Origin of the sequence: Paraburkholderia fungorum, from assembly GCF_046027605.1 — a bacterium.
Taxonomy (GTDB): Bacteria; Pseudomonadota; Gammaproteobacteria; order Burkholderiales; family Burkholderiaceae; genus Paraburkholderia; species Paraburkholderia fungorum_F.
In genome coordinates this window covers 1-57,671 of the sequence record NZ_JAQQEF010000008.1, presented here as the reverse complement: position 1 = coordinate 57,671, position 57,671 = coordinate 1, and the positions used below count along the sequence as shown (strand labels likewise).

The following is a 57,671-nucleotide window of genomic DNA, read 5'->3' as shown; positions in this document are numbered from 1 at the left end:
CATTCTGCGAGGTCGTCGGCACCGCGGTGGGATCAATAGCGACCCAATCGGTTTTGGCGGGTTTAGCTTGACGATGATTGTGTACGTGTTTGCCCATAGTGGATTTTCGCTTGGATAATCGTTGCAATGGATGACTTACAACGCGATTAAATCATACGAAAGGCTGTCACGGTTATGAAAACGTAATCTTCGTGTTGAGCGACGCCGCCCCTCAGGCCGACCGCCGTCTGGACGGACCCTTTTCGGGTGTGCTACCTTACGCGCACTTGCAACGTCCGCTCCATCTTCCTGCTGAGCCTTCAGCAGAATCCAGCACGAGCCGCCTCCCTGAAGGCGGCTTTTTTGTAGTGGCAGCGGCCGGTCTGGCGTTTTCGAGTGAACCGCGCCTGCGCGCCGCGGCTCATGCCGCGCGAGCGCAAAAGGCGCCTCGCAACACGCCGTGTCAACCGCCACGCACCGACCCTTGTAGCAGCATCGACCATGATCCACGATCCAAACAACACCGGCCTGCCGGACGACCTCCCGCCGACTTCCACCGAGCCCGAAGGCCAACCGGCCAACACCGACGCCAACACAAACGCCACCGGCGACCCCGACGCCCCGCAAGAAGAAGGCTTGCATCGCCGCCGCATCCGCAGCTTTGTCACGCGTGCGGGCCGCGTATCGACCGGCCAGCGCCGCGCGATGGACGAACTCGGCCCGAGTTTCGTCGTGCCCTTCACGCCGCAACAACCCGACTGGAATAGCGTGTTTGGCCGTGCAGCGCCGCGCGTGCTGGAAATTGGCTTCGGGATGGGCGCGACCACCGCGGAGATCGCCTCGCACCGTCCCGACGACGATTTCCTCGGCGTGGAAGTGCACGAACCAGGCGTGGGCGCGCTGCTGAAGCTGATGGGCGAACAAGAGCTGTCGAACATCCGCATCATTCAACACGATGCGGTCGAGGTACTCGAACAGATGATCGCGCCGGACAGCCTCGACGGCGTGCATATCTTCTTTCCGGACCCGTGGCACAAGGCGCGCCATCATAAGCGCCGGCTCATTCAGCCGAAGTTCGTCGCGTTGCTGGTCTCGCGTTTGAAGCCCGGCGCCTATCTGCATTGCGCAACCGACTGGCAAAACTACGCCGAGCAGATGCTCGAGGTGCTAGGCGCCGACCCCGCGCTGGAAAATACGGCGGACGGCTACGCGCCGCGTCCCGAGTATCGTCCGGTGACGAAGTTCGAGCGCCGCGGGTTGCGACTCGGACATGGCGTATGGGATCTCGTGTTTAGAAAACGCGGCGCAGCGTAAAGCCGCTTCGGATTCTCGACTCACCAGCAGCAAGCAAAGCAAACAAAAAGGTCCGCAAACGCGGACCTTTTTGCATGGCTAAAGGCCAAGCGGAACTCAGTCCGCCCAGCTCAATGCACCGCTATAGCCCACCAGCAGAATCAACAATCCGAAGCCGATCCGGTACCACGCGAACACTGTGAAATCGTGCGCGGCGATGTAGCGCAACAGCCAGCGCACGCACGCGAACGCGCTGATGAAGGCCGCCACGAAGCCGAGCGCGAAGCTGCCGAGCGCGTCGGCGGACAGCAGATGCCAGTCTTTATAGAGTTCGTAAGCCGTCGCGCCGAAGATGATCGGAATCGCGAGGAAGAAAGAAAATTCCGTGGCGACACGCCGCTCGAGACCGAACAGCATCCCGCCGATGATCGTTGAACCCGAGCGCGACATGCCAGGAATCAGCGCGAAACATTGTGCGAGGCCGACTTTCAACGCGTCCAGCGGGCCTAGATCGTCCACGTTCTGAACGCGCGCCGCAACGTCTCCGCGGGCGCGCTGGCGCGCTTCCGCCCACAGAATCACCACCCCGCCCGCCACCAGCGCGAACGCGACCGGCACCGGCGAAAACAGCGCCGCCTTGATAGCCTTTTCGAACAGCAGGCCGAGCACGATCGCCGGAATCGTCGCGATGATCACGTTGAGCGTGAAGCGGCGCGCGTCGGGACGGCTGGGCAAGCCAACCACCACACTGCCGATGCGCCGGCGAAACTCCCAACAGACGGCCAGAATCGCGCCGAGCTGGATCACGACATCGAAGGTTTTCGCGTGTTCATCCGTGAAATTGAGCAGACTGCCCGCGACGATCAGATGGCCGGTGCTCGAGACCGGCAAAAATTCCGTCAACCCTTCGACGACGCCCAGAATCAGCGCCTTGCAAGCCAATAGCCAGTCCATCCGTGACCCTCATCGCTGTAGATAGTCGAAACGAGCAGGGTCGGCCAGTGAGTGCGCGACCCTGCAGGCCGCGCACAGCGTCATTTTTCGACGATTTGCACGCGTATGCCGTTTGTAAGGATGGTGATTGTACCGGGTTCGTAATTCACTCCGGCAAATTGCAACTGTTCGGGCTTGAAGGTGTAGATCGGATAGTTGGTCAGCAACTGCGCGGCGAGCGCGGCCGCCGCGGCATTGATTTGCTGCGTGTAGGCCTGCGCCTGCCCGCTGACGCTGACGTTATCGACGTTCGGCGACTTGAGCACAACCGATTTGCTGGCGGCGTCGTAGGCCAGTTCGCTCGACAGCGTGAAAACGCCGTCGACCGGTTGCGGCATGAACGGGCTCGCGAAGCGGGCGTCGAGTTTCACCGAGACGCGGTTCGCATCTGGCAGGAAGCCGACCACCGGATTGGTCAGCGCGACATCGAACACTTGCGAGACGGTGCGCTGATACGGGAATTTGCGCTGCACCGCTTCCTGGACCTGCTGCTGCGAGAACGTGTAGTGCGAAGGGATGAACGGAAAGGTCGGCGTCGCGCAGGCCGCCAGCGATACCGTGATGCCGAGCGCAGTGCAGCTTGCCAGCGCTGCGAGCAGGAAGCGGCGCCGGGTCGGCGCAGCGAATCGGGTCATGCGAAATCTCCTGTGGAAGCCTTCTCGAGCATCCGGTTGCGCGAGGTTGTTCTGGATCGGATCAACGGGCGACGTGATGGTTCGCCCGCATGCGCTATCGGCGCGCCGCCGGTTGCGGTTGAGTCTGCAATTCGAGCTGGGTCAGCCATGCAAGCGCCTCACTGCGGTTCGTGCCACACATATCCGCTTGCGGTTGCAAACCGGAACAGCATGCCGGCCGCTCCGGCTGACCAAAGATCGCGCAACGCAGATCGTCGCCGAGTTGCACGCAGCGCACGCCCGCCGGCTTGCCATGCGGCATGCCCGGAATCGGGCTCGAAATCGACGGCGCGATACAACACGCGCCGCAATCGGGGCGGCACGCATGACCGGCCACATTGAACGGGGATTCGCGCGTCATCACGCTGTTCGGCACATCGCTCACGACATTTTTCCTGAACTTGAAAACATACAACGCCATACCAGACCCGCATTGTGCCATCGCATCCCGTGCGACCTTTTTACACAATCTCGCAGAGGGTCGCTCACGTAGACTTGATGGAAACGAAAGGCCCTGCTCAAGAGGCGTTTGCGCTGTTCGATCCGGTGCTCCGAAGCGCCGCCGGCTCTTGCCTCTTCCACGGTGGCCGTCAAACTTGAGCGCCCCATGACCACCGCCAACACGCTATTCCGCCCCGATCTCCTCGCTAAATACAGCGCCAATGGTCCACGGTATACGTCCTATCCGACCGCCTTGCAGTTCCGCGACACGTTCGATCCCGCCGACTATCTGCGCGCCGCCGCCGATCCGGGCGCCTCGACCACCGATCTCTCGCTGTACTTCCACATTCCGTTTTGCGACACCGTGTGCTTCTACTGCGGTTGCAACAAGGTCGCCACGAAAAACCGCGCGCATGCGCGTCCTTACGTCGAGCATCTGAAACGCGAAATGGCTTTGCAGGCAGCGTGTTTCGACACGCGGCGCCCCGTGTCGCAATTGCATTGGGGCGGTGGCACGCCCACCTTCCTGTCGCACGACGAAATGACGGAACTGATGGCGGCCGCGCGCGAGCACTTCACGTTGCTGCCCGACACCGCAGGCGAATATTCGATCGAAGTCGATCCGCGCGAAGCGTCGCCAAATACGATCGCGCATCTGCGCACGCTCGGCTTCAACCGCCTCAGTCTCGGCGTGCAGGATTTCGACCCGGTGGTACAGCAGGCGATCAATCGCATTCAACCGCTTGAGATGACCGCATCGGTGATGCAAGCCGCGCGCGATACGGACTTTCACTCGATCGGCGTCGATCTGATTTACGGGCTGCCGCATCAAACGGTGGATAGCTTCAGCCGCACGCTCGACATGATGATCGAGCTCGCGCCCGATCGTCTTTCGGTGTTCGCGTACGCACACATGCCGCAGCTCTTCAAGATGCAACGGCAGATGGACGCGGCCACGCTCCCCTCGCCTGCCGTGCGGCTCGCGATCCTGCAACGGATCGTCGAGCGGTTGACGGGCGCCGGTTATGTCTACATCGGCATGGACCATTTCGCGCTGCCCACCGACGAACTCGCACGCGCGCAGGCGCAGCGTACGTTGCATCGCAATTTCCAGGGCTATAGCACGCGCGCGGAATGCGATTTGATCGGCTTCGGCGCGTCGTCGATCAGCAAGGTCGGCGATGTGTATGCGCAGAACGTCAAGGATCTGCCCGGCTACGCCGCGGCGATCGACGCAGGCAAGTTCGCGATCACACGTGGCGTGCGGCTCACCGCGGACGACCGTCTCCGGCGCGACGTGATCACACAATTGATGTGCAATCTCGAACTGCGCTTCGACGAATTCGAAGCCGCTTATGGCATTCGCTTCGCCGCTGCGTTCGAACCGGAACTGGAGCGCTTGCGCGGCTTCGAGGAGGACGGGCTGGTGTCAGTGAACGGCAGCAAGCTCGAAGTGCGGATGGCCGGGCGCATGCTGGTGCGCAACATCGCGATGGTGTTCGACCGCTATCTCGGCCAGCAGACGCTCGAACGGTTTTCCCGCACCGTTTGAAAACGCTAACCGACGACATTGAACGCAAAGAAAGCGACCGGCTTGCCCGTCGTCGAATTTTCGGCCATAATCTGCGTCTTCGCCGCGCGCCATATTCTGACGCGTGCGCTGCAAGACCTGCCCAGGTGGTGAAATTGGTAGACGCAGGGGACTCAAAATCCCCCGCCGCAAGGCGTGCCGGTTCGATTCCGGCCCTGGGCACCAAGTAGCATTTCCGGCGAGTTCCGGTGAATTCCTCACATTTCCACTGAACCCGCAATAGGCCAAAAGCCTTGCGGGTTTTTTGCTTCCCACGGGAGCCGAGATCATCTATTGTCAGTCATGGCCAATCAGGTGATTTTCAGCGGCGCGCCGTCGCAGATCTGCAACCTTCCAGCGATCCTGAAGGGATGTGCCGTCATGGCTGTGATTGGCGGCATACATGTCTTCGCGTCGAACACTTTCCCGCTTCAATGGCAGGTGCTGCTTGCACAAGCAGGCGCGGTATTGATCGGCGTCGGCCTGCCGTTCGTCAAGACCGCTTTCACCCGGATCGTCATCGATACCGAACAGATTACCTGGACACAAGGCATCCTGCATCGCCGTGTGTCGAGACTGAAACTCTCCCGGATTCAAGGCATCACCTCGGTTCACCCTTGGTGGCTGCGCGTATTCGGCGTCGGCACGATCATGTTGACGACCAACGATCTCGCGCACCCCGTCAGGCGTTTGCCGGGCATCAGGCACGCGGATCAGCTCTGCAAGAAGCTCAACGAGGCGGTAGCCAAGCAGCAGGAGCGCGTTACTGCCGGCAACACGTATGATCCGCACGCCCCCGATCACGCTCAGGCGCACAGCGTTTGAGCAGGCAATATCCGTTCAGCAATTGAAGTCGCCGGCCGCTGCTGCTTCGCAAGCGCCGGCTGCAAGATTTGTTCTTTCTGACTCTACCGCCCCACCACCCGCACGCCGCCATGCATTGCCGCGCGCCGGCGTTTGAACACATACCCAGCCCACATCACGACCAGCCACGCCGGCACGAGCCATACCGAGACCGACAGACCCGGCGTCATCGCGAGAATCACGAGGATCAGCGCCATGAAGGCGAGGCAGATCCAGTTGCTGGCCGGGAACCAGAAAGACTTGAACACGAGCGTTTCGCCCGCCGCCACCATTGCCTTGCGCGACTTCAGATGCGTCAGACTGATCAGCGCCCAGTTCAGCACCAGCGCGGCCACCACGAGCGCCATCAGCAAGCCAAGCGCTTCGGCTGGAATCAGATAGTTGATGATCACGCAGGTAAACGTGGCGAGCGCCGACAAACCGATCGCCATATACGGCACCCCGCGCCGGTCGACCTTCATCAGCGCGCGCGGCGCGTTGCCCTGTTCCGCGAGACCGTAGAGCATCCGGCTATTCGCATACACGCCGCTGTTATACACCGACAGCGCCGCCGTCAGGACCACCACATTGAGCACGTTCGCGGTCAGCGTCGAGCCGATCTGCGAGAAGATCATCACGAACGGGCTGCCGCCGGCCGCTACCTGATTCCACGGATACAACGAAAGCAGCACCGCCAGCGAGCAGATGTAAAAAATCAGAATCCGGTAGATCACCTGATTCACAGCCTTCGGAATGCTCTTCTGCGGATCGGCGGCCTCAGCCGCCGTGATGCCGATCAACTCGAGCCCGCCGAACGAGAACATGATGACCGCAAGCATCATGAACAGGCCGTGAAACCCATGCGGGAAAAAGCCGCCGTTGGCCCAGAGATTCGTGATCGACGCTTGCGGGCCGCCGTGACCGCTGATCAGCAGATAGCCGCCGAACAGAATCATGCCGATCACCGCCACCACCTTGATGATGGCGAACCAGAATTCGGTTTCGCCATACGCTTTGACGTTGGCGAGATTGATTGCGTTGATGAGGGCGAAGCACACCAGCGCCGACACCCACGTTGGCACCCCGGGCCACCAGTAATGCACGTAAGTGCCCACCGCGGTCAGCTCGGCCATGCTCACGAGCACGTACAGCACCCAGTAGTTCCAGCCGGACAGAAAGCCGGGAAAGTCGCCCCAATATTTGTACGCGAAGTGGCTGAACGAACCGGCGACCGGTTCCTGCGCGACCATTTCACCAAGCTGCCGCATGATCATGAAGGCGATGATGCCGCCGATCGCGTAGCCGAGAATCATCGACGGGCCGGCTGCCTGTAATACGCTGGCGGAGCCGAGAAACAAGCCGGTACCGATCGCGCCGCCCAGCGCAATCAGCTGGATGTGGCGATTCTTAAGCCCGCGCTTCAGGCCGTCTTGCTGCTGTGCACTATTCAAAATTGCGCCCCAGTGTATGGATATCGATCACCCGATCAGACTTATGGTCCGGTCCGGCACAACCCAAAATTTTACCGTGCCCGAAAATACCTAAATACTGGGAGCAACCCGTGCTTGGTTCTGCGCCGCACTTAACACCGAGGATAGTGGTTGTCACTGGCGTGGTGCTTCTGTATGGTCGCCTAGTCGAGGTTTCAGCCTTCGGAGATTCAACATGTTGCCCAAACGTCTGCTTTGCGCCGCTGCTTTGTATCTCTGCTTCGCTGGGACGGGTGCCTTCGCGCAAACCGCGGCGCCGACAGCGGCACCCGCAGCAGAACCCGCCGCTGAGCCCGCCGAGGTGCCTGGCATGGAGTCGAGCGCACCTGAAGTGCCGGCCCGGCCGCCCGTGGCACCTGCCATGCCTGCCACGCCTGCAGCAGCCGCCCCTGCTGCACCCGCCACACCCAAGGCGACTGCCTCCAGACCTCCCGCACCCGCAGCAGCTCCGATGGCCGGCCCCGTGCGCAACGTCGTGCTGGTTCATGGCGCGTTCGTCGACGGGTCGAGCTGGAACGGTGTCGTCGCGAAGTTGCAGCAAAAGGGCTATCACGTGAGTTCGGTGCAGAATCCGCTCACATCACTCGCCGACGATGTCGCGGCGACCCGCCGCGTCCTTGCGCGGCAGGACGGCCCGACCATCCTGGTGGGGCACTCCTGGGGCGGCGTCGTGATCACCGAAGCCGGCGCGAATGCGCCAAACGTAGCGGGCCTTGTCTACGTGGCGGCGATTGCGCCGGACCTGCACGAATCGACGGTGGATCTGATGAAGCGCGCGGCACCGATGCCTGCGGGCGAGGGCATCACCGCGGATTCGACGGGCTTCCTTTGGCTCGACCGCACCAAATATCACGCCGACTTCGCCGCCGACGTGCCCGAGAATCTGACGCGCGTGCTGTCCGCCGCGCAACAGCCGATCGCCGCGAAGGCGTTCAGCGAAACCGTAAGCCAGGTGGCGTGGCGAGAAAAGCCGTCGTGGTACATCGTGACGACGCGGGACCGCGCGGTGTCGCCCGAAGTCGAACAGTTCATGGCCAACCGGATGGGCGCGAAGATCGTGCCGATCTCTTCGAGCCACCTGGTGCCGGTATCGCATGCGGGCGCGGTCGCCGATGTGATCGATCGCGCGGCGCGGGAGTTGAGCCGGCAGCAGTGACCGGCTTTCGTTCAACCCAACCCTGCCACACCCTCAGCGCAAATTCGTCGTCGCCAATTCGACGACCTCATCGCCGCGGCCATTCAGCACCGCCCGCAACATATACAAGCTGAAGCCCTTGGCCTGCGCCCATTGAATCTTCGGCGGCAACGCGAGTTCGTGCTTCGCCGTCACCACGTCGATCACCGCCGGCCCAGGATGAGCGAACGCCTCGCGCAATGCGGGCTCGATGTTTTCCGACAATTCGATCCGCGCGCCGTAAATCCCCGCGCCGCGCGCAATCGCCGCGAAGTCGGTGGCGGCGAGATCGGTGCCGCTTTCGAGGTAACCGCCCGCCTTCATCTCCATCGCGACGAAGCCGAGCGTGCTGTTGTTGAACACGACAACCTTGATCGGCAGATTCAGTTGGCGAGCAGTGAGCAGATCGCCGAGCAGCATCGAGAGGCCGCCGTCGCCCGATAGCGAAATCACCTGACGCCCCGGCTCGGCCGCTTGCGCGCCCAGCGCCTGCGGCATCGCGTTGGCCATCGAGCCATGATTGAACGAGCCATGCAGACTGCGCTTGCCGTTCATGGTCAGATAACGCGCGGCCCAGAGCGTCGGTGTGCCGACGTCGGCGCAGAACACGGCGTCTTCATTGGCCACCTTATCGATGATGCTGGTCAGATATTGCGGATGAATCGCGCGGCCCGGAGCGGATGGGCGGGCGAGATCGTCGAGGTCCTTGCGCGTATCCGCATAGTGCTGACGGGCGTTCTCGAGGAAGCGCCTGTCGGTCTTGCGTTTGATCAACGGCGACAGCGCCTGCAAGGTCGCCTTGACATCGCCGACGAGGCCCAGCTTCAACGGCGCGCGCTTGCCGAGCGCGGAGCCGCGGCGATCGATCTGCACCACGTTGCCGTGCGTCGGATAGAAGTTGCGATACGGGAAATCGGTGCCGAGCATCACCAGCGTGTCGCACGACATCATCGCGTGATAGCCGGAGCTGAAGCCGATCAGGCCCGTCATGCCGACATCGAATGGGTTGTCCCACTCCACGTATTGTTTGCCGCGCAATGCGTGCACGGTGGGCGCGCCGAGCAGATCGGCAAAGGCCACCACTTCGTCATGCGCGTTCGCGCAGCCGCTGCCGCACAGCAGCGTCACACCGCCGGCCTGGTTCAGCATCTCGGCGAGCCGGTTAAGATCCGCGCCGGAGGGCACGACCGTCGAGCGTTCGAGCGTCCCTGCCCACGCCGGCGTTTCATCGGGTGCCTCGCCCAGCGCGACATCGCCGGGCAGCACGATCACCGCGACGCCACGCTCTTCGATCGCGGTGCGCATCGCGCGGGCCAGCACGCGCGGAAACTGCGACGGGTTCGTCACCAGTTCGACGTAGTGGCTGCACTCCTTGAACAACTCCTGGGGATGGGTTTCCTGGAAGTAACCGAGGCCGATCTCCGAGGAGGGAATGTGCGCGGCGATCGCGAGCACGGGTTGATGATTACGATGACAGTCGTACAGGCCGTTGATCAGATGCAGGTTGCCGGGGCCGCAACTGCCCGCGCAGACGGCGAGCTTTCCAGTGGCGGCGGCGTCGGCGCCGGCGGCGAAGGCCGCGACCTCTTCGTGGCGCGTATGCATCCAGCGAATGGAACCGAGCCGTTGCAAGCTATCCGACAGGCCGTTCAGGCTGTCGCCCGTCACGCCCCAAATTCGTTCGACGTCTGCTGCCGCCAGGGTTCTGGCCAGATAATCCGCGATAGTCTGCTTACCCATGCTGTACTCCGCTAAGTGAGAGAGACGGTACCTCTGGAATGCCAGAGAGTACCGCTTCCTCGCCAAGCGTGTCGGCACGCAGGCCGCGTTTTATCAAAACGTAAGCATGGAGACCGGCCGCACGTGGCTGGCATCCCTCTTCATCACGCGCTTAGCGCAGCATGAACGACATCGCCGACAGGCAGTTCAGCATACGCACCGCATGTTCCGCCGACTCCGCGCCAAAGCGCAGCGTGACGGCGTCGACGCGCGTGAGCGTCGGCCATTGGCAGAACAGATCGGCGAGCGCGGTGGTTTGCACACGCAGTTCGCATTCGACGGGCTTCGCGGCGGCGCGCGTCGCGTGGGGCGCATGACCGTTGTCGACGTAGTGCCGCACTACTTCACGCGCTGCGATTTCGATTGCATCTCGCGCGCTCGCCGGCGTTTGCGTCACACCGCTCGCATGCCCCGTCGCGCTCTTGGTGACGACAAAGCGCGCGCCGGGAAAGCGCGGCGCGGTTTCTTCCGCGAATACGTCGTCGCCGGATAAAAGCGCTACCTGTGCGCCATATTCTTCCGCTAACGCGCCATACAGTCCCGCCTCGCCGACTTCGACGCCGTTCAACGAAACGCGCGTGAACGCGAAGCTGTTGATCGTGTGCGCGAGGATGCCGCGCGTCTGCGACTTCGCGTGATAGCCGATCATGAACACCAGCGCCGCACCGTATTCAAGCCCGGCCATCATGCCGAGCGTACGCGGTTTGCCGAGCACGACCTGGGCACGCGCGTCGAGCAGATCGGGCAAGAGATTGCGGAAGCCGCCATGCGAATCGTTGACCCACACGTGCGTCGCGCCGCCCGCGAACGCGCCTTCGATCGCGGCGTTCGCTTCGAGTGTCATCCAGCGGCGCGCGGCCTCGTATTCGCCGTTGCCCGCACGGGTTTGCTCGGGATGGAACACACCGGCCACGCCTTCGATGTCGGCGGAAATCAGGACTTTCATCAGGAGGATTGTTTGAGAAGTTGAGCAAGATCGGGGGCGGCGTCGTGCAGCGATAGACGCCGATGGCCGTCGCGGCCCGTCACCGACGTGGCGCTCCACAACGCATCGAGAATCGCTTGCTCGACGCTGTCCGCACAGGCACGGAATAGTGGATCGAGGCGTGCATCGGCGAGCATGGGTGGCAGCGCGATGAATTCGGCGTCGTGCGGCACGGTGTAGGCCGTTGAAAACGCCAACGCGATGTCGCCGCTGCCATGACCGTACACCGAACCGGTTCGTGCGAGACCTGCCGCGGCGCGCAATGACAGACGCTTGAGTTGGCGAGCGTCGAGCGGCGCGTCGGTGGCGACGATCATGATGATCGAGCCTTGCTCGGGTTTCGCGGCGGTTGCGGCGGCTTTGGCCGCGCGCTCGGCCAGCACGCGACCGAGCGGCGTGCCGTCGATCGTCAACATCGGCAGACGACCGAAGTTCGCCAGCACCAGCGCGCCGACTGTATAACGCTGCCCTGCTACGTCAATAACGCGCGACGCATGACCGATCCCGCCCTTCAGATCGAAGCACGACATGCCGCGGCCCGCGCCGACCGAACCGCTCGCAACGTCAACGCCTGCCGCTGCATACGCCTCGTTGTAATGCCGTTCGCTTAACGCCAAAGCCTGAATGTCGTTCAGGTATCCGTCATTGCATTCGAATACCAGCGGATTGACCGTCGACCATTCGCGTCCAATTTGCGGATTGGCCTGAATCGCAGCGCGAATCTGCGCCTGTGCCACCGTGGCCACGCCGAAGGTATTGGTCAACGCAATCGGCGTTTCGAGCACGCCGAGTTCTTCGACTTGCACGAGCCCGATGCTTTTGCCGAATCCGTTGATCACTGAGGCAGCCGCGGGTACCTTCCGAAGAAAAGGATCGCCGGAATGCGGACGAATCACGGTCACGCCGGTCTGTACAGCGCCGTCATCCAGCGTGCAATGTCCGACTGTCACGCCGGGCACGTCGGCAAGCGACCCACGCGGGCCGCCTGGCAACACACCGATAGGCGGTGCGCTTGCACCCACGGGTTCAGTCGAACTCATGGCCGGTCGAGCTTCGGATCGAGCGCATCGCGCAAACCGTCGCCGAGCAGATTGAATGCCAGCACGGTGAGGAAAATCGCCAGACTCGGAAACAGCGCGATATGCGGCGCCGTGACCATATCGGCACGCGCTTCGTTGAGCATCGCGCCCCACTCCGGCGTCGGCGGTTGCGCGCCGAGTCCGAGAAACGACAGGCTCGCCGCCGTGATGATCGACGTGCCGATCCGCATCGTGAAGTACACGACGATCGATGAAATCGTCCCCGGCAGAATATGCCGCACGATGATGGTCCAGTCCGATGCGCCGATGCTGCGCGCCGCTTCGATATACGTGAGTTGCTTAAGCATCAGCGTATTGCCGCGCACGAGCCGGGCAAACGCGGGGATGCTGAAAATCGCTACCGCGCAGATCACATTGATCATGCCGTTGCCGAGAATCGCGACCACACCGATCGCCAGCAGAATGCCCGGGAAGGCAAACAGCACGTCGGCGACACGCATCGTGATGCGGTCCCACCAGCCCTCGTAGTAACCGGCCAGCAAACCGAAGAACGTGCCAATCACCGCGCCGATCGCTACCGACAGAAAACCTGCTTCGAGCGAAATGCGCGAGCCCGCCAGAATCCGGCTGAAAATATCGCGCCCCAACGAATCGACGCCGAACCAGTGCGCGGCCGAGGGCCCCGCGTTCAACGCGTCGTAGTCGAAGAAATTCTCCGGATCGTACGGCACGATATGCGGCGCGAGAATCGCGACCACGATCAGCAGCAGCACGAAAACGCCGGCGCCGAGCGCCACATGCTGCTTGCGGAATTTGCGCCAGAATTCGCTCCACGGCGTGCGGATCGTGCTTTCTACGAGGGCGGCCTTGGCCGCATTCGCCTCGGTGGCTGAGATGCTCATGCGGGCCTCACTTGAAACGGATGGTCGGGTTGATGACGGCGTACAGCACGTCCACAACCAGGTTGATGATGATGAATTCGAGCGAGAACAACAGCACTTCGGCCTGAATCACCGGATAGTCGCGCATCGCGACGGCATCCACCAGCAGGCGTCCGAGACCCGGCCAGTTGAACACCACTTCGACCACGATCGAGCCGCCCAGCAGAAAGCCGAATTGCAGCCCCATCATCGTGATGACGGGGATCATGGCGTTGCGCAGGCAGTGTTTGACGATCACGAGCCGTTCGGGCACACCCTTGGCGCGCGCGGTGCGCACAAAATCTTCATTCATCACTTCGACGAACGAAGCCCGCGTGAAGCGCGCCATCACTGCCGCCACCGCCGCGCCGAGCGTGAGCGAAGGCAGCACGTAGCTCTTCCATGAACCGTCGCCGACAATCGGCAGCCAGCCGAGCTTGACCGAAAAGATCTCCATCAGCAGCATGCCGAGCGCGAAGGCGGGAAACGAAATACCCGACACCGCGAGCGTCATGCCGAGCCGGTCGGGCCAGCGATTGCGCCACACCGCCGAGACGATGCCGATGCCCATGCCGAGCACCACCGCCCACACCATGCTCGCGAGCGTGAGCAGCAGCGTCGGCATGAAGCGCTCGCCGATTTCCTGGCTGACCGGCCGCTTGCTGCGGGTGGACGTGCCGAAGTCGCCGTGCGCGATCTTCACGAAGAAGCTGGCGAATTGCTGCGGCATCGGTTTGTCGAGGCCGAGGTCGGCGCGCACCAGCGCAACGGTCGCCTCATCCGCTTCGGGACCGGCCGCGAGGCGTGCCGGATCACCGGGCAACAGATGCACGAACAGGAACACCAGCACAGCGACGATGAAGAGCGTCGGCAGCAGGCCAAAGATACGTTTGACGAGGAAGTTCAGCATGAAACCCAATCCGGCAATGATGCGGGCAACGAAAGATCTTTCCGAGCAGTACGGCACCGCCCGGCCAGTGCGTTCGTGAAGAACACACCGCGCCGGACGGTCAGCTCATCACTTGATCGCGATCTCGTCGAAATTGAACGAGCCGTCCGGCGCGACATACGCGCCCGACAAACGCTTGCTGCGTGCGTACACGACCTTTTCCTTGACGAGGAAGATCCACGGCGCGTCGGCCCAGATGCGCTTTTGCGCGTCGGTGTAGAGCGCGGCCTTCTGCGTGCGGTCGGTGGTTTCGAGCGCCTGCTTCAGATCGGTATCGACCGTGTCATTCTTGTAGTACGCGGTGTTGACCATCTTCGGCGGGAACGAGACCGATCCGAGCAGCGGCGTGATCGCCCAATCCGCTTCACCCGTCGATGAAGACCAGCCCGCGTAGTACATCCGCACCGGTGCGGTCGCCGGGTCCTGAGCGCTTTCGACCTTGGCGACGCGTTGTCCCGCTTCGAGCGCTTCAACCTGCGCCTTGATGCCGACTTGCGCCAGTTGCTGCTGCACGAACTGAATCACCTTCTGCGCGGTCGAGTAGTTATACGCGGACCACAGCGTCGTTTCGAAACCGTTCGGATAACCCGCTTCCTTCAGCAATTCACGCGCCTTCGCCGGATCGTACGGCCACGGGCCGAGCTTCACCGCGTAATCCACCCCTTGCGGCACCACACCATCGGCCGGCGTCGCATAACCGGCGAACGCAACCTTCGTCAGCGCGTCCTTGTTGACCGCATAGTTCAGCGCTTCACGCACCTTCGGATTGTCGAACGGCTTCTGGTTGACGTTCATGCTGATGTAGCGCTGGATGATCGAGGGCGATGCGATCAGGTCGACCTTCGGGCTCGACTGCAATTGCGCCGCCTGCTCGAACGGCACCTGAAACGCGAAGTCCGCTTCGCCGGTGCGCATCAACGCAGCACGCGTGTTGTTGTCGACCACCGGTTTCCAGTCGATCGCATCGACCTTCGGATAGCCCTTCTTCCAGTAGCCGGCGAACTTCTTCACCGTCAGGTCACCTGCCGGGTCCCACTTCACCAGTTCGAACGGACCTGTGCCGACCGGATGGAACGCGATGTCCTTGCCGTACTTCTTCAGCGCGTCAGGCGAGATCATCACCGCCGACGGATGCGCGAGCACGTTGACGAACGCCGAGAACGGCGCTTTCAAAGTGATCTTCACCGTGTACGGATCGACCACTTCAGTCTTCTCGATACGGTTGAACATGTTGTAGCGCTTCAGCTTGTTCGCCGGATCGGTCACGCGGTCGAAGTTCGCTTTCACTGCCGCGGCATTGAAGTCGGTACCGTCCTGGAACTTCACGCCGTGACGCAGCTTGAACGTGTAGACCTTGGCGTCCGGACTCGCTTCGTAGCTGTCGGCCAGCACGTTGACCAGCTTCATGTCCTTGTCGAAACCGAACAGGCCTTGATAGAACGACTTGGCGACGGCTTGCGACAGCGTGTCGTTGGCATCGTACGGATCGAGCGTCGTGAAGGTCGACGCAACGGCCATCACGGCCGTGGTGTCGGCGTGCGCCACATTGCCCGCGAGCATCGCGAACACCACCGCGCCGCCGCTGACCAGCGCGCGCAAACGAAACGGAGAAGACGGGACCAGCAGGTTCATGAGGTTGGCTCCAGGCTGCAAATTGATTCAGGGTTATGTGCTGCGAGAGAAAATTTCTTCTTCAGGTTGGGCGCTGCATTCGGGTCAGCATTCGAGTCTCCGTGCGCGCTAGTACGCGCCACCGACCCGATGCTGCGCCACGAAATGGTCCGGTCCGACAGCCACCAGCGGCGCCACGATCGGCTCATCGTTCAGCGAGCGGATCGGGCTCGGAATCTCGTCGGCGGCGAGCATGCGTTTCGCGTGACGGCGCGCCGGATCGGCGACGGGCACGGCCCCCATCAGCTTCTTCGTGTACGGATGCTGCGGCGCTTCGAACACCGCGCGGCGCGGACCAATTTCGACGATCTGGCCGAGATACATCACCGCGACGCGATGGCTGACACGCTCCACCACGGCCATGTCGTGCGAAATGAACAGATACGCGACGCCCAATTCGCGTTGCAGATCGAGCATCAGGTTGACGATCTGTGCCTGCACGGAGACGTCCAATGCGGAAACGGATTCGTCGGCGATCACGACTTTCGGATTCAATGCCAGCGCGCGCGCAATCGCAATACGTTGTCGTTGGCCGCCGGAAAATTCATGCGGATAGCGACGCGCCGCCTCGGGCGGCAAGCCGACTTTTTCGAGCAGCCACGCGACCCGCGCCTGGGCTTCCGCGCCCTGAGCGACGCCGTGCACGAGCAGCGGCTCCATGATCGAGAAGCCGACCGTCAAACGCGGATTCAGCGAAGCGAACGGGTCCTGGAAAATAAACTGGATATCGCGGCGCAGCGCTTGCAATGCAGGGCCTGTGAGCGAGCTGATTTCCTTGCCGTTGAATTCGATCGAACCGCTCTGGCTTTCCACGAGGCGCAGCAGCGAACGGCCCGTCGTCGATTTACCGCAACCCGATTCGCCGACCAACGCCAGCGTTTCGCCCGGGCGCAGATCGAAGCTGACTTGCTCGACCGCATGCACGCGGCCGGTTACGCGACCGAACACGCCGCTCTTGACCGGAAAGCGCGTGACCAGATCGCGCACGCGCAGAATCGGCGGGGTGCTTTCGCGGACCACTGGTTGGTTTTCTTCCGCTCCAGCGGCTGCGGGACGAACAGCTTTATCGGCGCCGGTGAGTGCCGCCTGCTCGACGGTCAGAATCGGGAATTTGGCAGGCTGGTCGGTGCCTTGCATCGCGCCGAGTCGCGGCACGGCAGCAAGCAGCGCCTTCGTATAAGGATGCGACGGCGCGCCGAATAGCGCATCCGATGCACCCTCTTCCACTTTCTCGCCGCGGTACATCACCAGCACGCGATCGGCCACTTCGGCGACCACACCCATGTCGTGCGTGATGAAGATCACGCCCATGTTCATCTCGTCCTGCAAGCCGCGAATCAATTGCAGGATCTGCGCCTGGATCGTCACGTCGAGCGCGGTGGTCGGTTCATCGGCAATCAGCAGTGCGGGCTTGCACGACAGCGCCATCGCGATCATCACGCGTTGGCGCATACCACCCGACAGTTGATGCGGAAACCGCGCGGCCACCCGGCGCGCTTCCGGAATGCGCACGAGGTCGAGCAGGCGCAGCGTTTCGGCGTGCGCGGCAGAACGGCTCTTGCCTTGATGCAAGGCAATCGCTTCGCTGATCTGGTCGCCCACCGTGAACACCGGGTTGAGCGAGGTCATCGGCTCCTGAAAAATCATTGCGATGTCGGCGCCGCGAATCGAACGCATCGTGCCGGACGATGCTTGCGCCAAGTCGAGCACGCTGCCGTCGCGGCGCCGAAAAGCGATGCTGCCGCCGGCAAGGCGCCCACCGCCATGCTCGATCAGCCGCATCAACGCAAGCGATGTCACCGATTTGCCCGAGCCCGATTCGCCGACGATCGCCAGCGTCTCGCCACGCTCGACCGTCAGCGAGAGATTGCGCACCGCGTTGAAGATCTTGTCGCCGCTGCGGAATGCGACCGACAGATCGTCGACCGCAAGCACGCATTGGGGCGGTAAGGTCTCGATAAGCGGACGAGCGGTGTGCGATGAAGTCGGCACGATGATTCCTTTTATTTCGAACGCGGCTAACGGTGGTTCAGGCGAAGGTTGGGACAGCGGTTCAAGCAGCAACGCAGCGAAACAGCACTAGCGATAAATCGCCGTCACCGGCGTCTCGCCGATCCGCGCGAAACCGCGATACATGCCCTCGGTGTTGAACGGCAGCGTGACGTTGCCGCGTGCATCGACGGCGATCAAACCACCGCGTCCGTCGATCTTCGGCAAACGGTTCATCACCACGTCATGCGCCGCTTCTTCAAGCGAGACGTTGCGGTAGGCCATTTGCGCCGCGACGTCGTAGGCCGCGACCATGCGCATGAACATTTCGCCGGAGCCGGTGGTCGAGACCGCGCAGGTGGCGTCGTCCGCATAGCAGCCCGCACCGATCAGCGGCGTGTCGCCGACCCGGCCCACCTGCTTGTTGGTGACGCCGCCCGTCGAAGTCGCAGCCGCCACGTGGCCGTGCTGATCGAACGCGACCGCGCCCACCGTGCCGAACTTGCGATTCGGATCGATCGGTTCGTGCGGGGTGGGGTCGTCGTCATTCGAAGACGGCGCGGCGGCCAGCGTGGCGCCGTCGTGATCGAGCATCGCGCGCTGCTGACCGCGTGCGAGCTGCCACTGCCGGTGGCGCGCTTCGGTGTCGAAATAGCCGGGCTCGACGAATTCGAGTCCTTGCGCGGCCGCGAAGGCTTCCGCGCCAGCACCGGTAAACAGCACGTGTTCGCTGCGCTCGAGTACGCGGCGCGCCGCCAGAATCGGATTGCGTACCCGCGTCACGCAGCAGATCGCGCCGGCGTCGAGCGTGCTGCCGTCCATGATGGCCGCGTCGAGTTCATGCGTACCGGCCGCCGTGTAAACCGCGCCGCGGCCCGCGTTGAAGAGCGGGCAATCTTCGAGCAGACGCACGGCTTCGCTGACGGCATCGAGCGCGCTGCCGCCGTCGGCGAGAACGCGCCGGCCCGCGCTCAGCACGGCGTGCAAGGCGGCGTGATAGTCGGCTTCGGCGCTGGCCGACATCGATGCGCGCAGGATCGTGCCTGCCCCGCCGTGAATGGCAATGACTGCGTTGGAGTTCATCGTTTTGTTTTGCTAGTGCGGGTTGTTCGGGAGGGTCGCGAGGAGGTACGTGTAGGCGCGCGCGCCGCGCGCCCGCTCGTGCCGGCGGCCGCGGCTTGCGAATCGGTGAGCCACGGCAGCAGGAATTCGGTGACCTCGGCGGCCGCCTTCACCGAGCGCTTCGCGCGATAGGCAACCGCATCGCACAGCGCTTCGATGACGGCCAGCACGGCCGAATCGGCATTCGCCGCGAGCCGCCGTTCTGCGCGGATATAGAGCGAGAGATCCGCGAATTGCGCAAGCGGTGAGTGCGGGCCGTCGGTCAACGCAAGGACGCGGGCGCCGCGGCTCGATGCGCGACGCGCAAGTTCGATCGTGTCATCGACGTAACGCGGGAAGGCGATGCCGATCACCAGATCGCTTTCGTTGGAGGCAAACAGGCGCCGTGCGGCATGCGACGCTCCGCCGATCAACGCCAGCGACTGCACGTTGTCGTGATACGGCATCAGGCCGTGTTCCATCAGGCCTGCGAGAAAAGCGCTGGCGCCATAGCCGAGCACGAATACGCGGCGTGCGGCGATGATCGCTTCCACAGCGGCTTCGGCCGCGGCGTTATCGATCACGCTACGCGTGGAACGCAGGTTCGCCGCCGCCTGTTCGAGCGACGCGCCGATCAGATCGTCACCGGCAGCAAGCGACTCCTGCGCGCTGCGCAAACGCTCGACCGGCGCGAGCGTCGCTTCGAAACCACGCACGAGTGCTTCGCGAAACTGCGGATAGCCGTCGAAGCCGAGCGCGCGAGCGAAGCGATTCGCCGTTGCCACCGACGCGCCGACCACGCTCGCCAGTTCGTCGATCCGCATGGTCGCCGCGCGGAACAGATTCGCCAGCACGTATTCGCCCATGCGCCGATGGATTGGCGTGAGAGTCGGCATGGCCGCGGCGATGCGCGCGGCAATGGCCTGCTCAGCGGGGTTGGAAGCAACGGACGAATGAGTCATGCGAACGAGTCATCGGAACGACAGTCCCGAGGGGACTTCCTTCCGGGTGTAATGAAAATGAATGAAAGTATATTTACATAAAAACCTTATAGAAAAAAATTCATTTTCATTTTCGAGGGTTTTCACTGACGGATACCCGTGCGTTGGTACGCCGTGCGGCCATCCAATGAAAACCCGTTTTCATTGAGCGACAGCCGCGCCCTCCGGAATGTCGGCGAGCCGCGCCGCCGGCGACATCACGATGATCAGCGCCTGCACGAGGAAGGCGGCGGCAGCCGCGATGAGGCACGCGTCCATGCCCCAGCGCGCGCTGATCGCCGCGCCGAGCAATGCGCCAAGTGGTCGCGCGCCATAGGTCGCGGTGCTGTTGAGCGCCGAGACGCGGCCCATCATCCGTTCAGGTGTGATCGCCTGACGCAGCGTGGTCGAACCGACCACCCACAGAATCGGTCCCGCGCCGAGCAGGAAGAAGCTCAGCATCGCCAGCCAGAACGACGGCGCAATGATCGTCGCCACCATCACGAGCGAGGCGAGCAGACCGCAGGACGGCCCGATGATCAGCACGCGGCCGAACGCCAGGCGCCGCGCGATGGCCGGTGCAGCGAGCGCGCCGCACACCATGCCGACGCCGTACGCGCCGAGCGTCACACCGACCATCGAAGCGCTCAAGCCCAACCGATGCACGGCGTACGGCACATACACCGCTTGCAGTACGAAGAAACCGAGATTGAAGAAGATCGCGGTGGCGAGCATCGGACGCAGCAGCGCATCGCGCAGCACGAAGCGCGTGCCGTCGCGCAGTTCCAGCAGGAAGTGACGCTGCGAAGCAGTCGCTCGCGGCGGTTCGCGCAGGCCCGCAAGCAACGCGACGGCCAGCGCTGATAGTCCGGCGGCGCAGCCATACGCCCACCCCGCGCCGATCCAGCCGACCAGCAGGCCACCGAGCGCCGGCCCCGCCGAATACGCGACGCTGCGCGCCAGTTCGAGCCGGCCATTGGCCTGGGCATACGCTTCGCGCGGCACGATCGAGGGCACCAGCGAAGGCGCCGCGACGTTATAGGCAACGGTGCCGGTCGCGGCGATGAAGCCGAGCGCGGCGAGCAGCGGCAAGCTCAGCGTGTGCGTCATTACGAGCAGCAGGACGCACAGCATGGCGACCACGCGCACGCTTTCGGCGAGCGCCATCAACGTGCGGCGCGATCGACGGTCAGCCCAGACGCCGAGCGGAATCGACAGCAACAGGAACGGCAGCGTCTGCGCGGTTTGCAACAGACCGGTCTCGCGCGCGCCGGCGCCGAGCGCGAACACGGCGACGAGCGGCGCGGCGGCGAGGCTGATCTGCTCGGCGGATTGCGCGACCAGATTCGACCATGCGAGCCGCTGGAACGCGGCCGGCAAGCGAAGCGCGGAGGAAGACGGTGAAGCGGAACGGACATGCATCGATGAACTCCTGCGACGGGACGTGGAAATCCCATCGTGGTCGCTATGGCGACGCGCGGCGCTCCGCTTCTTGCGGTGTTATTCTTCGCTCGCCATGAATCTCGAAAGCATTCTCTTCACTCAGGGTTTCGGCTCGCGCCGCCAATGCCGGGCGCTGATCGGCGACGGCCGCGTGAGCGTCGGCGGTTCAGTCTGCACCGATGCCGACGCCGAATTCCCAACGCATGACGGCACGTTCTGCTTCAGCGTGGACGGGGTCGTCTGGCCGTATCGCGAGCACGCCTATCTGCTGCTGAACAAGCCCGCAGGCTATGAATGTTCGCGCGATCCACAGCATCACCTGAGCGTGTTCAGCCTGTTGCCGCCGCAGTTCGCCGAACGTGGCGTGCAATGCGTGGGCCGCCTCGATCAGGACACCACCGGCCTCCTGCTGCTTTCCGACGACGGCAAGTTCGTCCACCTGTTCACGTCGCCGAAACGCAAAGTGCCGAAGCTGTATATCGCGACCACGCGACATCCCATCGACGACGTCCAGTTGAGTGCCTTGCGCGGCGGTGTCTTGCTGCACGGCGAGCCGAGGCCCATCGTCGCCGTCGACGCTCAGGCGCGCGGCGAGCACGCGCTGGCCCTCACCGTGATGGAGGGCAAGTATCACCAGGTCAAGCGGATGATCGCGGCAGCCGGCAATCGTTGCGAAGCGCTGCATCGCGAGCGGATCGGCGGCCTTGCGTTGCCCGCGACGCTCGCAGAAGGCGCATGGCAATGGCTCGACGAAACCGACCTCGGATCTTTACGGAGCGGGTAAACCGGTAGGACCCTTTTAAAGCCTTGATGCATCAGGAGAATCGTGTGCGCCCCCGCACATAAGGCCTGCGGGGCGTCTGATTGCACGCTGCGACGCAACATGCTCTTCCTTACGACTCGCCCTATACTCGATTAAACAAAGACTACAAAGAGTTCAAGGAGGGGCGCCATGGTCATCCACGACACTATTCAGATCTCATCCGTGATGATTGCTTTCATGTGTCTCGGGCTCGTCCTGGTCGGCGGACTGCTGGTCATCATGCGGCTGCGGCACAAATATCATCCGAATCTGATCGGCGCATTGATTGGCGCGATGCTGTGCTTCCTGTTGCTGGAGGCGTTGCCGGCACTGACGTAAGCCCGCAAGATCACGCGCCATGACGGATGAGACGCGTGGCGCGAGCGACGATTCGCTGGCTGGCTCAGCCGTCCGTCTGTGCTCCGCCGTGCTTCGCGCCATCCATCCGATCGCGCACCTCGCGCAAAAAATCTGCAACGCTCGGATACCGCAGGCGTACGCGCAATTCCTCTTTGAGGCGCCGGTTCACGAGCCGCCTCGATTCCCGCATGAAAGACAGCAAGGTCGGCTCCATCTGTTGCTCCGCGTCCGCCCGCGTGATGCGCGGCGCGTGTTCGTGGCCGAACGCGTCGGCCACTACGTCGAAGTACTCGCCCATTTTCAGCGACGTGTCGTCGGACGCGTGAATCACGCGCGCCGGCCGCCCGTGGGTGACGAGGCGCACGAGGATCGCGGCAAGATCGTCAGCGTGGATGTGGTTGGTGTAGACGTCGTCGGCATCGATCAGCGCCGGCGTGCGCTTTTCCAGCCGCGCGAGCGGCAGACGGTTGCTCGCGTAAATGCCCGGAATCCGCGCGATGCTTGCGGCGATCACGCCTCGCGTGGTGGCGCGCCGCAGCTGCTGCTCGGCCGACACGCGACGTTTAGCGCGCGCATTGGCCGGCTGCGTGATGCGCGTCTCGTCGATCCACGCGCCGCCGCAATCGCCGTAGACGCCCGTGGTGCTCGCGTACACCAACCGCACAGGCACGCGCGGAGCAGCGGTCCAGCGCACCCTGTCGGGTACAATATTGGCTGTCTCAGATTCAGCCCACGAGGCACGAATGCGGCGCAGCCGCCCGATCGGTGCCACCGCGCCGCGCGCGGCACGCAGCGCCCGATTGCCGCGCGCGCTCAATGTAGCGAGCAAGGCACGGGTACGGCGGTCGTCATCGCCGGTCTTTTGCGGCGGCGCGAGATGCAGTACCGTCGGCGCAAGGCCGGCAAGCCGTTTCAGACTGCGGCGCGCGTCGAGGTCGCCGACCAGCGGCGTGACGCCGGCGGCGCGCAGTTCGGCGCCGCGCCCGGCGTGGCTGGTGAGCGCGAAGACATGCGCGTGGGGCCGCAATAAGGGCACGCAGCGCATGCCGACGTCACCGCAGCCAACTATCAACACGCGCGGCCGGCGTAAATTTCGTGTCGCTTTCATGGTGGACGCATTGTAGCCGTCAAGCGCGGCAGGTACCGCACAGTGATGCAGCGGGTCCGATAACGATTACCGACTTTTCGATTTCGAACACTCTATGGCATTTAACGTCACGCTCCGGCAAAGCGGCCGGCAGTTTCAGGTAGAACAGGACGAACCGATCCTGATCGCGGCCTTGCGCCAGGGCATCGGTCTGCCGTACGGCTGCAAGAACGGCGCCTGCGGTTCGTGCAAAGGCACGGTGGTCAGCGGTGAGATCGAACAGCGTCAGCATTCGTCGTCGGCCTTGTCGAACGACGAAAAGACGCGCGGCATGGCGCTCTTCTGCTGCGCGACGGCATGCACCGATCTCGAAGTGGATATCCGCGAAGTAGCTGGCGTGGGCGACGTGCAGGTCAAGAAACTGCCGTGCCGCGTGAACGCGATCGAGCGCAAGGCCGACGACGTCGTGGTGCTGAAGCTGCAACTGCCCGCCAACGAACGTCTGCAATATCTGGCCGGCCAGTACCTCGAATTCCTTCTGAAAGACGGCAAGCGCCGCAGTTATTCGATGGCGAGCGCGCCGCACACGGAAGGCCCGATCGAATTGCACCTCCGTCACATGCCCGGTGGCGCATTCACGGACCACGTGTTCAACACGATGAAGGAGCGCGACATTCTGCGCTTCGAGGCCCCGCTCGGCACCTTCTTCCTGCGCGAGGATTCGGCAAAGCCGATCGTGCTGCTCGCCTCGGGTACGGGCTTCGCGCCGCTGAAGGCGATCATCGAACATGCGGTGTTCAAGAACCTTGACCGGCCGATGACGCTTTACTGGGGTGCGCGCCGCAAGAAGGATCTATACCTGCTCGAGCTGGCCGAACAATGGGCTCGCGAGATCCCGAACTTCAAGTTCGTGCCGGTGCTGTCGGAACCGGATGCGGGCGATGCGTGGACGGGCCGCGTCGGCTTCGTGCATCGCGCGGTGATTGAGGATTTGCCGGATCTGTCGGCTTATCAGGTGTACGCGTGCGGCGCGCCGGTCATGGTCGAATCGGCGCAGCGTGATTTCACCCAGCATCATGCGCTGCCGGAAGACGAGTTCTACGCGGATTCGTTCACGAGCGCGGCGGATCTGGCGAACGCGGTTTGAATGAAGCAAGCAGCCTGATCGAAACGTCGACCGGGTCGTCTGCGACTAACATGTCACAGCGTCAAGGCGGATGCACAAAAATCCGCCTTGATGCGAATCTGTGCAAATTCATGGTTTACACCAGCGCTTTTCTTGTCGTATTCTTTCGCGCATGAACCGCATCCAATCCGAACTCCGACGTCGCCGCTCGCCGCTCCCTTAGGGGCGCCGCTGGCTTCGTCACGGATTCGCGCCGCACAAAGGCGCAAGCAGTTCGAATCATGAAAGCCACGGCATGCCGTGGCTTTTTTGTTTGCGCTTTCGTTTGTGTTTCGGTTGTGTTTTCGTAATTCCGGCCCCCGTTTCATAGGTGGCCAATCGCTCATTTACCCCTTCACCCGCCGTCTGGAGCCTGCCGTTATGAATTTCACTGAGTACCCGATCGAGTCGCTGATGTACATCACAAACCGGCCCGAAATCGTTTTCACGCACGGCAAGGGCTCGTGGCTCTATGACAATAACGGCAAGCGATATCTGGACTTCATCCAGGGCTGGGCGGTCAACAGCCTCGGTCACTGCAACGACGGCATGATCGAAGCACTGAACAAGCAGGCACAACTGCTGCTCAATCCGTCGCCAGCCTTCTACAACGGCCCGATGGCGCAACTCGCCGGCCTGCTCACGCAGCACAGCTGTTTCGACAAGGTGTTCTTCGCGAACAGCGGCGCCGAAGCGAACGAAGGCGCGATCAAGCTCGCGCGCAAGTGGGGCAAGAAGTTCAAGGACGGCGCATTCGAAATCATCACGTTCGATCACAGCTTCCACGGCCGCACGCTCGCCACCATGTCGGCAAGCGGCAAGCCGGGCTGGGACACGATCTACGCACCGCAAGTGCCGGGCTTCCCGAAGGCGGACCTGAACGACATCGCGTCGGTTGAAAAGCTCATCAACGCGAAGACCGTCGCGGTGATGCTCGAACCGATTCAAGGCGAAGGCGGCGTGATTCCCGCCACGCGTGAATTCATGCAACAACTGCGCGCGCTGACCAAAAAGCACAACCTGTTGCTGATCGTCGACGAAGTGCAAAGCGGCTGCGGCCGTGCGGGTACCTTGTTCGCGTACGAACTGTCTGGCATCGAGCCGGACATCATGACGCTCGGCAAGGGCATCGGCGGTGGCGTGCCGCTCGCGGCGCTGCTCGCGAAGGCCGAAATCGCAATATTCGAGGCGGGCGATCAGGGCGGCACGTACAACGGCAATCCGCTGATGACCGCGGTGGGCTACTCGGTGATCTCGCAACTGACCGCGCCGGGCTTCCTCGAAGGCGTGCAGGCACGCGGCGAGTACTTGCGCGCCAAGCTGCTGGAATTGTCGGAAGAGCGCGGCTTCGAAGGCGAACGGGGTGAAGGCCTGCTGCGCGCGCTGCTGCTCGGCAAGGACATTGGCAACCAGATCGTCGAGAAGGCTCGCGTGATGCAACCCGACGGCCTGCTGCTGAACGCGGCCCGTCCGAACCTGCTGCGCTTCATGCCTGCACTGAACGTCACGAACGAAGAAATCGACCAGATGATGGCGATGCTGCGTTCGATTCTCGACACGCTGTAATCACACAGGAAAGCGCGTATGACAACGACCGCAACGCTATCGATCCGCCGCTTCGAAGCGCGCGACACCGATGCCGTGGTCGCGCTGTGGCAGGAAGCGTTCCCCGAGTATCGGGACGTGACGAGGCCGCAGCGCAATCCGCATCTGTCGATTGCCAACAAACTGGCAACGCAACCGGAGCTGTTCTTTGTCGCGGTGTTCGACGAGCGCATTGTCGGCACGGTGCTGAGTGGCTATGACGGGCACCGAGGCTGGCTCTATTCGCTCGCAGTGGATGAATCGTTGCGTCGTCATGGCATCGGCACGCGGCTGGTCGCGCATGTCGAAAACGCGCTCACCGAACTCGGCTGCCCGAAGCTGAATTTGCAGGTGTTGTCCGCAAAGGCAGACGTGCGTGCCTTTTACGAGTCGCTCGGTTATCGCGCGGATGCTGTGATCAGTCTCGGCAAACGCCTGGGAGAACTGGCGGACACGCCTGTGGCGTAGGGCCACGCAATCGCTTGAATAGAAAAAGGCCGCATGCAGAAACGCATGCGGCCTTTTTTCAGTTGAACAAACCTGGTCCGGGTTATTCGCCCCGTTCCCGTTCGCCCAGCTTATTCGCCAAGATAAGCCGCGCGCACCTTCGGATCATCCAGCATCTGCTTCGCGTCGCCGGACATCGTCACCAGACCCGAGTCCATCACGTAGCCACGGTTGGCAGCCTGCAGAGCCAAACGCGCGTTCTGCTCGACCAGCAGCACGGTCATGCCTTCAGCCGAGATCGCCCGCACCACTTCGAAGATCTTCTCGACCATGATCGGCGACAGGCCCATCGACGGTTCATCGAGCAACAGCAGCTTCGGCTTGCTGATGATCGCGCGCGCCATCGCCAGCATCTGCTGTTCGCCGCCCGACAACGTGCCCGCGTATTGCGTGGCACGTTCCTTCAGGCGCGGGAAGAAACCGAACATGCGATCGACGTCCGCCTTGATGCCGTCCGTGTCGGTACGCAGATAGGCACCCATCTGCATGTTCTCGACGATCGACATGCGCGAGAAAATACCGCGGCCTTCCGGCACCATCGCGAGACCGCGCTTGAGCAGCTCGTGCGCCGGGATGCCCTTGATCGACTGGCCCATGTACTCGATGTCGCCCGCCGCGTACGGCTTCAGACCGGTGATTGCCTTCATCGTCGTGGTCTTGCCCGCGCCGTTCGCGCCGATCAGCGTGACCAGTTCGCCCTGCCCTACTTCGAGGTCGATACCCTTGACTGCCTGGATGCCGCCGTAATTGACCTGCAGGCCCTTGATTTTCAACATTGCTTGCGTTGTGGACATCAGTGGACTCCCGCACCCAGATAAGCTTCGATCACCTTCGGATCCTTCTGCACGTCTGAAGGCAGACCTTGCGCAATCACCTTGCCGTAGTCGAGCACCGTCATCTGGTTGCACAGACCCATCACGAGTTTCACGTCGTGTTCGATCAGCAGGATCGTCTTGCCATCGCTGCGGATCTTGTCGAGCAGCTTGGTCAGCTCGACCTTTTCAGTCGCGTTCATACCGGCAGCCGGTTCGTCCAGCGCGAGCAGTTTCGGATCCGTGGCCAGCGCGCGGGCGATTTCCAGACGACGCTGGTGACCGTACGACAGATTGCGCGACGTGTAGTCCGCATACTGCGCAATGCCGACGTACTCCAGCAGTTCGATCGCGCGCTCCTTGATCTCGCGCTCTTCCTTGCGCTCGGACGGCGTCTGGAACACCGCGCCGATCAGGCCATGCTTCGTGCGCACGTGGCGGCCGACCATCACGTTTTCCAGCGCGGTCATGCCGCCGAACAGACGGATGTTCTGGAACGTACGGGCAATACCGGCCTTCGCGACCTGGTAGACGGCAGTCGGCGTGTATTCCGTGCCGTCGAGCTTGAACTCGCCGGAATCCGGCGTGTACAGACCCGTGATCACGTTGAAGAACGTCGTCTTGCCGGCGCCGTTCGGGCCGATCAGGCCGTAAATCTGCCCCGACTTGATTTGCAGGCCAACGTCAGAAAGTGCCTGCAAGCCGCCGAAGCGCTTGTTCACGCCTTTCACCGACAGGCGGATCTGGTCGCTGCCCACGCTGTTATTTACGTTATCGCTCATGTAATTTCTCCTCGCGGGCTTTAAGCGCGCACCGGCTTCTTGCCGCTGCGCTTCGCCAGTTTCGCAATCTTGTCTTCGTGCTTCGGCGACGGCCACAAGCCTTCCGAGCGATACAGCATGATCACGACCATCGCGAGGCCGTACAGCAACTGACGGATCACTTCGGTATCGACGATTTCATGGCCGAAGATCGCGTTCTGCAGCGGACCCATCGTTGAGCGCAGGAATTCCGGGAACACGGCGAGCAGCACCGCGCCGAGAATCACGCCAGGGATGTGACCCATACCGCCCAGCACCACGCAGGCCAGCACCACGACCGATTCCCAGAACGTGAACGATTCCGGCGACACGAAGCCCTGGAACGAACCGAACATCGCGCCCGACAGGCCACCGAACGATGCGCCCATCGCGAACGCCAGCAGCTTCACGTTACGGGTGTTGATGCCCATCGCCTTGGCGGCGATTTCGTCTTCACGGATCGCGGCCCAGGCACGGCCGATACGTGAGTGCTGCAAACGCGTACAGGTCCAGATCACGAACAACGCGCACAGCACGAACAGGTAGTAGTACGAGTACACCGTCGGGAACTGGAAGCCGAACAGCGAGTGCGTCTGCGCGAGACTGAAGCCGCCCACCGACACCGGATCGATCCCCGTGATCCCCTTCGGTCCGTTGGTGATGTTCACCGGACGGTCGAGGTTGTTCATGAAGATCCGCACGATTTCCCCGAAGCCCAAGGTCACGATAGCGAGGTAGTCACCACGCAGACGCAATGTTGGTGCGCCGAGCAGCACGCCGAAGGTCGCGGCGAGCGCCATCGCGACCGGCACGATGATCCAGATCGGCGTATGCAGCCCGTTCGGGAACAGGTGCGCGATCCACTCGAACTGCGAGGTCAGGTGGGGCGAGCTCAGCAGCGCCGCGACGTACGCGCCGATTGCGTAGAACGCGATGTAGCCCAGGTCCAGCAGGCCGGCGAAGCCGACCACCACATTGAGGCCCAGCGCGAGCATCACGTACAGCATCGCGAAGTCGAGCACGCGGACCCAGTAGTTGCCGCCGGCCGCGCCGATGATCATCGGCGCCGCGATCACGAAAATCGCGGTGATGATGCCGACGGTCAGCGTCTTCGTCAGGTTCTTTTCAGGGATGAGCGTCGTGGACGGCTCGATCGGTTGAATTGAGGTCATGTCTGTTTACTCCTTATGGCCCGGGATCAAGCGCGATCCGCAACACGTTCGCCGAGCAGGCCCGACGGACGGAACACCAGCACGATGATCAGCACGATGAACGCGAACACGTCCTGGTAGTTACTGCCGAACACACCGCCGGTCAGGTTGCCGATATAGCCCGCACCCAACTGTTCGATCAGGCCGAGCAGCACGCCGCCCACCATCGCCCCGCCGAGATTGCCGATCCCGCCCAGCACCGCCGCGGTAAAGGCCTTCAAACCTGGGATGAAGCCCATATAGAAGTGAGCGTTACCGTATTCGGACGCGATCATCACGCCGGCCAGAGCGGCCAACGCCGAGCCGATCATGAAGGTCGCCGAAATCACGAAGTTCGGATTCACGCCCATCAGGCTTGCGACGCCCGGATTCTCGGCGATCGCACGCATCGCGCGGCCCAGCTTGGTCTTGTGAACCAGCAGCAGCAGACCGCCCATCACGAGGAACGCCACCACGATGATCACGATTTCAGTCATCGATATCACGGCGCCAGGCGTCGTGTCGGTGGCCTTGATCACATTGATCGGGTCGGTGGGCAACAGCTGCGGGAACGGCAACGGGTTGCGCGACCAGATCATCATCGCGAGCGTTTGCAGCAGGATCGACACGCCGATCGCGGTGATCAGCGGGGCGAGACGCGGCGCTTTACGCAACGGCCGGTAGGCTACGCGCTCGATCGTGTAGCCGACCAGCGAGCAAACCACTGCCGCGATGATCAACGCGATGATGAGCGTCGGCACATTGCCGAGGCCGGGGAAGTGGTTCTGCAGCACGCCTATGGCCGAGAGCGCAACCATCGCGCCCACCATCAATACATCGCCGTGCGCGAAGTTGATGATGCCCAGAATGCCGTAAACCATCGTATAGCCCAGTGCGATGATGGCGTAAACGCTGCCAAGCACTAGCCCGTTGAGGACCTGCTGGACGAAGATATCCATTTAATACTCCTTAGCCCGTGCGACTGGATCAGCGTTCTTCATCAGCCGGTGGGCGGTGATGCGGTACGCCAATCTCAACGGCACTGCGGGTACTGATGTAAAAGACCGGTAAGGGTTATCCGCTACCCGGTTCGTCTTACGACTGGGATGCAGTCGCGGACTCGCCGATGGCGGATGCAAAAACGGCACCGTTGGGTGGTTTCGGTGCCGTCAGTCTGAACGTCCCGTCATCACATCTTCACGACGTCGAGGACCGCTTTCTTGCCGTCCTTGAAGTCGTAAAGCGTAATGGCGCCCTCTTTCAAATCACCCTTGTCGTCGAACGCGATGTGGCCGATTACCCCGTTGTAATCGGTGGACGGCATCGCAGCCAGCACCTTGGGCGCCTCGATCGAATTAGCGCGCTTCATTGCATCGACAATCACGTACACAGCGTCATACGTGAACGGTGCGTAAATCTGCACCGGCGTGTGAAAGCGGTCTACATACTTCTTTTCGAAGTCCGCTCCTTTGTCCATTTTCGAAAGCGCGAGTCCTGCCTCCGAACAGACCAGGTTTTGCACGGCGGTTCCCGCCAGCTCACCCACCTTGTCGGTACACACGCCGTCGCCGCCAAGGATTTTTGCCCTGATACCGAGCGCCGCCGCCTGTTTGGTGAACGGCCCGCCCGTCGCGTCCATGCCGCCGAACATGATCACGTCCGGCTGAACACTCTTGATCTTTGTGAGGATGGCCCGGAAATCCGTGGCCCGATCGTTCGTCGCTTCCCGCGCGACGATCTTCGCTCCGCTTGCCTCCACGGTCTTCGCGAATTCGTCCGCGAGCCCCTTACCGTAGGCGGTTGCATCATCCACCACCGCGATGCGTCTGGCGCCCAACGCCTTCGTGGCGTAATTGGCGAGCGCCGGTCCTTGTTGCGCGTCGGTGGCGACCACCCGATAAGTCGTCTTGAAACCTTGTTGCGTGTACGCCGGATTGGTCGACGACGGCGAGATCTGCACGATGTTGGCATCGCTATAGATCTTCGAGGCCGGAATCGACACCCCCGAATTCAGATGCCCCACAACGGCGACGACGTGATCGTCGACCAGTTTCTGCGCGACGGCCGTACCCGTCTTCGGGTCCGCTGCATCGTCTTGCGCGTCGAGCTCCAACTGGATCTTCCGACCGTCGATGGTCAAGCCTTGGGTATTGATTTCCTCGACCGCCAGACGCGCGCCGTTTTCGTTGTCTTTACCGAGATGTGCAATGCCGCCCGTCAATGGGGCCGCATGACCGATTTTCACGACAGTCGCCTCGCTCGCCGGTGCCGCTGCCGCCGTGGCAGCCGACGCACCTGCTCCCGCCTCGCCATCCTGTTTCTTGCCGCACGCGGTCAACATCACAACCGCGGCCGCGATGGACACGGCGTAAGCAAACTTGACTCGCATTTAAGTAGGTCTCCCGCGCCTTGCAAAATCCGTTGTTCGGGACCCGGAGGCCTTGAGAACGCGCGCATTGTAACTCCAATTATGCGACGCGCAATATTGTTGAAACGGTGGGGTTTTCCTGCATTGCAACCATATTTTTAAAGAGGAATTCGGCAAAAGGCGCAACCCGGTTGCGACTATTTTCCGTGCACCAGTTGCACCAGCGCTGCGCCCAATGGCATCAACTGTTGCAGCGAGATGGCCCGATCCCTGATTGCAGCGTGGTTCGCGTTAAGTATTACGTTTGCGTGGATATCAACGTGTACGCACTATTTTAGTGCGTCAAAAAACCGTACAACCCCTTTGTGTAGATTTAAACGGGGTCACATGAAGAAAAAATCGATTAATGGCTGAATGTAATTCAAAAGAATTTGTGTGAAAGGACACTAAAAACAGCGTTCACCAAGCGATCTGCCACTTTATTCAGGAGGGCGTCACGAATCTGCGGACGAAAAAAAGCGCGCCCTCGGGCGCGCCTTTCTTTCAGAAACGTCGGCTGGCTGTCAGGTAGGCAGGCCCAGCCCCCGCGGCAGCGGGAATGCGATGTTTTCCTCGATGCCTTCCAGCGCGCGCACGTTGCGCACACCAAGCTCACGCAACCGGCCAATCACCGCCTGCGCCAGCGCTTCCGGTGCCGACGCGCCCGCCGTTACACCGATCCGGCGCTTACCTTCGACCCAGACCGGATCGATCTGGTCCGGCGAGTCCACCATATAAGAAGGCACGCCGAGCTTTTCGGCCAGCTCGCGCAGCCGGTTCGAGTTCGAACTATTCGGGCTGCCGACCACGATTACGACGTCGCACTGCGGTGTCATGAACTTGACCGCGTCCTGGCGATTTTGCGTGGCGTAACAGATGTCCTGCTTCTTCGGCTCACGGATCGCCGGATATTTCGCCTTCAAGGCACCGATGATCTCAGCTGCGTCGTCGACCGACAGGGTGGTTTGCGTAACGAACGCGATCCGCTCGGGATCGGCCAGTTGCAAGGCCTGTACGTCTGCGATGTCCTCCACCAGATGCATGCCCTCGCCGGCTTGCCCCATCGTGCCCTCGACTTCAGGGTGGCCCTTATGGCCGATCATCACGATGTCAAAGCCGTCCTGGCGCATCTTCGCGACTTCGATATGCACCTTGGTAACGAGCGGACAGGTGGCGTCGTACACCCGCAGGCCGCGCGACTCGGCTTCCGCGCGCACCGCTTTCGACACGCCATGCGCGCTGAAAATGACCGTATTGCCGGCTGGGACTTCTTCCAGCTGCTCGATGAAGATTGCGCCCTTTTTGCGCAAATCCTCGACGACATAGGCGTTATGGACAATTTCGTGGCGCACGTAAATCGGCGAGCCGTGCAGCTTGATGGCCCGCTCCACGATTTCGATGGCCCGATCGACGCCGGCGCAGAACCCACGCGGCTGCGCGAGCAGGATCTCGGCTTCGGCAAGAGTCGTATCCGTGATGCTCATGTTTACAGAATCCCGATGATTTTCACTTCAAACGCCAGCGCCTGGCCGGCAAGCGGATGGTTGAAATCGAACAGCGCCGACGTTTCGCCTACCTCCTTCAGGACGCCCGCGTAGCGACCGCCGCCCGGCGCGTTGAATTCGACCAGATCACCGGGCGAAAAATCCTCGCCGATCATGCTGTTTTCGCGCAGGGTGGCCAGCGAAACCCGCTGGATCAGCTCCGGATTGCGCGGGCCGAATGCCTGGCCCGGCGTTAGCTGAAAGGTCGAATGGTGGCCCACCTTCAAACCCAGCAAAATATCTTCCAGCGGCGGCGCCAGTTGACCCGCGCCGAGCAGCAGCGTGGCCGGCTTGTCGGTAAATGTGTTGATGACTTCAGCGCCATCGGCAAGGGAAAGCCGGTAGTGAAGCGTCACGTGTGAACCGGGTTTCACTTCGGAAATGTCGATGATGCTCATGCAATGCTCGCTCTGTCGAAGCGCGCTGCACGCGTGCGCCGCGGGCGCAGTCGACGCGTGTGGCAGACCGTCGGGGTGCCATGCGCAAAGCGCCTATTGTAAGCCACATAGCGGGCGGCGGCTTGGGTCCGTCGCGCGCACCGCGGCACGGCAGGGGCCTCGGCCCCGCACGCCGCCGCCAACCCGAACTGGAGGATTCTTATCTATATGGCCGACTATGCCCGCACGACAGACCAGGCGGCACTCGAAGCGGCCCTGCCGAAGCCTGTCGCGTCCGCCGCCCCGGTAATCGCCGTGGTGTCGCCGCCCGCTTGCACTGCAGTGAGCAATCGCGCCAGCGCCGCCGACGCCATCGGGAACGCCGGCACATCGCCGGCTCGAAAGCTCATACGCGGCAAATGGCTAAAAAACGACATGCCGCGCGAGCGGCTGATCGAGGAAGGGCCGGGCGTGCTGTCCGACACAGAAATGATCGTGCTGGTGCTCGGTTCGGGCCTCCCTGGCCACGATGTGTTTAACGTCGCACGCGCCCTGCTCGACCGCTTCGGCTCGCTACGGGCAATGCTCGACGCAACTTACTCGGACTTCGAGGGCCTGCGCGGCATCGGCCCGGCGAAAAAGGCGCAGTTGATCGCCATCATGGAGATGGCGCGGCGCTCGCTGGTCGATAAAATGCGTGACCGTTCGCTGATGAACTCGCCCGAGGCCGTGCAGGATTATTTGCGCCTGCGCATCGGCGGCAAGACGCAAGAGGTCTTTGTGTCGCTCTTTCTCGATGCCAGGCATCGGTTGATCCGTTGCGAGGAAAGCGCGCGCGGCACGTTGACACGTATGGCGGTGTATCCGCGTGAGATCGTGCGGCGAGCGCTGACTTTGAATGCCGCCAGTCTGATCGTCGCGCATAATCACCCTTCCGGCGCGGTCCAGCCGAGCGCAAGCGACTGCCGGCTGACGCATACTCTGCGCGAGGCGCTTGCGCTGATCGACGTACAACTGATCGATCATCTGGTGATCGGCGCCGACGACACCTACTCGTTTGCGCGCGCCGGCTGGCCCTGACACGACGCCAACCTGGCTTGTGACAACGTTGCGCCGTGTTCGGCATCGCAAATAAGGTTTGATTTTGCGGCTTTTTTTCCGCTATAATTCCGGTTTGCCTATTTCCAACCCCCTGTTCCGAAGCCACCAAGGCGTTCCGGAAAGGAAAAGCGACTGAAGTTCAAAAACTTGATCGCGGCTCTTTTCGGGAAACTTTCACGGCGTTCGAACTCAGAATTAGCGTATTAGGAGTGCTCTCATGGCACGCGTATGCCAAGTAACTGGGAAAGCGCCGATGAGCGGCAACAACGTTTCCCACGCGAACAACAAAACCAAGCGCCGGTTCCTGCCGAACCTGCAAAACCGCCGTATTTGGGTGGAAAGCGAAAACCGTTGGGTGCGTCTGCGCGTTTCGAACGCCGGCCTGCGCCTGATCGACAAGAACGGTATCGACGCTGTGCTCGCAGATTTGCGCGCACGCGGTGAAGCCTAAGGAGTAAATCATGGCAAAAGGCGCACGCGACAAGATCAAGTTGGAATCGACCGCAGGCACGGGTCACTTCTATACGACGACGAAGAACAAACGCAACATGCCGGAAAAGATGCTGATCAAGAAATTTGATCCGGTCGTCCGTAAGCACGTTGAGTACAAGGAAACCAAGATCAAGTAAATCTTGGATCCTGCCTGACGAAGACAAAAAGATTTGCAAAAAAGCCTCGCATTCGTGCGGGGCTTTTTTGTTTTCAACGTGCATGATAGTGCCGTCGCTGCGCAGCTTAACTGCCCTTTCATCCTCTCTGTTGCTCTTTAAGACAGTCTTATCCCGTGCGGCCAGCTTTCCCTCATTCGTCGCGGCGCGTATCCTTTCTCGTTTTACGGCGTGCGAACGGCATGCCGTCACGGCAAAACGAAAGACGGAGATGTAGGCAATGGAATTCGATGTAGCAATTGTCGGTAGTGGTCTGGCTGGTTTGAGTGTCGCGCTCAATCTCGCGGAGACTCGGCGGGTTGCGGTGGTCGCCAAGCGATCGATGACCGAAGGTGCGAGCGATTGGGCGCAAGGCGGGATTGCCGCCGTGCTGGATTCGGCGGACAGCATCGAAAACCATGTCCGCGACACACTGATCGCCGGGGGCGGTCTGTGCGACGAAGCCGCGACACGCTTTATCGTCGAACACGGTCGCGCCGCGATCGAATGGCTGATTGAGCAAGGCGTGCCGTTCACCAAAGACGACGCCGCCGAACTCGGCTTCCATCTGACACGCGAAGGCGGTCATAGCCATCGTCGGATCATTCATGCCGCGGATGCAACAGGCCATGCCGTGGTTGCCACGCTCAGCGAGCGTGTGCGCCATCATCCGAACATCACGTTGCTCGAAGACCACTACGCGATCGATCTGATCACGTCCGACCGCCTTGGTCTGCCAGGCCGCCGCTGCCACGGTTTGTATGCACTCGATCTGCAAAGCGGCCGGACCGTAACGATCGAGGCGCCGCATACCGTGCTCGCCACCGGTGGCGCCGGCAAGGTCTATCTGTACACCACCAACCCCGACACCGCGACCGGCGACGGCATCGCCATGGCGTGGCGCGCGGGCTGCCGCGTGTCGAACATGGAATTCATCCAGTTCCATCCGACCTGCCTGTTCCATCCTTATGCAAAGTCGTTCCTGATCTCGGAAGCAGTACGTGGCGAAGGCGGCATTCTGAAACTGCCGGACGGTACGCGCTTCATGCCGAACCATGACGAACGCGCCGAACTCGCGCCGCGCGACATCGTCGCGCGCGCGATCGACTTCGAGATCAAGAAGCGCGGCATTGATTGCGTGTATCTCGACATCAGCCACCAGCCACCTGAATTCCTGCGCGAACACTTCCCGACAATTCTGGCCCGCTGCCTCGAATTCGGCATCGACATCACCAAGGAGCCGATCCCGGTTGTGCCTGCCGCGCATTACACCTGCGGCGGCGTCGTAACGGACCTGGCTGGACGGACCGATCTCGCCGGCCTCTACGCAGTCGGCGAGACGTCATGCACGGGTCTTCACGGCGCGAACCGTCTTGCCAGCAACTCCCTGCTCGAGTGTCTCGTGATCGGACGCTCCGCCGCGCAGGCCATCGAGGAAGAAGGCTTCAGCGCCGCCGTCCACGCGCCGTTGCCGGACTGGGATGAGAGCCGCGTGTCGGATCCGGACGAAGAAGTAGTGGTCGCGCACAACTGGGATGAGCTGCGCCGCTTGATGTGGAACTACGTCGGCATCGTGCGCACGGACAAACGGCTTGCACGAGCCAGGCATCGGCTCGCCCTGCTCCGTGACGAGATCCATGAGTATTACGCGAACTTCAAGGTGAGCCGCGATTTGCTTGAACTGCGCAATCTGGTCGATGTGGGTTCACTGATCGTCGAAGGCGCTCGCTCACGACGCGAAAGCCGCGGCCTGCACTTTAGCCGCGATTGGCCGGCCACGTTGCCTAAGGCGCTGCCGACCGTACTGTCGCCGGAACATGTACGCAACCGCAATGTGTGATTTATAAAAGCCGAAACGAAAAGGCCATCGCCAGGGAAACTGGCGATGGCCTTTTCGTTGATTGCGAACGTCCAGACCTGGGCGCGTGCGGCTCAGACGATCCGCATCGAGTAATCCGTTGCGCGCACATCCTTGGTCAGCGCCCCGATCGACACGCGATCGACGCCCGTTTCCGCAATGGTCCGCACCGTCTCGAAGTTCACACCGCCAGACACTTCCAGCACTGCCCGCCCTGCCGTCATACGCACTGCGTCGCGCATCGCGTCGAAGGAAAAGTTGTCGAGCAGAATGGATTGCGCGCGATGCGCCAACGCGGTTTCTAATTGCGCCAGTGTTTCGACTTCGATCTGGATCGACACGCCCGCATCCAGCGCAAGCGCCGCATCCATTGCGGCACCAACGCCGCCGGCTGCCGCGATGTGGTTTTCCTTGATCAGAATGCCGTCGTACAGCGCGAGCCGCTGATTTGCACCGCCACCCACGCGCACCGCGTATTTCTGCGCGAGCCGCAAACCCGGCAAGGTCTTGCGCGTATCGAGGATACGCGTTCGTGTGTGAGCAATTGCCTCGACGTAGCGACGCGTTGCGCTCGCCACGCCCGACAGCAGCTGGAGGAAGTTCAGCGCATTGCGTTCAGCAGTCAACAGCGCGCGAACAGGACCGCTCAGCTCGCAGACCGGCGTATCCGCTGTCATCCGATCGCCCTCGCGATACCGCCACTGCACCTCGATACGCGGATCGATCTGACGCATCACCGCGTTGAACCAGGGCACACCGCATAGCACTGCGTCTTCACGCACGATGATGCGTGCATCGCGCACATCGTCTGCAGGAACAAGGCGGCCGGTCTGATCGCCCAAGCCCACGTCTTCGGCCAACGCGTCGGCGACATTGCGCGCCAACGCGGCATCAAATGCCGCGCCGTACTGCGCATGAATCTCCGCGAACAACGGCGACACCGCCTCGACCTGATTACGTTCCACCGCCCCCATCACGCTGCCCCCACGTTTGAATACAGTTGCGCATCGCGCGCGAGATCGCCACTTGCCTGCACGCGCTTCTTATGACGCGCCGCGAAGTCGAGCATCCGGTCGATCGGCAGACGCGCCCGCTCGCCAATCGCTCGATCGACGAAAATCTCGTTATGGCCGCGCTCGAGCACGTCGGCCAGATTGGCGAGGCCATTCATCGCCATCCACGGGCAATGTGCGCAGCTCTTGCAGGTCGCACTGTTGCCCGCCGTCGGCGCGGCGATCAATGTCTTGCCGGGTGCGGCGAGCTGCATCTTGTGCAGAATGCCGAGATCGGTCGCTACAATGAAATGCGTCGCGTCGAGTTTTTGCGCGGCGTCGATCAACTGGGTTGTCGAACCAACCACGTCCGCTTGCGCAACCACATTGGCCGGTGACTCCGGATGCACCAGCACCTTCGCACCCGGATATTCGGCGCGCAGCAGATCGAGTTCGATGCCCTTGAATTCGTCGTGCACAAGACACGAGCCCTGCCAGAGCAACATGTCCGCGCCGGTCTTGCTCTGGATATAGCTGCCGAGGTGACGATCCGGCGCCCAGATAATCTTTTCGCCGCGCGCGTGCAGATCGGCAACGATCTCCAGCCCGATCGACGACGTCACCATCCAGTCCGCCCGCGCCTTGACGGCCGCGCTGGTGTTCGCGTACACGACCACCGTGCGATCCGGATGAGCGTCACAGAAAGCTGAGAATTCGTCGACCGGACAGCCCAAGTCGAGCGAACAGGTCGCGTCGAGATCAGGCATCAGAATGCGCTTGTTCGGACTCAGGATCTTCGCGGTCTCACCCATGAAGCGCACGCCTGCAACCACCAGCGTTTGCGCCTCGTGATCGCGGCCGAAACGCGCCATCTCCAGCGAGTCTGCGACGCAGCCGCCGGTTTCGTCGGCGAGCTCCTGCAGTTCCGCGTCGACATAATAGTGCGCGACGAGCACCGCTTTCTCGCGCTTAAGCAATGCGCGGATGCGCTCCTTCAGCGCTACCCTCTGTTCCGCCGACGGTGCGTCGGGCACTTTCGCCCAGGCTTGCCCGATCCCGCAGGTTGTGCCTTGCGCTTGTGGCCGGTCGTATTCGACGGTCCTGATCGCCTGCTGATCCATGATCTCCTCTTGCCTTCGCTCTGCCGCCGCGGACACTTGATCGCATGCCGTTGCAATTTCCGCGGCCCAAAAAGCAAAACCCCGCCAACGCGGGGTTTTGTGACGTAACGAAATTTTAATAGATTTCGCGCTCAGGCATACGATCAAGCATAACGGCGCAGACGCAGCGCGAATTCCTGGAGCGCTTTGATACCGCTCTGTTCGGCGCGATGACACCAGTCTTGCAATTGAATCAGCAATTGATCGCGCGATGCATTCGAACGCTCCCACATGGCCGCCAGTTCATTGCGCATGTCGATGTAGGTCTTGAGCTTCTGGCTGTTCGCGAAGATTTGCGGCAACTGGCGCTTCTGCGGCTCGTCGAGACCCGCCTCTTCCTTGTGGAACCAGCTACGCGCACCGCGCATTACCTGATACTTCTCGCGCGCGCCAACTTCCTTCAGATGCGCCAACTCCTGGCGGTAAGCACGCTTGAGCGCCTTGCCGTAACGCGCCATCACTTCGTAGCGGTTGGCCAGCACGGCTTGCAACGTGTCCTCATCGAGCACCAACTTGCCGGTGGTCAGACGCGGCGTAGGTGCGATCTTCTTCACCTTGGCCAGGCGGAACGCCGACATGATGCGGATATACATCCAGCCGATATCGAACTCATACCACTTGTTCGACAGCTTGGCCGACGTAGCATACGTGTGGTGATTGTTATGCAACTCTTCACCGCCGATGAGGATGCCCCACGGAAAAATGTTGGTGCTCGCATCCGACGAATTGAAGTTGCGGTAGCCCCACCAGTGCGCGAGACCATTCACCACGCCGGCTGCCCAGAACGGAATCCACACCATCTGCACGGCCCAGATCGTCAGACCGACCACGCCGAACAACGCGACGTTCAGCACCATCATCAGGCTCACGCCGAGGATCGGGTACTTGGTGTACACGTTGCGTTCCATCCAGTCATTCGGGGTGCCGTGACTGAACTTGCGCATGGTTTCTTCATTCTTGGCTTCGGAACGGTACAGCTCCGCGCCTTCCAGCAGCACCTTCCAGATGCCGCGCGTTTGCGGGCTGTGCGGATCTTCTTCGGTCTCGCACTTGGCGTGGTGCTTACGGTGAATCGCGGCCCATTGGCCGGTCAACATGCCGGTGGTCATCCACAGCCAGAAACGGAAAAAATGACTGACGGCCGGATGCAACTCCAGCGCGCGGTGCGCCTGGCAGCGATGCAAATACACCGTCACGCCGATGATCGTGATGTGTGTCGCGACCAGCGTGTACAGCACAAGTTGCCACCACGAGAAGTGCAGCACGCCGTGGGCAAGGAAATCGAGCAAGGAATTCAACAAGGCAATTTACCTGTGGAACAAGAGACGCCAGACAGACGCAAAATGCGCGTGTCAAGAAAGTGAAAGCATACAGCGGGATTGGACGATATTCTACTTGAAGCGTTCCAAGTGTTTGTAACAAATAGGGATTTTTTGTGCGGTATCAAGGGGATGGAACTCGCCGGAGAGATCCTGTTAGACCTTCCAGCGGGTTCGAAGTGCCCGTCAATGGGCGCTATCGGCGGGATTAGCCGCAGGAGGAGCGGTCATTGTTACCGCTTGCGGCATTGCGTCGCTCATGTTGCCGACTATTCGCACTTCGCGTTGCGCGAAAGGAATTGCGATGTCGTGTTCGGAGAACAAACGCCAGATGTTGCGATTGACGGCCGAGCGGACGCTCGAAGTGCCCGTCGCCGCGTCCTCGATCCAGAAGCCCAGTTCGAGATTAATGCCGTCAGGGCCGAAGCTCGCCAGATAAGCGGTAGGCGCCGGCTCCTGCAGCACCCGCGCGACGCCCTGAGCCGCTTGCGCAAGCAACGCCATCGCCTGCTCGACGTCGGACGTGTATGCGACCTGCACGGCCAACTTGGCGTAGCCGCGCGTTAGATAGGAGGACTGGTTCTGCACCACGTCCGTAATCAGCTTTTCGTTCGGAATTAGCGTTTCGATGCCGTCCAGCCCACGCACCACGGTATAGCGCGTGCGAATCTGCGTGACCATGCCTTGCAAGCCGCTGACATTGATCGTGTCGCCGATGCGTAGCGAGCGATCGATCAGAATGATGAAGCCCGAGACGTAGTTGCTCGCGATCTTCTGCAGCCCGAAGCCAAGCCCGACCCCCAGCGCGCCGCCGAACACGCCCAGCACCGTAATATCGATGCCGACCAGTGACAGGCTGATCAGCACCGCCCCCAGCACGAACAGCGCACGGCCGACGCGCGCCACGACCACTTTCAGGTTGGCGTCGAGCGTGGTGGAGCGAATCAGGCGGTCTTCGAACGCCGAGCCCAGCCACATCGCGACAATCATCGTCACGCAGACCCACAGAAGACCCGTGATGAGCGACAGCAGCGTCATATGGGCATTGGCGACGCGGAAATGCACGCTGCCCATCCACGCGACCACGTCGTCCTGAATGCCCACCACGGTGAGCACCATGCCGATCCACACGACCAGCGAGACGATTTTCTCAACGAGAAATAGCCACGGATGAGTCTCGCCGCCCTGGCTGAACACTCGTCGCGCGAAGAAAAACACGATGTAAATCAGGCCGATACCGAACAAGGGCACCAGCGCCAGGTCGAGCAGCGCCGTGTGCATGAACGGGTCGGTGATCGCCCGCGCGAGCCAGACGAGTGCCGCGCCGATCAGGGGAAAGAATGCGCGATTCAGGCTTTCCGCACCAAAACGCAGGGTCTGGTAACGCGTCTGGCGCCGCAAATCGAGCGCCCGGCGCAACAGCCGCGCGAGCAGCCACGCAATGATGAGCGTGCCAATCAGCACGCCGATCTGCCACAACATCACCGGCTGGCCGAAGTCGCGCGCAAGGTCGCCGAACATGTGCGGAAAAATGCGGTTTTGCATGATGTCGCCGAAATCGCCGGCGCGCCGTGTTCGGGAGAGAACCTGGCCGCGCCGGCAGATAGCCGGTTGCAGTTAGCTCTGGCGTTCCAGCACGGCGGCGAAGAAGCCGTCGGTGGCATGGCGGTGCGGCCACAGCGACAGATAATCGCCCATTTCCAGGTCGATGCGCTGTTCGACCAGCACGTCGCGCGCAGGTACCAGGGCGAAGTCCGGATGGTCGGCGAGGAATTGCTGCACGACGGCTTCGTTTTCCGCTTCCAGAATCGAGCAGGTTGCGTAGACGAGACGGCCGCCCTTCTTCACGAGGCGCGAGGCGCTGGCCAGAATCGACGCCTGCTTCGGCGCCAGTTCGGCGACCGATTCAGGCGACTGGCGCCACTTCAGGTCCGGATTACGGCGCAGCGTACCCAGGCCGCTGCACGGCGCGTCGACCAGCACGCGGTCGATCTTGCCGGCCAGGCGCTTGATCTTCGCGTCGTGTTCACTGTCGATCAGCACCGGATTCACGTTCGACAGGCCGCTGCGCGCAAGACGCGGCTTGAGCTTGGCCAGACGACGCTCGGAGATGTCGAATGCATAGAGACGCCCAGTTGAGCGCATTGCCGCGCCCAGCGCCAGCGTCTTGCCGCCCGCGCCCGCGCAGAAGTCGACGATCATTTCGCCGCGCTTGGGCGCGACCAGCGAACACAGCAACTGGCTGCCTTCGTCCTGGACTTCGACCCAGCCGTTCTGGAAAGCGTCGAGCTTGGTGAGCGGCGGCTTGCCGACCACCCGCACGCCGAACGGCGCGAACGGCGTGGCGCCGCCTTCGATGCCGGCCTTCGACAGCGCGTTCAGCACGTCGTCGCGGCTTGCCTTGATCGGGTTCGTGCGCAGGTCCAGCGGCGCCGGATAATTCAGCGCGGCGGCCAGTTGCGCCAATTCCGCAGCCTCGAAACGCCTGGAGAGTGCTTGATAGATCCAGTCAGGCAGATTCAGGCGAATCCGCAGCGGCAGGCTTTCCGGATCGATCTTCGCGACGTGTTCGAGCCAGTGCGATTCGGTGTCCGACAAAAACGGCTTGAGCGCGGTGCGGCCAGCTGTCTGCATCAGTCCCAGCAAGGCCATGCGGCGCGCCGGGCTGCCCGCGCCGCCTTCGGCCAGGTGGGCGAATTCCATCCGACGGCGCAACACGGCGAAGACCGCCTCGGCGATCACGCCGCGCTCGCCGTGCCCGAGCTTCGGATGCGCGCGGAAAAAGCGGCTCGTCGTGGCGTCGGCCGGGCCGCTTAGTTTCAGGACTTCAGCCAGCAAAGTCTCGGTTTGTCCAATCAAAAAACCATGTAATCTCATGCGCCCTCTCCGGCGGTGTGACCGGCAAAGAGCCATTGCGGCTCCGGCGGCGTAAGCGTGACACGCAAGCCGTCGAGAGCAAGACGCCCTTCGACGAACCAGCGCACCGCGCGTGGATAAATAATGTGTTCGGTTGCCAGCACGCGTTCGGCGAGCATGGCGGGGGTGTCGCCAGCCTCGACGGGGACGGCCGCCTGCGCGACGATCGGCCCGTGATCCAGCTGCGACGTGACAAAATGCACCGACGCGCCGTGCAGCCGCACGCCGGCGTCCAATGCCTGTTGATGAGTCTTAAGCCCCGGAAAGCTCGGCAGCAGCGACGGATGCACGTTCAGCATGCGCCCGGCGTAATGGTCGACGAAACCGGCCGTGAGCACTCGCATGAAGCCCGCGAGCACGACCAGATCGGGCGCAAAGCTGTCGATGGTTTGCGCGAGCGCGGCGTCGAAGCTGTCGCGCCCGGCAAACTGGCGGTGGTCGACCACCGCCGTGGCAATACCGTGCGACGCGGCGAATTCAAGGCCCGCAGCGTCGGGACGGTTGGCAATCACGGCGGCGACTTGCGCCGCCCAGCCCTCGTCCGCGCAGGCGCGAATGATAGCCTCCATATTGCTTCCCCGTCCGGAAATCAGGATGACGAGTTTTTTCATCCGCGGATTTTATCATTCGAGGGGCACTGAAACGGCGACGCGCCGCCGTCTCGTGCGCTGAGCGTTTATAATCGTTTGTTTTGCGGCACCTCGCCCGCCCTACCTTAAACCCGCTATCGTGAGAGTCTTCCGCGGTCTTCCCAATGCTGAAAGCCGTGCGCCCTGCGCACTGACCATCGGCAACTTCGACGGTGTCCACCGCGGCCATCAGGCTTTGCTCGCCCACGTCCGGGCCGCAGCCGACGCACGCGGCCTGCCCGTCTGTGTGATGACCTTCGAGCCGCACCCACGCGAGTTCTTCAACCCGGCCGGCGCGCCGCCGCGGATCGCAATGCTGCGCGACAAGCTCGAGGCGCTCCGCACCAACGGCGTCGATCGTGTGGTGGTCGAGCATTTCAATCACACGTTCGCCAGCCAGTCGCCGGACGCGTTTGTCGAACGGATCATCGTCAATGGGCTGCATGCCCGCTGGGTGATGATCGGCGACGATTTCCGCTACGGCGCGAAGCGCGCGGGCGATTTCGCGTCGCTCAAGGCCGCGGGCCAACAGCACGGTTTCGAAGTCGAGCAGATGGCCACGGTTGCCGATCCGTCCGGCGCGCGCATTTCCAGCTCGGGCGTACGCACTGCGCTGGTGGCGGGCGATCTCGACTCGGCGCGTGCCGCACTGGGCCGCGATTATCTGATCAGCGGGCACGTCGTGCACGGCATGAAGCTCGGCCGAGACCTCGGTTTCCCCACGCTGAATCTCACGATCGCCCACAAACGCCCGGCGCTGGCCGGTATTTTCGTGGTGCGCGTGCATGGTGTGGCGGACAAACCGTTGCCCGGCGTCGCTAGCCTCGGCCTGCGCCCCACCGTCGACGATTCCGGCCGCGTGCTACTGGAAGTGCATCTACTCGACTGGCACGGCGACGCGTATGGCAAACTCGTGCGCGTCGAATTCCTGAAGAAGCTGCGTGACGAGGAAAAATACGTCGACCTCGAAACGCTGACTGCCGCGATCTCGCGCGACGTCGCCAATGCCCGCGCATGGTTCGCGGCTGTCGGCGCCGGCACGCCGGGCAGCCGTTCCACCGGTTTCGCCACCTCGGCCACCGACCGAATTAGATAGCCGCCGCGGTACATGCCAGCGCACGGAGTGCTGCATGTACCCACCGCTGCGCGCATCGAAGGGCGTCCGTGGATCACGCGACATGCCTGCCGGGCGCGCCCCACGCCCTGCGCATCTTGCGCTTACCGCAGCCTCGCTGCGCTTAGAAAGAATTCACCGCGACCTCATCATGAGCAACAAGAAAGCCGATTCGAAACCGCAGTCACGCTACCCGGTCAACCTGCTCGACACGCCGTTCCCGATGCGTGGCGACCTGCCCAAACGCGAGCCGCAATGGGTCAAGGAATGGCAGGAACGCAAGGTCTACGAGACGATTCGTGCGGCCAGCAAAGGCCGTAAGAAGTTCATCCTGCACGACGGCCCGCCGTATGCGAACGGCGACATCCACCTCGGCCACGCGGTGAACAAGATCCTGAAGGACATGATCGTCAAGGCGCGCAATCTGGCGGGCTTCGACGCGGTCTACGTGCCGGGCTGGGATTGCCACGGCATGCCGATCGAAATCCAGATCGAAAAGCAGTTCGGCAAATCGCTGCCGGCCGCTGAGGTGATGCAGAAGGCGCGCGCCTACGCGACTGAGCAGATCGAAAAGCAGAAGATCGGCTTCCGCCGTCTGGGCGTGCTCGGCGACTGGGACAATCCGTACAAGACGATGAACTTCACGAACGAAGCCGGCGAAATCCGCGCGCTCGCGAAGATCATGGAAAAAGGCTACGTGTTCCGCGGCCTGAAGCCGGTCAACTGGTGTTTCGACTGCGGCTCGGCGCTGGCCGAGGCGGAAGTCGAATACAAGGACAAGACCGATCCGACCATCGACGTGCTATTCAGCTTCGCCGAGCCGGAAAAGACCGCGCAGGCGTTCGGCCTGAGCGCGCTGCCGCGCAATGAAGGCGGCATCGTGATCTGGACCACCACGCCGTGGACCATCCCCGCCAACCAGGCGCTGAACCTGCATCCGGAAGTCATCTACGCGCTGGTCGATACGCCGCGCGGTCTGCTGATTCTTGCGGAAGAACGCGTTGAAGCCTGCCTGAAGCAATACGGCCTCGAAGGCGCGGTCATCGCGACCACGCCGGGTGCGAAGCTCGTGAACCTGCGCTTCAATCACCCGCTCGCCGTGGCGCATCCGAGCTACAAGCGCACCGCGCCGGTTTATCTCGGCGACTACGTGACGACTGAAACGGGTACGGGTGTCGTGCATTCGTCGCCGGCGTATGGCGTAGAAGACTTCGTGTCGTGCAAGGCGCACGGCATGTCGGATTCCGACATCATCAACCCGGTGATGGGCGACGGCCGCTATATCGAATCGCTGGCGCTGTTCGGCGGCCTGTCGATCTGGGCGGCCAACCCGCAGATCGTCGAGGCGCTGCAGAACGCCGGTTCGCTGATGCGCACCGAGAACTACACGCACAGCTACATGCACTGCTGGCGCCACAAAACGCCGATCATCTACCGTGCCACCTCACAATGGTTCGCCGGCATGGACGTGAAGCCGAACGACACCGACAAGACGCTGCGCGAAACCGCGCTCGAAGGCATCGAAAACACCGCCTTCTATCCGTCATGGGGCAAGCAGCGCCTGTTCAGCATGATCGCCAACCGCCCGGACTGGACGCTGTCGCGTCAGCGTCAATGGGGCGTGCCGATGGCGTTTTTCGTGCACAAGGAAACCGGCGAGCTGCATCCGCGCACGCTGGAGTTGCTTGAACAAGTCGCGCAACGCGTCGAGAAGGCCGGCATCGAAGCGTGGCAAACGCTCGACCCGCGTGAACTGCTCGGCGACGACGCCAACATGTACGAGAAGAACCGCGACACGCTCGACGTCTGGTTCGATTCGGGCACGACGCACTGGCACGTGCTGCGCGGCTCGCATAAAAATGAACTGCAATTCCCGGCCGACCTGTATCTGGAAGGCTCGGACCAGCATCGCGGCTGGTTCCACTCGTCGCTGCTGACCGCCTCGATGCTCGACGGCCGCCCGCCGTACAACGCGCTGCTCACGCACGGCTTCACCGTCGACGGCGAAGGCCGCAAGATGAGCAAGTCGCTCGGCAACGGTATCGATCCGCATGAGGTGGCGAATCGCCTCGGCGCGGAAATCATCCGTTTGTGGATCGCGTCGACCGATTACTCCGGTGAGCTGGCGATCTCCGAAGAAATCCTGAAGCGCGTGACCGAAGGCTATCGCCGTATCCGCAACACGCTGCGCTTCCTGCTCGCGAACCTGTCGGATTTCGACTTCGCGCAACACGCGCGTCCGGTCGAAGACTGGCTCGAGATCGATCGCTATGCGGTGGCGTTGTCGGCGAATCTGCAAAACGACATCCTGTCGCACTACGACAAGTACGAGTTCCATCCGGTGGTTGCGAAGCTGCAGACGTTCTGCTCGGAAGACCTGGGCGGCTTCTATCTGGACGTGCTGAAAGACCGCCTGTACACCACGGCGGCCGACTCCGTCGCGCGCCGTTCGGCTCAGACCGCGCTGTATCACATCGCGCATGGCCTGCTGCGCCAGATGGCGCCGTTCCTGTCGTTCACTGCCGAAGAAGCGTGGAAGATTTTCCAGCCGAACAGCGAAACGATCTTCACCGAGACTTATCATGCGTTTCCGGCAGTGCCGGACGCCGGCGAGCTGCTCGACAAATGGACGCTGCTGCGCGCCGCGCGGAGCGACGTGACCAAGGCGTTGGAAGAAGCGCGCGTCGCGAACCTGATCGGTTCGTCGCTGCAGGCGGAAGTCGAAATCCGCGCGAGCGGTGCGCGTTACGACGCGCTCGCGAGCCTCGCCGACGACCTGAAATTCGTGCTGATCACGTCGGCGGCGAGCGTCGTCAAGGTCGATAGCGAAGCGGAAGAAAGCGTCGACGTGATCGCCTCGAAGTATCTGAAGTGCGAACGCTGCTGGAACTACCGCTCGGACGTCGGTGCGCACGCCGACCACCCCACGCTGTGCGGACGCTGCTTCAGCAATCTGTTCGGCAGCGGTGAAACGAGGAGCGCGGCATAATGGCAAAAACCATGTCGAAAACGTCGGCCAGCAACAGTTCGCTGGCACCGTGGCTCGGCGTCGCGCTGATTGTGATCCTGTTCGATCAGCTCACCAAGATCGCGGTCCAGAAGGTGTTCGCCTACGGTGTTCCGCATGAGGTCGCGCCGTTTTTCAACCTGATCCTCGTGTACAACCGCGGCGCCGCCTTCAGTTTCCTCGCGATGGCGGGCGGCTGGCAGCGCTGGGCGTTCACCGCGCTCGGCGTGGTCGCGGCCCTGGTGATCTGCTACCTGCTCAAGCGTCACGGCGGGCAAAAAATGTTCTGCGCGGCGCTTTCGCTGATACTCGGTGGTGCACTCGGCAACGTGATCGACCGGCTCGCGTACGGCCATGTGATCGACTTTCTCGACTTTCATGTACGCACGTGGCACTGGCCGGCGTTCAATCTCGCCGACAGCGCGATCACGATCGGTGCAATCCTGCTCGTGCTCGACGAGTTGCGGCGCGTGCGCGGCTCGCGATAATAAGCTTGGGCCCCGCCCGCCACCACGCTTTGTCGGAGGCTTTCGTTGGCAACCGCAGAACTCGCAGGAAAACACCTCGTCCTCGGCATGACGGGCGGCATTGCCTGCTACAAGATTGCCGAACTCACGCGCCTGTTGACCAAGGCCGGCGCGACCGTGCAGGTCGTCATGACCGAAGCGGCCACGCAGTTCATCACCCCCGTCACCATGCAGGCGTTGTCGGGGCGTCCGGTCTACACGAGCCAATGGGATGGACGCGTGCCGAACAACATGGCGCACATCGACCTCTCGCGTGAAGCCGACGCGATCGTCGTCGCGCCCGCCTCGACCGACTTCCTCGCCAAACTCGCGCACGGCATGGCCGACGATCTGCTCTCGACGCTGTGTGTCGCACGCGATTGTCCGCTGCTCGTCGTACCGGCGATGAACCGGCAGATGTGGCAGAACCCCGCCACCCAGCGCAACGTCACGCAACTGCGCGGCGATGGCGTCGAAGTGCTCGGGCCGGACTCAGGTCCGCAAGCGTGCGGCGAAACCGGCGATGGGCGCATGTTGGAAGCCGCCGCCACCTTTGAGGCAATCGCCTCGTTCTTCTCGCCCAAGATCCTGGCCGGCCGTCGCGTGTTGCTGACGGCGGGGCCAACCTTCGAACCACTCGATCCGGTACGCGGCATCACCAACCGTTCGAGCGGCAAAATGGGCTTCGCACTCGCGCGCGCCGCCCAGCAAGCGGGCGCCGAAGTGCATCTGGTCGCGGGCCCGGTCGCGCTGGAAACGCCGTGGGGCGTGTTCCGCGAAGACGTGCAAACCGCGCAGCAGATGCACGACGCGGTGATGCGCTCGGTCGCCGACGCCGACATCTTCATCGGCGTGGCCGCGGTGGCGGATTGGCGCGTCGATCATGCCAGCGACCACAAGATCAAGAAGACCGCCGATCGCGCCCTGCCCACTTTCACGTTCGTCGAGAATCCGGATATTCTGGCGGCGGTCGCCAAGCTGCCGCATCCGCCGTTTGCAGTCGGCTTTGCAGCGGAGAGCGGCGACCTCGAAGTGCATGGCGAAGAGAAGCGCGTACGCAAGAACGTGCCGCTTCTGATCGGCAATCTCGGCCCGCTGACTTTCGGTCTCGACGACAACGAGGTGATCCTGTTCGAGGCAGGGGGCGCCACGAAGCTGCCGCGCGCCGACAAGCAGACGCTCGCGCGCGCCTTGATCGTCGAGATTGCCAGACGTCTGCCCGACACAAGTCTGATCCGCTAAAACCGCGCGCGGCGGCGCCTGCCGCGTTCGCCGCCACCGCCTCTAGCGCACCGAATCATCTGGAGCAGTACTGCCATGACGCTACTTTCCGTGCTCGATCAAACGCCCGTGATCGACGGGCACTCGGTGGCGGACGCGATCGCCGCCACCGTCGAACTCGCGCAACTTGCCGATGATCTCGGCTACACGCGCTACTGGTGTGCTGAACACCATGGCTTGCGCGGCGTGTCCAATCCGTGCCCCGAAGTGATGCTGGCGCGCCTCGGCAGTGTGACTCGACGCATTCGCCTGGGCTCGGGCGGCATCATGCTGCCGTACTACAGCCCGTTCAAGGTTGCCGAGCAATTCATGATGCTCGAGGCGCTGTTTCCGAATCGCATTGACCTTGGCGTGGGACGCGCGCCGGGCGGCGATATGCATACGGCGCAAGCGGTAGCGGCCGGCGCCTACAATCGCGGCGACATTTTTCCGCAGCAAGTCGCGGATCTGGTCGGCCTGATGCACGGCACGCTGCCCGAAGGTCATCTCGCGCACGGTGTGCTGCTGCAACCGCAAGTCGACACACGTCCACAACTCTGGATGCTCGGTTCGAGCGAATTCGGCGGCCTGTTGGCGGCACAGCTCGGCATCCGCTTTGCGTTTGCGCATTTCATCAACGCGCATTTCGGGCACCAGGTCGCGCAGGCCTATCGCGAGCGCTTCAAAGCCAGCCAGGAAGCGCAACAATCCTATCTGGCCGCAGCCGTATTCGTGATCTGCGCGGACACCGAACAGGAAGCAGCCGACCTGGAAAAGGCCGTCGACCTGCGTCGCGTGCAAATGGCTTATGGCTTGAATGAACCGATCCCGACCATTGAACAAGGCATCGCGCAGGAATATGGCGAACGCGAGCGCCTCGTGATCGACCGCGAGAAGCCGCGCAGCATCATCGGCACACCGGAAACGGTGACTGAGCGACTCCACGCCCTGCAGGAGCAGTTCCAGGCCGACGAATTGATCGTACTCACCGTCTCGGGCAGCTACCGCGCGCGGCTGCGCTCCTATGAACTTCTCGCCGATGCGTTCCAGCTCGGACGCCCGGCCTCCACCCCTTAAACCTTCGACCCTGCATGAAACTCGATCTGAAGATTCTCGATGCGCGCATGCGCGACCAACTCCCGGCCTACGCAACCACGGGCAGCGCGGGCCTCGACCTGCGTGCCTGCCTCGACGAACCGTTGACGCTGAAACCCGGCGAAACAGCGCTGGTGCCAACGGGTCTGGCGATTCACGTCGGCGATCCGGGTTATGCGGCGTTGATTCTGCCCCGCTCGGGTCTGGGCCATAAGCACGGCATCGTGCTGGGCAACCTGGTCGGCCTGATCGATTCGGATTACCAGGGTCAGCTGATGATCTCGACGTGGAATCGTGGCGAGACCACCTTCGTGCTGAATCCGCTGGAGCGCCTCGCGCAACTCGTGATCGTGCCGGTGGTCCAGGCCGAGTTCAATATCGTGGATGATTTCGCGGAAAGCGAGCGAGGCGCCGGCGGTTTTGGTAGCACGGGCAAGCATTGAGGTGCGGCCTTGGCGTTTGCAAAGTCCCGTTGGAAATGCGCCCCATTAACCACGGCTAACGTCCAATCCACTGAAGTTGGCACCGGCTTATTTCGCACATGAATTAACGCCGCCCGGCCATCAACCGGACGGCGCGTCTCCCAGTCATGCACTTGCTCCCAATGCGTCGACTTCGGGAATAACCTGCGACGGTATGAGCGTTGACTCGCGGCCCCATCGTCTTACAATTTACTCAAAAGACCACCCACTGAAGAGCGTCGCACAACCGAGCGAAACTCAGTTCGATGAGGCTATAAATGTTCTGATTACGGGCATGCATCCCGTTCCGCAGGTAAAAATCAAATCCGAAAATACAGTTAACATTGCATTCAAGTTGACGATTGATATGATCGCAAATAAATAAATATAAGAATTAAAGAAAATCTCTGCAATTCCCCGTGAGACGAAAATCTCATTGACCCAAATTTTCCGGCACATCGGCTCATATTTATATTTTCGTCAATTATTTAGGAATACTTGACTATGAAATGCTTTTTGAGAAATATCATTATTCAATCCATTTGTAGTTATTTTTTTTGCAATCCGGCACGAAAAAAATTTCTCATGGCATTTCTTAACATCGCGCTCGCATTGAATGTCCTCGCGCCATATGTTGCTCACGCGGTCGTAGCTGGCGGCATGGCGACCATCAATAGAACATGGCCACAAATATCCGATGGATACACCGATATGGAATTCTTTATAACGGTGACCAGAGCGCCAGGATTAAATGGAAGAACCTACTGGGCACATCAATGGAGTTACACCGGTACTCAAGAAGGTGGTTACGTTGGCCTTCAAAGTGGCAATGGAAATGACAAGGCCCTGAATTTTTCCATCTGGGGTGCGACCGGATGGCGGGACGCTACCGGGACCAATTGCTCACATTTCGGTCACGAGGGGAGCGGGGTGCAATGTCGGATAACCTTCCCCTGGAAGGAAGGCGTCACTTATCGAATAAAAGTGGCGAGGTCTGGTATTGATGGCTGGACCGCATCAATCACGAATACTCGAACCGGCCAGGTGACAACGGTTGCAACAATAATCGTGCCGACAAACTATGGTGGACTCAAAAATCTTCAGGAGTGGGTGGAGAATTTTGCTCAAGGTAATGAACAACACTCATCGTGTTCGGATGTTCCGGAAGCAATTGCGGTATACGGCTCACCACAGGCGAATGGCGGAACGGTAAGGCCCACTAGCAGCAGTTCGAATACTTATGGTAATTGTGCTTCAGTCGCGAAATCTATATGCACAACAGAACAGGTATGCACGCTGAGCGTCAATCCAAGCGCACCCTTTGTACAGAAGCACTTGCAAAACCGAGTCAATTTTTACTGTCTGGATATGCTGGGCGGCGGGCTGCAAGCCGGACTATGGCAATGCCTTAGAGGTAACGCAAATCAGATCCTGACCGAGGATGATACCTACAAGCTGCACCTGTCCAGTAACCCGGGACTGTGCCTTACCGCGGACAATAACAATCTGGTCAAGACATCGACCTGCAACAACAGCGCCCAGCAGCAATGGCTTAAGGTCAACCGAACTCAAGCGTACTTTAACGCCGGAACCGGGCTATGCATGGATTCGACCGACAACGGCAACATCAAGGCGTCAATCCGAGTACACGAATGCCTGGAGAACGATTTTCAGCAATGGAGGAATGTGATCCCGAATTGAGGGCGGCCGGGATTCGTGGGTATCCGAAATTTAAGATGCTGACGATGGCTATGGTCTACATAGACGTGTCGGTCGGATGAAAGCCCGGTTACGTCGAGGCAGTCAGCTACCGCCCTACGAAAAGCAGAACGGCGCCGATTTCATCGCGCGCCGTTCTTGTTTCGCCTTGTGTGGAATCAAACCGCCAGCATCACTGCCTACTCCACCTCAACCGCTTCCGGATTCGGATTGCGCGGCGCCGGATGCTCGTCGAAGGTCAACTGCACCTTGTCTTCCGCATCCACGTCGACCGTCACACGGCCGCCGTTCATGAGCTTGCCGAACAGCAACTCGTCGGCCAGCGCACGACGGATCGTGTCCTGGATCAGACGCTGCATCGGCCGCGCGCCCATCAGCGGATCGAAACCGTGCTTGGCGAGATGCTTGCGCAGCGCGTCGGTGAAGAGCGCATCGACCTTCTTCTCGTGCAACTGATCTTCCAGTTGCATGAGGAACTTGTCGACCACGCGCATGATGATTTCCTCATCGAGCGAGCGGAAGCTGATCGTCGCGTCCAGACGGTTACGGAACTCCGGCGTGAACATGCGCTTGATGTCGACCATTTCGTCGCCGGTTTCCCGCCGATTCGTGAAGCCGATCACCGACTTGCCCATTGCCTCGGCACCCGCGTTCGTCGTCATGATGATGATGACGTTGCGGAAATCCGCTTTGCGACCGTTGTTGTCCGTCAACGTGCCGTGGTCCATCACCTGCAGCAGCACGTTGTAGATGTCCGGATGCGCCTTCTCGATTTCGTCGAGCAACAGCACGCAATGCGGCTTCTTCGTGACGGCTTCAGTCAGCAAACCACCTTGATCGAAACCGACATACCCCGGCGGGGCGCCGATCAAACGGCTCACCGCATGACGCTCCATGTATTCCGACATGTCGAAACGGATCAGCTCGATCCCCAGCGTGAACGCCAGTTGCTTCGCCACTTCGGTCTTACCGACACCCGTGGGACCGGAGAACAGGAATGCACCAATGGGCTTGTCCAGCTTGCCGAGGCCGGCGCGCGCCATCTTGATCGCGGCCGACAGCGCGTCGATGGCCGGGTCTTGCCCGAACACCACGCTCTTCAGATCGCGATCCAGCGTTTGCAGCTTGCTGCGATCGTCTTGCGACACGCTTTGCGGCGGGACACGGGCGATCTTCGAAATGATTTCTTCGATCTCGTTCTTGCCGATGGTCTTCTTCTGTTTCGACTTCGGCAGGATGCGTTGCGCCGCGCCCGCTTCGTCGATCACGTCGATCGCCTTGTCCGGCAGATGACGATCCGTGATGAAGCGGGCCGACAACTCAGCCGCCGCCGACAGCGCACCCGACGAATACTTCACGCCGTGATGCTCTTCGAAGCGTGACTTCAGGCCGCGCAGGATCGCCACCGTCTGTTCGACAGTCGGCTCGGTCACGTCGACCTTCTGGAAACGGCGCGACAATGCCGCGTCTTTTTCGAAGATGCCGCGATATTCCGTGAACGTGGTTGCGCCGATGCACTTGAGCGTGCCCGACGACAACGCCGGCTTCAGCAGATTCGACGCGTCCAGCGTGCCGCCCGACGCAGCGCCCGCGCCGATCAGCGTATGGATTTCGTCGATGAACAGGATCGCGTGCGGACGTTCCTTCAATTCCTTGAGGACCGTCTTCAGGCGTTGTTCGAAGTCACCGCGATACTTGGTGCCGGCGAGCAACGCGCCCATGTCGAGCGAATACACCTGGGCATCGGCCAGAATATCCGGCACTTCGCCGCGCGTAATGCGCCAGGCCAGCCCTTCGGCGATCGCCGTCTTGCCGACGCCGGCCTCACCGACCAGTAGCGGATTGTTCTTGCGGCGACGGCACAGCACCTGGACCACGCGCTCGACTTCCGACTCGCGCCCGATCAGCGGATCGATGCGGCCGTCTTTCGCCATCTGGTTCAGGTTCTGCGTGAACTGCGCGAGTGGGGTTTCCTTCTGCGCGGCGGCTTCGTCGGACTCGGCATTCGCGTCGCTCGCTTTCGCGGCGTCGGTGCTGCTCGTCTTGGCGATGCCATGCGAGATGAAATTCACCACGTCCAGACGCGTCACGCCCTGCTGTTGCAGGTAGTACACCGCATGCGAATCCTTCTCGCCGAAGATCGCGACCAGCACATTCGCGCCGGTCACTTCCTTCTTGCCATTCGAGGTGGATTGCACATGCATGATCGCGCGCTGGATCACACGCTGGAAACCCAGCGTGGGTTGCGTGTCGACGTCGTCCGTGCCAGGCACGGTAGGCGTGTTGTCATGAATGAAGTTGCGCAGGTTCTGGCGCAGATCCTCGATATTGGCCGCGCATGCACGCAACACCTCCGCGGCCGTTGGATTGTCCAACAGTGCCAGCAAAAGATGTTCGACCGTTATGAACTCGTGCCGCGCCTGGCGTGCTTCCATGAACGCCATGTGCAGGCTGACTTCCAGTTCCTGGGCAATCATGCTTCCTCCATCACACACTGCAGCGGATGCCCGGCCTGCCGTGCGTGGGTAACGACTTGCTCGACTTTGGTCGACGCGATGTCCCGCGTATAGACCCCACAAACTCCCCTGCCTTCGCGATGCACCTTCAACATAACCTGCGTTGCGGTTTCTCGATCTTTATTGAAATATTCCTGCACGACCATCACGACAAATTCCATTGGCGTGAAGTCGTCATTCAGCAGCACCACCTTGTACATGGACGGCGGCTTCAGCTTCTTTTCCTGCCGCTCCAGTACGGTGCCGTCCTGCTTGTCCGGGATAATCGCCATACACCCATTCTAAACAACTAGGACAGGCCCGCAATCCTGTCAAAACCCGGCCAACCGGCCGGTGAGCCCGTTCGCTTCCGCTCTGATGGGTAATTACCCCAAAGCGTTGCGTCATTCGACGAGCCGTTTGCGGAGCCGGCCCCTATCCTGTGATGCGTCGCGGTTATGCCGCGCCGCAGTCGGATCGAGTATCGCACAACCTGCCGATGCAGGCTGGCTCGCCGCCCTTGCCCTGCCAGCCGGCGGTGCGCGACCCGCAGAACAGCATGTGAGTCGATTATGCGACTTTTCAAGACAGCCCGCTTGCGCAAGCGCACATAAGAAAATAAAAGCCGGAAAAACCCTGGAAAACGCCTGTTTGCAACGCGACAACGGCATCTCAAAATTTTCTTGACACTCGAATAAAGAGCCTCAACAATCAAGCTGGCACTTTTTTCACTGCGCCATAAATCGAAAAAATGCCGATGGTGAGCTTGTGAGGAGGGAGCGGCTGCCTCGCGCGGTCGTCGAGCTTTTCGAGGGCTCGTGGTAGTGACATGAGTTACAGGGGAAGTTGGAATGGCAACTGGTACGGTCAAATGGTTCAATGACGCAAAAGGTTTCGGATTTATCACGCCTGACGAGGGCGGTGAGGATCTGTTTGCACACTTCTCGGCCATCCAGATGAATGGGTTCAAGACCCTCAAGGAAGGTCAAAAAGTAACCTTCGAGGTCGTGCAAGGCCCGAAAGGCAAACAGGCATCGAACATCCAGGCACCTGCCTGATACGGTTCGTTACCCGATCCTTTGAAACCCGGCTTCGTGCCGGGTTTCTTTTTTTGAGCGTGGGCTTCTAACCTATTGCGGATCGCAATCCCGACATGCGACGCAAAAGGGCCAGTCGGATCATTGGGCAAGGCTGGAAGAGTGTCGGATGCGGCGCGGCTTCGCACCATGCGAGGCTCAACGCTGCACCGACGGCGCGAAATCCCAAATAACGGTCGCTGCTTCGCTTTTCGACCCGCTTCGCCTTGCCGTCGGCTAATCGGCGCAGCGCCCCCGCCGCGCGCGCTGCATATCGAGACTACGCGTCAGATCTCCCTCAAACACAGCGACGCCCTGATGGCGGAAATTCGACCGTACATCCACAGCAGGGGTGACGCCGATACGT

Annotated in this window: 53 protein-coding genes and 1 tRNA gene (1 of these 54 running past the window's edge); 22 read left to right on the top strand and 32 right to left on the bottom strand. The window is 61.7% G+C overall.

The genetic code is table 11. The features are described 5' to 3' along the window. On the bottom strand, positions 1-127 hold the 5' portion of the coding sequence (locus PQR53_RS15225) for a hypothetical protein (RefSeq protein WP_408455091.1). Its footprint begins 287 nt before the window's first position; the window shows 127 of its 414 coding nt (coding positions 1-127); the start codon lies at positions 125-127; its stop codon lies off the left edge, out of view. A gap of 353 nt (positions 128-480) precedes the next feature. Here PQR53_RS15225 and trmB point away from each other — a divergent pair, with 353 nt between their 5' ends. Further along, on the top strand, positions 481-1,293 hold the full coding sequence (trmB, locus tag PQR53_RS15220; protein WP_408455088.1) for a tRNA (guanosine(46)-N7)-methyltransferase TrmB: 813 nt from the start codon (positions 481-483) through the stop codon (positions 1,291-1,293). A gap of 96 nt (positions 1,294-1,389) precedes the next feature. On the opposite strand, the gene PQR53_RS15215 is transcribed toward trmB, so the two are convergent. From PQR53_RS15215 to PQR53_RS15205, 3 genes are all read right to left on the bottom strand, one after another. Beyond that, entirely contained in the window at positions 1,390-2,226 is an 837-nt protein-coding gene (locus tag PQR53_RS15215; protein ID WP_408455085.1) for an undecaprenyl-diphosphate phosphatase, read from the bottom strand. An 80-nt stretch (positions 2,227-2,306) separates the two neighbouring features. Then, the gene (locus PQR53_RS15210) at positions 2,307-2,900 is read right to left on the bottom strand and encodes a DUF1439 domain-containing protein (RefSeq protein ID WP_408455082.1); all 594 of its coding nucleotides are present in this window, start codon (positions 2,898-2,900) and stop codon (positions 2,307-2,309) included. A 94-nt stretch (positions 2,901-2,994) separates the two neighbouring features. Continuing rightward, a complete protein-coding gene (locus PQR53_RS15205; protein ID WP_408455624.1) occupies positions 2,995-3,300 on the bottom strand; it encodes a YkgJ family cysteine cluster protein in 306 nt (101 codons plus the stop codon). Between the two features lie 246 nt (positions 3,301-3,546). On the opposite strand from PQR53_RS15205, the gene hemN reads away from it, so the two are divergent. The 3 genes from hemN (at position 3,547) to PQR53_RS15190 (ending at position 5,775) form a co-directional block, all read left to right on the top strand. Beyond that, positions 3,547-4,932 (top strand): oxygen-independent coproporphyrinogen III oxidase, encoded by a 1,386-nt coding sequence (gene hemN, locus PQR53_RS15200; RefSeq protein WP_408455079.1) that lies wholly within the window; start codon positions 3,547-3,549, stop codon positions 4,930-4,932. Between the two features lie 119 nt (positions 4,933-5,051). Further along, positions 5,052-5,136, top strand: a tRNA-Leu gene (locus PQR53_RS15195). Positions 5,137-5,253: 117 nt separating this feature from the next. Next, positions 5,254-5,775 carry a PH domain-containing protein gene (locus PQR53_RS15190; RefSeq protein WP_408455621.1) on the top strand — a complete coding sequence of 174 codons (522 nt, stop codon included), beginning with the start codon at positions 5,254-5,256 and terminating at the stop codon, positions 5,773-5,775. A gap of 83 nt (positions 5,776-5,858) precedes the next feature. On the opposite strand, the gene PQR53_RS15185 is transcribed toward PQR53_RS15190, so the two are convergent. Beyond that, complete coding sequence (locus PQR53_RS15185; protein ID WP_408455076.1) at positions 5,859-7,244, bottom strand: amino acid permease; 1,386 nt, start codon at positions 7,242-7,244, stop codon at positions 5,859-5,861. A gap of 214 nt (positions 7,245-7,458) precedes the next feature. Between PQR53_RS15185 and PQR53_RS15180 the strand changes: the two genes are divergently transcribed. Further along, the gene (locus tag PQR53_RS15180; protein WP_408455073.1) at positions 7,459-8,439 is read left to right on the top strand and encodes an alpha/beta fold hydrolase; all 981 of its coding nucleotides are present in this window, start codon (positions 7,459-7,461) and stop codon (positions 8,437-8,439) included. 33 nt (positions 8,440-8,472) lie between these two features. On the opposite strand, the gene poxB is transcribed toward PQR53_RS15180, so the two are convergent. From poxB to PQR53_RS15130, 10 genes are all read right to left on the bottom strand, one after another. Next, positions 8,473-10,197 (bottom strand): ubiquinone-dependent pyruvate dehydrogenase, encoded by a 1,725-nt coding sequence (poxB, locus tag PQR53_RS15175; RefSeq protein WP_408455070.1) that lies wholly within the window; start codon positions 10,195-10,197, stop codon positions 8,473-8,475. Positions 10,198-10,348: 151 nt separating this feature from the next. After that, on the bottom strand, positions 10,349-11,182 hold the full coding sequence (locus PQR53_RS15170; RefSeq protein ID WP_408455067.1) for a M55 family metallopeptidase: 834 nt from the start codon (positions 11,180-11,182) through the stop codon (positions 10,349-10,351). After that, positions 11,182-12,261 (bottom strand): DmpA family aminopeptidase, encoded by a 1,080-nt coding sequence (locus PQR53_RS15165; protein WP_408455064.1) that lies wholly within the window; start codon positions 12,259-12,261, stop codon positions 11,182-11,184. The genes PQR53_RS15170 and PQR53_RS15165 overlap by 1 nt, the downstream gene beginning before the upstream one ends. Further along, complete coding sequence (gene gsiD, locus PQR53_RS15160) at positions 12,258-13,163, bottom strand: glutathione ABC transporter permease GsiD (RefSeq protein WP_179733869.1); 906 nt, start codon at positions 13,161-13,163, stop codon at positions 12,258-12,260. Before gsiD ends, PQR53_RS15165 begins: the two co-directional genes overlap by 4 nt. A gap of 7 nt (positions 13,164-13,170) precedes the next feature. Beyond that, positions 13,171-14,091, bottom strand: a complete 921-nt coding sequence (gene gsiC / locus PQR53_RS15155; protein WP_408455061.1) for a glutathione ABC transporter permease GsiC — start codon at positions 14,089-14,091, stop codon at positions 13,171-13,173. Positions 14,092-14,199: 108 nt separating this feature from the next. Then, complete coding sequence (gene gsiB, locus PQR53_RS15150; RefSeq protein ID WP_408455058.1) at positions 14,200-15,762, bottom strand: glutathione ABC transporter substrate-binding protein GsiB; 1,563 nt, start codon at positions 15,760-15,762, stop codon at positions 14,200-14,202. 108 nt (positions 15,763-15,870) lie between these two features. Next, entirely contained in the window at positions 15,871-17,793 is a 1,923-nt protein-coding gene (locus PQR53_RS15145) for a dipeptide ABC transporter ATP-binding protein (protein ID WP_408455055.1), read from the bottom strand. A gap of 87 nt (positions 17,794-17,880) precedes the next feature. Beyond that, positions 17,881-18,873 carry an isoaspartyl peptidase/L-asparaginase family protein gene (locus PQR53_RS15140; RefSeq protein ID WP_408455054.1) on the bottom strand — a complete coding sequence of 331 codons (993 nt, stop codon included), beginning with the start codon at positions 18,871-18,873 and terminating at the stop codon, positions 17,881-17,883. Then, the gene (locus tag PQR53_RS15135) at positions 18,870-19,853 is read right to left on the bottom strand and encodes a MurR/RpiR family transcriptional regulator (protein WP_408455051.1); all 984 of its coding nucleotides are present in this window, start codon (positions 19,851-19,853) and stop codon (positions 18,870-18,872) included. Before PQR53_RS15135 ends, PQR53_RS15140 begins: the two co-directional genes overlap by 4 nt. 180 nt (positions 19,854-20,033) lie before the next feature. Further along, a complete protein-coding gene (locus tag PQR53_RS15130) occupies positions 20,034-21,293 on the bottom strand; it encodes an MFS transporter (protein ID WP_408455048.1) in 1,260 nt (419 codons plus the stop codon). 94 nt (positions 21,294-21,387) lie between these two features. Here PQR53_RS15130 and PQR53_RS15125 point away from each other — a divergent pair, with 94 nt between their 5' ends. Next, positions 21,388-22,098 carry a pseudouridine synthase gene (locus PQR53_RS15125; protein WP_408455045.1) on the top strand — a complete coding sequence of 237 codons (711 nt, stop codon included), beginning with the start codon at positions 21,388-21,390 and terminating at the stop codon, positions 22,096-22,098. Between the two features lie 168 nt (positions 22,099-22,266). Then, entirely contained in the window at positions 22,267-22,455 is a 189-nt protein-coding gene (locus PQR53_RS15120) for a hypothetical protein (protein ID WP_408455042.1), read from the top strand. Positions 22,456-22,519: 64 nt separating this feature from the next. Here PQR53_RS15120 and PQR53_RS15115 read toward each other — a convergent pair whose 3' ends face one another. Continuing rightward, positions 22,520-23,584, bottom strand: coding sequence for a Rossmann-fold NAD(P)-binding domain-containing protein (locus tag PQR53_RS15115; RefSeq protein ID WP_408455039.1), 1,065 nt, complete (start codon positions 23,582-23,584; stop codon positions 22,520-22,522). A 94-nt stretch (positions 23,585-23,678) separates the two neighbouring features. On the opposite strand from PQR53_RS15115, the gene PQR53_RS15110 reads away from it, so the two are divergent. Continuing rightward, on the top strand, positions 23,679-24,710 hold the full coding sequence (locus tag PQR53_RS15110) for a CDP-6-deoxy-delta-3,4-glucoseen reductase (RefSeq protein WP_408455036.1): 1,032 nt from the start codon (positions 23,679-23,681) through the stop codon (positions 24,708-24,710). Between the two features lie 53 nt (positions 24,711-24,763). Here the strand turns inward: PQR53_RS15110 and PQR53_RS15105 are convergent, their stop codons facing one another. Then, the gene (locus tag PQR53_RS15105; protein WP_408455034.1) at positions 24,764-25,075 is read right to left on the bottom strand and encodes a hypothetical protein; all 312 of its coding nucleotides are present in this window, start codon (positions 25,073-25,075) and stop codon (positions 24,764-24,766) included. 34 nt (positions 25,076-25,109) lie between these two features. Here PQR53_RS15105 and PQR53_RS15100 point away from each other — a divergent pair, with 34 nt between their 5' ends. Beyond that, the gene (locus tag PQR53_RS15100; RefSeq protein ID WP_408455031.1) at positions 25,110-26,294 is read left to right on the top strand and encodes an acetylornithine transaminase; all 1,185 of its coding nucleotides are present in this window, start codon (positions 25,110-25,112) and stop codon (positions 26,292-26,294) included. Positions 26,295-26,312: 18 nt separating this feature from the next. After that, positions 26,313-26,780, top strand: a complete 468-nt coding sequence (locus PQR53_RS15095; RefSeq protein ID WP_408455029.1) for a GNAT family acetyltransferase — start codon at positions 26,313-26,315, stop codon at positions 26,778-26,780. Positions 26,781-26,890: 110 nt separating this feature from the next. On the opposite strand, the gene PQR53_RS15090 is transcribed toward PQR53_RS15095, so the two are convergent. From PQR53_RS15090 to PQR53_RS15060, 7 genes are all read right to left on the bottom strand, one after another. Further along, positions 26,891-27,595, bottom strand: a complete 705-nt coding sequence (locus PQR53_RS15090; RefSeq protein ID WP_408455618.1) for an ABC transporter ATP-binding protein — start codon at positions 27,593-27,595, stop codon at positions 26,891-26,893. A gap of 17 nt (positions 27,596-27,612) precedes the next feature. Beyond that, the gene (locus tag PQR53_RS15085) at positions 27,613-28,413 is read right to left on the bottom strand and encodes an ABC transporter ATP-binding protein (RefSeq protein ID WP_408455026.1); all 801 of its coding nucleotides are present in this window, start codon (positions 28,411-28,413) and stop codon (positions 27,613-27,615) included. Between the two features lie 20 nt (positions 28,414-28,433). Continuing rightward, on the bottom strand, positions 28,434-29,603 hold the full coding sequence (locus tag PQR53_RS15080; RefSeq protein ID WP_408455023.1) for an ABC transporter permease subunit: 1,170 nt from the start codon (positions 29,601-29,603) through the stop codon (positions 28,434-28,436). Positions 29,604-29,629: 26 nt separating this feature from the next. After that, a complete protein-coding gene (locus tag PQR53_RS15075; RefSeq protein WP_121112446.1) occupies positions 29,630-30,580 on the bottom strand; it encodes a branched-chain amino acid ABC transporter permease in 951 nt (316 codons plus the stop codon). Positions 30,581-30,810: 230 nt separating this feature from the next. After that, a complete protein-coding gene (locus PQR53_RS15070; protein WP_408455020.1) occupies positions 30,811-32,010 on the bottom strand; it encodes a branched-chain amino acid ABC transporter substrate-binding protein in 1,200 nt (399 codons plus the stop codon). A 542-nt stretch (positions 32,011-32,552) separates the two neighbouring features. Next, entirely contained in the window at positions 32,553-33,512 is a 960-nt protein-coding gene (gene ispH, locus PQR53_RS15065; RefSeq protein ID WP_408455017.1) for a 4-hydroxy-3-methylbut-2-enyl diphosphate reductase, read from the bottom strand. Positions 33,513-33,514: 2 nt separating this feature from the next. After that, on the bottom strand, positions 33,515-33,970 hold the full coding sequence (locus PQR53_RS15060) for an FKBP-type peptidyl-prolyl cis-trans isomerase (protein ID WP_042321518.1): 456 nt from the start codon (positions 33,968-33,970) through the stop codon (positions 33,515-33,517). A gap of 207 nt (positions 33,971-34,177) precedes the next feature. On the opposite strand from PQR53_RS15060, the gene radC reads away from it, so the two are divergent. From radC to nadB, 4 genes are all read left to right on the top strand, one after another. Then, positions 34,178-35,029 (top strand): RadC family protein, encoded by an 852-nt coding sequence (radC, locus tag PQR53_RS15055; protein WP_408455014.1) that lies wholly within the window; start codon positions 34,178-34,180, stop codon positions 35,027-35,029. 238 nt (positions 35,030-35,267) lie between these two features. Beyond that, complete coding sequence (gene rpmB, locus PQR53_RS15050; protein WP_007180631.1) at positions 35,268-35,501, top strand: 50S ribosomal protein L28; 234 nt, start codon at positions 35,268-35,270, stop codon at positions 35,499-35,501. Positions 35,502-35,511: 10 nt separating this feature from the next. Next, entirely contained in the window at positions 35,512-35,679 is a 168-nt protein-coding gene (rpmG, locus tag PQR53_RS15045) for a 50S ribosomal protein L33 (RefSeq protein ID WP_007180630.1), read from the top strand. A 259-nt stretch (positions 35,680-35,938) separates the two neighbouring features. Further along, complete coding sequence (gene nadB, locus PQR53_RS15040) at positions 35,939-37,537, top strand: L-aspartate oxidase (protein ID WP_408455011.1); 1,599 nt, start codon at positions 35,939-35,941, stop codon at positions 37,535-37,537. Between the two features lie 92 nt (positions 37,538-37,629). Here nadB and nadC read toward each other — a convergent pair whose 3' ends face one another. The 6 genes from nadC to purN form a co-directional block, all read right to left on the bottom strand. Further along, complete coding sequence (gene nadC, locus PQR53_RS15035; protein WP_408455009.1) at positions 37,630-38,529, bottom strand: carboxylating nicotinate-nucleotide diphosphorylase; 900 nt, start codon at positions 38,527-38,529, stop codon at positions 37,630-37,632. Continuing rightward, complete coding sequence (gene nadA, locus PQR53_RS15030; protein ID WP_408455006.1) at positions 38,529-39,668, bottom strand: quinolinate synthase NadA; 1,140 nt, start codon at positions 39,666-39,668, stop codon at positions 38,529-38,531. The genes nadC and nadA overlap by 1 nt, the downstream gene beginning before the upstream one ends. A 143-nt stretch (positions 39,669-39,811) precedes the next feature. Beyond that, complete coding sequence (locus PQR53_RS15025; protein WP_408455003.1) at positions 39,812-41,008, bottom strand: DesA family fatty acid desaturase; 1,197 nt, start codon at positions 41,006-41,008, stop codon at positions 39,812-39,814. Between the two features lie 204 nt (positions 41,009-41,212). After that, complete coding sequence (locus PQR53_RS15020) at positions 41,213-42,571, bottom strand: mechanosensitive ion channel family protein (RefSeq protein WP_408455000.1); 1,359 nt, start codon at positions 42,569-42,571, stop codon at positions 41,213-41,215. A 72-nt stretch (positions 42,572-42,643) separates the two neighbouring features. Next, positions 42,644-43,903, bottom strand: a complete 1,260-nt coding sequence (locus PQR53_RS15015; RefSeq protein ID WP_408454997.1) for an RsmB/NOP family class I SAM-dependent RNA methyltransferase — start codon at positions 43,901-43,903, stop codon at positions 42,644-42,646. Then, complete coding sequence (gene purN / locus PQR53_RS15010; RefSeq protein ID WP_408454994.1) at positions 43,900-44,553, bottom strand: phosphoribosylglycinamide formyltransferase; 654 nt, start codon at positions 44,551-44,553, stop codon at positions 43,900-43,902. Before purN ends, PQR53_RS15015 begins: the two co-directional genes overlap by 4 nt. A gap of 118 nt (positions 44,554-44,671) precedes the next feature. On the opposite strand from purN, the gene PQR53_RS15005 reads away from it, so the two are divergent. The 7 genes from PQR53_RS15005 to PQR53_RS14975 all read left to right on the top strand — a co-directional run bounded on the left by PQR53_RS15005 (position 44,672) and on the right by PQR53_RS14975 (position 53,715). After that, positions 44,672-45,667 (top strand): bifunctional riboflavin kinase/FAD synthetase, encoded by a 996-nt coding sequence (locus PQR53_RS15005; protein ID WP_408454991.1) that lies wholly within the window; start codon positions 44,672-44,674, stop codon positions 45,665-45,667. Between the two features lie 169 nt (positions 45,668-45,836). Beyond that, a complete protein-coding gene (ileS, locus tag PQR53_RS15000; protein WP_408454988.1) occupies positions 45,837-48,674 on the top strand; it encodes an isoleucine--tRNA ligase in 2,838 nt (945 codons plus the stop codon). Beyond that, positions 48,674-49,180 carry a signal peptidase II gene (lspA, locus tag PQR53_RS14995; protein ID WP_323043263.1) on the top strand — a complete coding sequence of 169 codons (507 nt, stop codon included), beginning with the start codon at positions 48,674-48,676 and terminating at the stop codon, positions 49,178-49,180. The genes ileS and lspA overlap by 1 nt, the downstream gene beginning before the upstream one ends. A 45-nt stretch (positions 49,181-49,225) precedes the next feature. Continuing rightward, positions 49,226-50,440 carry a bifunctional phosphopantothenoylcysteine decarboxylase/phosphopantothenate--cysteine ligase CoaBC gene (gene coaBC / locus PQR53_RS14990; RefSeq protein ID WP_408454985.1) on the top strand — a complete coding sequence of 405 codons (1,215 nt, stop codon included), beginning with the start codon at positions 49,226-49,228 and terminating at the stop codon, positions 50,438-50,440. A gap of 75 nt (positions 50,441-50,515) precedes the next feature. Further along, positions 50,516-51,535, top strand: coding sequence for an LLM class flavin-dependent oxidoreductase (locus tag PQR53_RS14985; protein ID WP_408454982.1), 1,020 nt, complete (start codon positions 50,516-50,518; stop codon positions 51,533-51,535). Positions 51,536-51,549: 14 nt separating this feature from the next. Next, positions 51,550-51,996 carry a dUTP diphosphatase gene (dut, locus tag PQR53_RS14980; RefSeq protein ID WP_179733932.1) on the top strand — a complete coding sequence of 149 codons (447 nt, stop codon included), beginning with the start codon at positions 51,550-51,552 and terminating at the stop codon, positions 51,994-51,996. Between the two features lie 522 nt (positions 51,997-52,518). Next, complete coding sequence (locus PQR53_RS14975; protein ID WP_408454979.1) at positions 52,519-53,715, top strand: DUF3472 domain-containing protein; 1,197 nt, start codon at positions 52,519-52,521, stop codon at positions 53,713-53,715. A 197-nt stretch (positions 53,716-53,912) separates the two neighbouring features. Here the strand turns inward: PQR53_RS14975 and clpA are convergent, their stop codons facing one another. After that, positions 53,913-56,210 carry an ATP-dependent Clp protease ATP-binding subunit ClpA gene (clpA, locus tag PQR53_RS14970; RefSeq protein ID WP_074765373.1) on the bottom strand — a complete coding sequence of 766 codons (2,298 nt, stop codon included), beginning with the start codon at positions 56,208-56,210 and terminating at the stop codon, positions 53,913-53,915. Next, positions 56,207-56,521 carry an ATP-dependent Clp protease adapter ClpS gene (gene clpS / locus PQR53_RS14965; protein WP_012434130.1) on the bottom strand — a complete coding sequence of 105 codons (315 nt, stop codon included), beginning with the start codon at positions 56,519-56,521 and terminating at the stop codon, positions 56,207-56,209. The genes clpA and clpS overlap by 4 nt, the downstream gene beginning before the upstream one ends. 558 nt (positions 56,522-57,079) lie before the next feature. Here clpS and PQR53_RS14960 point away from each other — a divergent pair. After that, positions 57,080-57,286, top strand: coding sequence for a cold-shock protein (locus PQR53_RS14960; protein ID WP_007180614.1), 207 nt, complete (start codon positions 57,080-57,082; stop codon positions 57,284-57,286). Positions 57,287-57,671 lie beyond the last annotated feature (385 nt).

Bases quoted from the DNA above. Each gene is read 5' to 3' on its own strand.
- trmB (WP_408455088.1), top strand. From the start codon at position 481: ATGATCCACGATCCAAACAACACCGGCCTGCCGGACGACCTCCCGCCG.
- PQR53_RS15215 (WP_408455085.1), bottom strand. From the start codon at position 2,226: ATGGACTGGCTATTGGCTTGCAAGGCGCTGATTCTGGGCGTCGTCGAA.
- PQR53_RS15210 (WP_408455082.1), bottom strand. From the start codon at position 2,900: ATGACCCGATTCGCTGCGCCGACCCGGCGCCGCTTCCTGCTCGCAGCG.
- PQR53_RS15205 (WP_408455624.1), bottom strand. From the start codon at position 3,300: ATGACGCGCGAATCCCCGTTCAATGTGGCCGGTCATGCGTGCCGCCCC.
- hemN (WP_408455079.1), top strand. From the start codon at position 3,547: ATGACCACCGCCAACACGCTATTCCGCCCCGATCTCCTCGCTAAATAC.
- PQR53_RS15190 (WP_408455621.1), top strand. From the start codon at position 5,254: ATGGCCAATCAGGTGATTTTCAGCGGCGCGCCGTCGCAGATCTGCAAC.
- PQR53_RS15180 (WP_408455073.1), top strand. From the start codon at position 7,459: ATGTTGCCCAAACGTCTGCTTTGCGCCGCTGCTTTGTATCTCTGCTTC.
- poxB (WP_408455070.1), bottom strand. From the start codon at position 10,197: ATGGGTAAGCAGACTATCGCGGATTATCTGGCCAGAACCCTGGCGGCA.
- PQR53_RS15170 (WP_408455067.1), bottom strand. From the start codon at position 11,182: ATGAAAGTCCTGATTTCCGCCGACATCGAAGGCGTGGCCGGTGTGTTC.
- PQR53_RS15165 (WP_408455064.1), bottom strand. From the start codon at position 12,261: ATGAGTTCGACTGAACCCGTGGGTGCAAGCGCACCGCCTATCGGTGTG.
- gsiD (WP_179733869.1), bottom strand. From the start codon at position 13,163: ATGAGCATCTCAGCCACCGAGGCGAATGCGGCCAAGGCCGCCCTCGTA.
- gsiC (WP_408455061.1), bottom strand. From the start codon at position 14,091: ATGCTGAACTTCCTCGTCAAACGTATCTTTGGCCTGCTGCCGACGCTC.
- gsiB (WP_408455058.1), bottom strand. From the start codon at position 15,762: ATGAACCTGCTGGTCCCGTCTTCTCCGTTTCGTTTGCGCGCGCTGGTC.
- PQR53_RS15140 (WP_408455054.1), bottom strand. From the start codon at position 18,873: ATGAACTCCAACGCAGTCATTGCCATTCACGGCGGGGCAGGCACGATC.
- PQR53_RS15135 (WP_408455051.1), bottom strand. From the start codon at position 19,853: ATGACTCATTCGTCCGTTGCTTCCAACCCCGCTGAGCAGGCCATTGCC.
- PQR53_RS15130 (WP_408455048.1), bottom strand. From the start codon at position 21,293: ATGCATGTCCGTTCCGCTTCACCGTCTTCCTCCGCGCTTCGCTTGCCG.
- PQR53_RS15125 (WP_408455045.1), top strand. From the start codon at position 21,388: ATGAATCTCGAAAGCATTCTCTTCACTCAGGGTTTCGGCTCGCGCCGC.
- PQR53_RS15120 (WP_408455042.1), top strand. From the start codon at position 22,267: ATGGTCATCCACGACACTATTCAGATCTCATCCGTGATGATTGCTTTC.
- PQR53_RS15115 (WP_408455039.1), bottom strand. From the start codon at position 23,584: ATGAAAGCGACACGAAATTTACGCCGGCCGCGCGTGTTGATAGTTGGC.
- PQR53_RS15110 (WP_408455036.1), top strand. From the start codon at position 23,679: ATGGCATTTAACGTCACGCTCCGGCAAAGCGGCCGGCAGTTTCAGGTA.
- PQR53_RS15105 (WP_408455034.1), bottom strand. From the start codon at position 25,075: ATGAGCGATTGGCCACCTATGAAACGGGGGCCGGAATTACGAAAACAC.
- PQR53_RS15100 (WP_408455031.1), top strand. From the start codon at position 25,110: ATGAATTTCACTGAGTACCCGATCGAGTCGCTGATGTACATCACAAAC.
- PQR53_RS15095 (WP_408455029.1), top strand. From the start codon at position 26,313: ATGACAACGACCGCAACGCTATCGATCCGCCGCTTCGAAGCGCGCGAC.
- PQR53_RS15090 (WP_408455618.1), bottom strand. From the start codon at position 27,595: ATGTTGAAAATCAAGGGCCTGCAGGTCAATTACGGCGGCATCCAGGCA.
- PQR53_RS15085 (WP_408455026.1), bottom strand. From the start codon at position 28,413: ATGAGCGATAACGTAAATAACAGCGTGGGCAGCGACCAGATCCGCCTG.
- PQR53_RS15080 (WP_408455023.1), bottom strand. From the start codon at position 29,603: ATGACCTCAATTCAACCGATCGAGCCGTCCACGACGCTCATCCCTGAA.
- PQR53_RS15075 (WP_121112446.1), bottom strand. From the start codon at position 30,580: ATGGATATCTTCGTCCAGCAGGTCCTCAACGGGCTAGTGCTTGGCAGC.
- PQR53_RS15070 (WP_408455020.1), bottom strand. From the start codon at position 32,010: ATGCGAGTCAAGTTTGCTTACGCCGTGTCCATCGCGGCCGCGGTTGTG.
- ispH (WP_408455017.1), bottom strand. From the start codon at position 33,512: ATGAGCATCACGGATACGACTCTTGCCGAAGCCGAGATCCTGCTCGCG.
- PQR53_RS15060 (WP_042321518.1), bottom strand. From the start codon at position 33,970: ATGAGCATCATCGACATTTCCGAAGTGAAACCCGGTTCACACGTGACG.
- radC (WP_408455014.1), top strand. From the start codon at position 34,178: ATGGCCGACTATGCCCGCACGACAGACCAGGCGGCACTCGAAGCGGCC.
- rpmB (WP_007180631.1), top strand. From the start codon at position 35,268: ATGGCACGCGTATGCCAAGTAACTGGGAAAGCGCCGATGAGCGGCAAC.
- rpmG (WP_007180630.1), top strand. From the start codon at position 35,512: ATGGCAAAAGGCGCACGCGACAAGATCAAGTTGGAATCGACCGCAGGC.
- nadB (WP_408455011.1), top strand. From the start codon at position 35,939: ATGGAATTCGATGTAGCAATTGTCGGTAGTGGTCTGGCTGGTTTGAGT.
- nadC (WP_408455009.1), bottom strand. From the start codon at position 38,529: ATGGGGGCGGTGGAACGTAATCAGGTCGAGGCGGTGTCGCCGTTGTTC.
- nadA (WP_408455006.1), bottom strand. From the start codon at position 39,668: ATGGATCAGCAGGCGATCAGGACCGTCGAATACGACCGGCCACAAGCG.
- PQR53_RS15020 (WP_408455000.1), bottom strand. From the start codon at position 42,571: ATGCAAAACCGCATTTTTCCGCACATGTTCGGCGACCTTGCGCGCGAC.
- PQR53_RS15015 (WP_408454997.1), bottom strand. From the start codon at position 43,903: ATGAGATTACATGGTTTTTTGATTGGACAAACCGAGACTTTGCTGGCT.
- purN (WP_408454994.1), bottom strand. From the start codon at position 44,553: ATGAAAAAACTCGTCATCCTGATTTCCGGACGGGGAAGCAATATGGAG.
- ileS (WP_408454988.1), top strand. From the start codon at position 45,837: ATGAGCAACAAGAAAGCCGATTCGAAACCGCAGTCACGCTACCCGGTC.
- lspA (WP_323043263.1), top strand. From the start codon at position 48,674: ATGGCAAAAACCATGTCGAAAACGTCGGCCAGCAACAGTTCGCTGGCA.
- PQR53_RS14985 (WP_408454982.1), top strand. From the start codon at position 50,516: ATGACGCTACTTTCCGTGCTCGATCAAACGCCCGTGATCGACGGGCAC.
- dut (WP_179733932.1), top strand. From the start codon at position 51,550: ATGAAACTCGATCTGAAGATTCTCGATGCGCGCATGCGCGACCAACTC.
- PQR53_RS14975 (WP_408454979.1), top strand. From the start codon at position 52,519: ATGAAATGCTTTTTGAGAAATATCATTATTCAATCCATTTGTAGTTAT.
- clpA (WP_074765373.1), bottom strand. From the start codon at position 56,210: ATGATTGCCCAGGAACTGGAAGTCAGCCTGCACATGGCGTTCATGGAA.
- clpS (WP_012434130.1), bottom strand. From the start codon at position 56,521: ATGGCGATTATCCCGGACAAGCAGGACGGCACCGTACTGGAGCGGCAG.
- PQR53_RS14960 (WP_007180614.1), top strand. From the start codon at position 57,080: ATGGCAACTGGTACGGTCAAATGGTTCAATGACGCAAAAGGTTTCGGA.